The following is a 55,165-nucleotide window of genomic DNA, read 5'->3' as shown; positions in this document are numbered from 1 at the left end:
TCATGTTGCCGGCCTCGGTCCAGCAGCCGGAGAAGATCCAGCAGCCGCCCGCCGTGGTGCCGTCGTCGCGCATCTGGCCGAAGCCGGAAAGCTGCTTGCCGGCCTCCAGGATCTTCTTGGTCGGATCGGCGGGGTCGAAGACATCGACCAGCACCGACCCGTTCATCTCCTTCGCCAGTTCTTCCGGCGTCGGCTCGCCCGGGTCCTTGTAGGACCAGTTGAGGTTGACGATCGGATCGGGGAAGGCGCCGCCTTCCTTCTGGTACAGCGCCTTCAGCCGCAGATGAATCTGCGCCATGATCCAGGTGTCGGTCTTCGCCTCGCCCGGAGGCGAGCCGCCGGGCCAGTGCCATTGCAGCCAGCGGCCGGAATTGACCAGCGAGCCTTCGTCTTCGGCGAAGCAGGTGGTGGGAAGCTGGATCACCTCGGTCTTGATGTCCGCCGGGCTCACCTTGTTGAAGGTGCCGTGATCCTCCCAGAAACGGGCGGTCTCGGTCTCAAGCGGGTCCATGATGACCAGCAGCTTCAGCTTGGCGAGGCCGGCGGCGAGCTTGCCCTTGTCAGGGAAGGCCTGCAGCGGGTTGAACCCCTGGCAGAAATAGAGGTTCACCTTGCCCTGCTTCATCATCTCGAAGATGCGCAGCACGTCGTAGCTGGCGACATCGAGCTTGGGCAGGTAGTTATAGGCCCAGTCATTCTCCGCCGTTGCGGCCGGGCCGTACATGGACTTCATGAAGCTGACGAAGAACTTGCGGTAGTTCTGCCAGTAGCTCGTCTGGTTCGGCCGCAGCGGCTTGAAGGCCCGCGTCGACATATAGGTGGTGAAGTCCGGTTCCTTCTGGGTGGGGATGTTGAGATAGCCGGGGATGAGGTTGCTCATCAGCCCGAGATCGGTCAGCCCCTGGATGTTGGAATGCCCGCGCAGAGCGTTCATGCCGCCGCCGCGCACGCCGATATTGCCGAGCACGAGCTGCAGCATCGCCATGCCGCGAATATTCTGCGCGCCCTTGGAATGCTGGGTCCAGCCGAGCGCGTACATGCTCGTCATGGTCTTGGTCGGCGTCGAGCATTCCGCCACCATCTCGGCCACCTTGAGGAAGGCGTCCTTCGGTGTGCCGCAGACGCGCTCCACCATCTCAGGCGTGTAAATGGCGACGTGCTGCTTCAGCAGATTCCACACGCAGCGCGGATTCTGCAGCGTGTCGTCGACCACGGCATAGCCGTCCGGGCCGATCTCATATTCCCATGTGTCGCGGTTATAGTCGCGCTTTTCCTCGTCATAGCCGGTGAACAGCCCGTCCTGGTAGCCATAGCCCTCGCGCACGACGAAGCTGGCATTGGTGAAGGGCTTCACATAGTCCCACTGCACCTTGTCATTGCTGATGCAGTAATTGATCAGGGCCATGAGGAAGACGATGTCCGACCCCTGGCGGATCGGCGCATAGAAATCCGCCACCGAGGCCGAGCGGTTGTAGCGCGGGTCGACGACGATGAGCTTGGCGCCACGGTTGGCTTTCGCCTCGGTGACCCATTTGAATCCGCACGGATGTGCTTCGGCGGCATTGCCGCCCATGATGACCACGAGGTCGGTGTTCTTGATGTCCGTCCAGGCGTTGGTCATTGCTCCACGGCCAAAAGTTGGGGCGAGACTCGCCACCGTCGGGCCGTGTCAGACACGCGCTTGGTTATCGAACGCCAATATGCCGGTCGAGCGCACGACCTTGTAGGTCGCGAACGCCGTCTCGTTGGTGGTCGCGGAGGCCGCGAGGAAGCCGGCGGTGAGCCAGCGATTGACGGTCACGCCGTCCTGGTTTGTCGCGACGAAATTGGCGTCGCGGTCGTCCTTCATCGCGCGGGCGATCTTGTCGAGCGCCGCGTCCCAGGAGATCGGCTCGAAGCTGTCGGCGCCCGCCTTGCGGATCATCGGCTGGGTCAGGCGCGTCGGCGACTTCACGATGTCGCGCAGCGCCGCGCCCTTGGGGCAGAGCGTGCCGCGATTGGTCGGATGGTCGGCGTCGCCCTCGATATGGACGATGTCGGCCTTCTCGCCTTTCTTCAGGTCACCCTTGGAATAGATGATGATGCCGCAGGCGACCGAGCAGTAGGTGCAGGTGTTTCGCGCTTCCGTGGTGTTCACCAGGTGGAACGGCTTCACGGCAGCGGCGACGGCCGCCTCCGCCTCGCTGAAGCCGAAGGCACCCAACGTGGTACCGGCAAGGCCGGCCCCCGACGTTTTGAGGAACGTACGGCGCGAGAGCTCCATATTCATCGTGGCCCTCCCCGTGATCTCTCCTGAAAGCCCATCGGCCGATAGGCTTTTCCAATCACAAGGCTATTTTTTAGCTTCTCCAATGTCAAACAGTCTCGAAGTCCAGGCTGGGACAAAAACCCGTGTAGAGTCAGGCTCTTCCCGATGTTGCCGTGCGATCTCGAAATGTTGCGATGCAACCGTCGCGGGTTTTGCCCGACAGGCGATTGACGATTCCCCGGGTCCGGCGCAGCATCCTTGCCGTGCGCGCCTGGGCGGCTCCCGCGTGTCGGGGCGAAAAGAACCTCATCCTGCTGACGGCCGTTGCTTCCCTTGCGTCATTGGCGCTGGCGGGAGCCGGGCCGGCGCGTGCCGGCGCGCCGCTGCAACCGGGCACCGTGCCGCCTGAGCTGGAGCTTGCCTCGCTCGACCATGGCCCGCAGACGCTCGCGGCGCTCGCCGGGCGTCCGGTGCTGGTTCACTTCTTCGCGACCTGGTGCGCGCCCTGCCGCGACGAGATGGCCGGACTGACACGGCTTGCGTCGCGACGGGCGGCGGGACCGCTCGCCCTCCTGGTGGTGGATGTCGGCGAGGTGCCGGTGCGGGTGCGCCGCTTCTTCGCCGCCCAGCCAGTGCCCTTTCCCGTGCTGCTGGACGAGGACCGCGCCGCGCTCAAGGCGTGGAAGGTCCCCGGCCTGCCTGCCACCTTCGTGCTCGATGCTTCCCATGCCCTGCGCATCGTCGCCGATGGGCCGGTGGACTGGGACGACCCTGCCGCCGACCGCCTGCTCGACACGCTGTCCGATCCGGCGGGCGTGCCCCTCGGGGCCGCGCTGCCTCCGCTCCACCTCAATGAAACGACCCGGGAGAATGCGCCATGACCACTCGCCGTGACTTCCTCAAGACCGGCGTCGCCCTCGCCGCCGTCGCTGCCGCCCCGCACGCCGCCCTCGCCCAGGCCGCCGGCCCGGCCGCTGCCGCCGCTTTCGCGCCGAAACCGGGCAAATGGCGCGATTTCGAGGTGGTCACCGTGCTCGACGTGAAGCCGGTGGAGGGCCAGACCGGCCCGGCGCAGGCGTGGGTACCGCTCCCCTCCTATACCGCCAGCGACTGGATGAAGCCGGGGGAGAGCACCTGGAAGACCAACGCCGCCACCGCCGAGGTGGTGAAAGACGCGCATTATGGAGCGCAGATGCTGCATCTGACCTGGGCGCCGGGCGAGGAAAAGCCCCGTGTCGAGATCACCTCGCGCTTTTCCACCCGCGACCGCGCCACCGATTTTGCCGCGCCGGGCAAGGTGGCGGCGCTGTCGGCCGAGGAGCGGGCGCTGTTCCTCGCCCCCACGGACCTCATCCCCACCGACGGCATCGTCAAGGCCACCGCCGACAAGATAACCGCCGGCAAGACCTCGGACCTTGAGAAGTCCCGCGCGATCTATGAATGGGTGGTTGAGAACACCTATCGTAACGCGGCGACGCGCGGCTGCGGCACCGGCGATGTCGGCTCGCTGCTGGCGAGCGGCAATCTCGGCGGCAAATGTGCGGATCTCAACGCGCTTTTCGTCGGGCTGAACCGCGCCGCCGGCATTCCCGCGCGCGACCTCTACGGCATCCGCGTGGCCCCCTCCGCCTTCGGCTATAAGAGCCTGGGCGCCAATTCGCCGACCATTTCCAAGGCGCAGCACTGCCGCGCCGAGGTGTGGCTCGACGGCTTTGGCTGGGTGGCGACCGATCCGGCCGATGTGCGCAAGGTGGTGCTGGAGGAGCCGCCGGGCAAGAACGCGCTGGACGACGCCAAGGTGGTGGCGGCGCGCGCGGCGCTGTTCGGTTCCTGGGAGGGCAACTGGCTCGCCTATAATGACGGCCACGACATCGCCCTGCCGGGCTCGAACGGGCCGAAGCTCGGCTTCCTCATGTACCCGCAGGCCGAAGTGGCGAGCCTGCGCCATGACTGCCTCGATCCCGACGCCTTCACCTATGTCATCAAGGCGAGCGAAGTGAGCGCGTGAACGACCCATGATCGTCCTCCCGGCCGCGCGCAGCGCGCGCCGGGATCGTCCTCCCGCCACGACGCGATCCCGGCTCGGCCTTGCGGCCGTCCGGGATGACGCGCGACAGAGGCCATGTCCATGCTCGACACCCCAACCCCAGCCGTCCCGTTCCGCCTCACCAGCCTCGCCCATGGCGGCGGCTGCGGCTGCAAGCTGGCGCCCGCGGTGCTGCGCGAATTGCTGGCGGAACAGCCGGCCAGCGCCGGCTTCACGCGGCTGCTGGTCGGCACCGAGACCGGTGACGACGCGGCGGTCTACCAGTTGAACGACGACACCTGCCTGATCGCCACCACCGACTTTTTCATGCCGATGGTGGACGATCCCTATGTGTTCGGCCGCATCGCCGCCACCAACGCGATTTCCGATGTCTATGCGATGGGCGGCACGCCGCTGCTGGCGCTCGCCATTCTCGGCATGCCGCTCGGCCGGCTGGAGCCGGCCATCGTGCGCGAGATCCTGAAAGGCGGCGCCTCCATCGCCGCCGAGGCCGGCATTCCGGTGGCCGGCGGCCATTCCATCGACGCGCCGGAGCCGATCTACGGGCTCGCTGTGATCGGCACCGCACGGCCCGATGAGATCCGCAGGAACAGCACCGCGCGTGCCGGCGACGTGCTGATCCTCACCAAGCCGCTCGGCGTCGGCATCTATTCCGCCGCGTTCAAGAAGGAGAAGCTCCCACCCGCCGCCTATGACGAGATGGTCGCCGCGATGACGACGCTCAACCGCATCGGCAACGCGCTCGGGCGGGAGGCGGCGGTGCATGCGGTGACCGACGTGACCGGCTTCGGCATTCTCGGCCATGGCCTCGAAGTGGCGCGGGGCTCGGGGCTCGGATTGGAGATCGAGGCGGCGGCGCTGCCCGTGCTCACCGAGGCGCGGGCGCTGGCGCAGGCCGGCTTTGTCACCGGCGCCTCGCACCGCAACTGGGCGAGCTATGGCGAGGGCGTGCGGCTGCCGGAGGGGATGGCGGAGGCGGAGCGCCACCTGCTCACCGACCCGCAGACCTCCGGCGGGCTCCTGGTGGCGGTGGCGCCGGAGGCGGCGGAGCGGGTGCTTTCCGAAATCCGCGCTGCCGGTTTCCCCCGTGCCGCGCGGATCGGCCGGGCGGTGGCGGGGGCGCCGGCCGTCACGGTGGTGTGAGAGCCGGCGCGTATCGCCGCCCGCTGCTTCTCTCGCCCGGGAAGGCGGGTTTATGCGCGGGCCGTCGCGGTCTATCTTCGCGGCGACGCGGCGGGCGAGGGGGCTTCGCCCGCGCCAGATGCAGGGATTGGGTATGTCTCACACGGGTCTCGAACTCGCCTTCGGGCGCGGCGCGCTGCGCCTCACTCTGCCGCCGGAGGCAAAGCCCACCCTGTTGCGCAAGGCGACGCTGCCCAAGCTGCCGGACAATGCGGCGGCGATCCGCCATGCCCTCGCCCATCCCGTCGATGCCGCGCCACTGGCGGACCTCGCCAAGGGGCGCAACAGCGCCTGCATCCTCATCTGCGACATCACCCGCCCGGTGCCGAACCGGCTGTTCCTGCGGCCGATGATCGAGACGCTGATCGCCGCCGGCATTCCGGCCGGGGCCATCACCGTGCTTGTCGCGACCGGCCTGCACCGTCCCAATGAGGGGGAAGAACTGGCGGAACTGGTCGGCGACCCCTGGGTGCTGGAACATGTGCGGGTGAAGAATCATTTCGCCCGCGATGAGGCGGCCCATGTTGACCTTGGCCCGACGCCGACGCGCGGCACGCCCGTGTTCATCGACCGGCGCTTTGTCGAGGCGGAGCTGCGCATCGCCACCGGGCTGGTGGAGCCGCATTTCATGGCCGGCTGGTCCGGCGGGCGCAAGGTCGTGGCGCCGGGCGTCGCCGGGCACCAGACCATCCGCACCTTCCATTCCGCCCGCTTCATGGAAGACCCGCTGGCGGTGCAGTGCAATCTCATTGGCAACCCGCTGCATGAGGAGCAATTGGAGATCGTCCGCAAGCTCGGCGATGTCTATGCGCTGAACACCGTGCTGGACGAGACGCGCGATCTGGTCTTCGTCTCCTTCGGCGAGATCATCGCCAGCCACCTCGCAGCGGTGGACTTTGTCGAGGGCGCCACCATCATCGAGGCGCCGCGCCGCTATGCGACGGTGGTAACGTCTTCAGCCGGCTATCCACTCGACAAGACCTATTATCAGACAGTCAAGGGCATGGTGACGCCGCTCGATATCCTTGAGCCCGGCGGCACGCTGATCATCGCCTCGGAATGTTCGGAAGGTTTCGGCAGCGAGGAATTCCGCGCCGCGCAGGCGCGGCTTGTGGAACTGGGCCCGGAGCGCTTCCTCGCTACCCTCACCGCCAAGACGCTGGCCGATGTCGATGAATGGCAGACCGAGATGCAGCTCAAGCCCATGCGGGTCGGGCGCATCCAGCTTTACACGACCGGTCTGAGCGAGGAGGAACGGCGCATCACCGCGGTGGAGATCGTGCCCGACCTCGATGCCGCGATCGCGGCGAGCCTGAAGCGCTCCGGCGACAACGCGCTCGCCATCATTCCCGAGGGGCCCTATGTGATCCCGGTCTGCCGGCCGACGCAGGCGGCGGCGTGACTGCCGGGGATCTCGGCGCCGGCCCGGTGCGGCACATCCATCTCGATGCGGTAGGCGGGGTGGCGGGCGACATGTTTGTGGCCGCTTTGCTGGACGCTTTTCCGCACCTGACCGCGCGCGTGCTCGCCGATGCCGGCGCCGTGTTGCCGGAAGGTGTGGGGGAGCCATTTCTGCGCGAAGGGCTGAGTGGGGGTCTCGCGGTGAGGCGCTTCGGGCTGGAAGGGGCCACGGACGCGCTCCACGCCCATTCTCATGCCCATGATCAAGCCTATCCTCACGCCCACGGACCCGCGCATTCCCACGCCCATGAACATTCGAGTGCCAGCGCGTCGGAAGGGCTGGGTCCCCGGGGCAGGCCCGGGGATGAGGAAGTGCACGGAAGTAATAGGCCGGCTTATCATCATCCCCGCACTTACGGTGCCGGCACCTATCGCGACATGGTCGCGCGGATCGAGGCGGCAGAGCTGAGCGCGGACACCGCCCGTCACGCGGCGGCGATCCTCGGCCACATCGCCCGGGCGGAAGCCGCCATTCACCGCGTGAAGGTGGACGAGGTGCACTTCCACGAGATCGCCGATTGGGATTCGCTGCTCGACGTGGTCGCCGCCGGCAGCCTCGCGGCGGCGCTGGAGGGCGCGGAGTGGACCGTTTCTCCCCTGCCGCTCGGCGGCGGGCTGGTGAAAACCCAGCACGGGCTGCTGCCCGTGCCGGCGCCTGCCACCGCCGCCATCCTGCACGGCTTCGACTGGTGGGACGATGGCGTTGCCGGCGAGCGTGTAACCCCAACCGGGGCGGCGATCCTCAAGCATCTGGCTCGGTCCGGGCGGCCCTCCGGCGGGCGGCTGGTCGCCTCCGGCACAGGGGCGGGCACGCGGGACCTCCCTGGCCTGCCCAATGTGCTGCGGGCGCTGGTGTTCGAGGAGGCGCCGAGCGAGGGCGCGGCTGAAAGCGCGTGTGAGGGCGACAGCGTTACCGTGATCGAATGCGAGATCGACGACATGACCGGCGAGGAGATCGGCACCGCTACCGAGCGCCTGCGCCATGAGGACGGTGTGCTCGATGTCAGCCTCGGTCAGCGGTTCGGCAAGAAGGGCCGGCCCGTGGTGGCGCTGCGGCTGCTGGCCCGGCCGGAGCGGGTCGGGACGGTGGCGCAGGCGTGCTTCGCCCAGACTTCGACGCTGGGGCTGCGGCTGCGCGAGGAGCGTCGGCTGATCCTGAAGCGGGCGGCGGGCGAGGTCGACGGCGTGGCGATCAAGCGGGCCGCCCGCCCCGGCGGCGACACGGTGAAGGCGGAGAGCGACGCGCTCGCCGGCGACACCCTCGCCGCGCGGCGGGCGGTGAAGCGGCGGGCGGAGCGCGGCGATGAGTGAGGAACCGGCGTTGCCGCCGGCCGAGCGGCTGGCCTGCGTGCTCGGGCGTTTCGAAGCGCTGGCGGTGGCGGTGAGCGGCGGAGTGGATTCACTCACCCTCGCCAGTTTTGCGCAGCGCCACGGCGTGCCGCTGACCGTGATCCATGCCGTGTCCCCGGCGGTGCCGGCCACGGCGACGGCGCGGGTGCGGCATCTCGCGGCAGCGCGGGGCTGGGAACTGATCGTCACCGGCACCGGCGAATTTGACGATCCGCGCTACCGCGACAATCCGGTGGACCGCTGCTATTTCTGCAAGACCAATCTCTATGACCGCATCGCCGGGCTGACCGACCGGCCGATCGCCTCCGGCGCCAATCTCGACGATCTCGGCGATTATCGCCCCGGCCTTATCGCCGCTGCCGAACGGCGGGTGGTGCATCCCTTCATCGAGGCGGCGATAAGCAAGGCGCAGGTGCGCGCGCTGGCGAGGGCGCTGGGTCTCGGTAGCGTGGCGGAATTGCCGGCGCAGCCTTGCCTCGCCAGCCGGGTCGAGACCGGCATCGCCATCGACGCCGACGACCTCGCCTTTGTCGAACAGGCCGAGCAGCGCCTCGCCGCGCTGACCGGTGCCGGCACGCTGCGCTGCCGCATCACCCATGCCGGCGTGGCGGTGGAGCTGGACGCGGCGGCGATGGCGCAGGCGAGTGCCGTCGACGCGCTGATGGCGGGGCTCTGCGCGAAGGCCGGGCGAGCCTATGCCGGCAGCCGGCCCTATCGGCGCGGCGCCATGTTTGTCGGCGCGCCGGCCATGGAAACCTGAGCCATGGATTTCACCTTTGACTGGGGCCGCGCCAAACGCACGGGTCTTCCCGAGGCGGTGCTGTGCAGTGCCAAGTCGCCGGCGCAGCTCGCGGAAATCCTCGCCGCCGCGCGCGAGCGCAATGCGCGGCTGCTGCTGACCCGGCTGGAGCCGGCGGGTTTCGCGGCGCTGGGCGCGGCCGCGCGGGCGGGGCTCGATTATGATCCGCTCTCGCGCAGCGCCGTGCTGGGCGGGGAGGTCGCGCTGGCGGCGGCGCGCGTCGCGGTGGTGGCGGCCGGCACCTCGGACCTGCCGGTGGCGCGCGAGGCTGAGCGCACGCTCGCCTTTTGCGGGCATGGGGCGCGGCTTGTGGCCGATGTCGGCGTGGCCGGGCTGTGGCGGCTGATGGAGCGGATCGAGGAGATCCGCGCCTGCCGGGTGGTGATCGCGGTCGCGGGCATGGAGGGGGCGCTGTTCAGCGTGCTCGGTGGTCTGGTCGCCGCGCCCGTCATCGCCGTGCCGACCTCGGTCGGCTATGGCGTCGCCGAGGGCGGCCGCGCGGCGCTGAGCTCGGCACTGGCGAGCTGCGCGCCGGGCGTGGTGACGGTGAACATCGACAATGGCTTCGGCGCCGCCTGTGCCGCGTTGAAGATACTGGGCGCCGGCGCGTCGGAGAACGGCTGATGGCGCGGGTTCTCGTCACCGGCGGCTCCGGCTTCATCGCCGCCCATGTGATCCTCGCTTTGCTGCGCGCGGGGCATGAAGTGAGGGCCACGCTGCGCGACACGCGGCGGGAAGCCTCGGCGCGCGCCCAACTCGAGGTGGGAGGGGCGCCGGTGGAGGCGCCGCTGAGCTTCCATGCCGCCGATCTGCTGGAGGATGCGGGCTGGGACGCCGCCATGGCCGGCTGCGACTATGCCCTGCATGTGGCCTCTCCCGTGCCGGGAGCCGCGGCGGCGGGCGATCCCGCGGCTCTGATCCGTGTCGCCCGCGAGGGCACGCTCAGGGTGCTGAAGGCGGCGCGGGCGGCCGGCGTGCGGCGGGTAGTCGTCACGTCCTCCTTCGCGGCGGTGGGCTATGGCACGCCGCTGCGCGCCGCGCCCTATGACGAGCGCGACTGGACCGAGCCGGACGCGGTGGATGTCGACGCCTATACCCGCTCCAAGACGCTGGCGGAGCGGGCGGCGTGGGCGTTCATCGCCGGCGAGGGGGCGGGAATGGAACTGGCCACCGTCAACCCGGTGGTGGTGCTTGGCCCGGCGCTGGGACCGGACATGTCGGCCTCGCTCGATCTCGTCCGCGCGCTGCTTGACGGGGCGGTGCCCGCCTTGCCCCGGATTTATCTCGGGCTGGTCGACGTGCGCGATGTCGCCGCGCTGCACCTCAGGGCGATGACGGCGCCCGAAGCGGCGGGCGAGCGCTTTCTGGCGACAAGCGGCGAGGCGCTGTCGCTCGGCGAGATCGCCCGCACGCTGCGGCAAGGGCTCGGCCCGGCGGCGCGGCGCGTGCCGCGCTTTGAGCTGCCGGATATCGCGGTGCGCCTCGCCGCGCTGGTGCTGCCGACGGCGCGGCTCGCCGTCCCCCGGCTCGGCATCCGCCGCAGTGCCACCTCCGCCAAGGCCCGGGAGACGCTCGGCTGGGCGCCGCGTCCGGCCGAGGAGGCGATCCTCGCGACGGCCGAGAGCCTGATCCGGCTGGGGATGGTGAAGGGCTGACGTTTTTCTTCGGCGCACGGTCGTGCCGCCTCGCCGTTCGTCGTCATCCCGGCCGTAGCGCAGCGGAGAGCCGGGATCGTTCGCAATGCTGCGTGCGATCCCGGATCGACCCTGCGGGTCGTCGGGGATGACGGTCAGCGGGAGGAGATGACGGTCAGCCCGGCGAGCCCAGCGGCTGCTGCTGGGTGATGCAGTGGATATTGCCGCCGCCCAGAATGATCTCATGCGTCGGCACGCCCACCACCGCGCGGTCCGGGAACAGGCGCGAAAGGATCGCCTGCGCCTTCTCGTCCTGCGCCGGGTCGAGCAGCGGCATCAGCACGAAGCCATTGCCGAGATAGAAATTGGCGTAGGAGGCGCCGAGCCGCTCTCCGGGACGGCGCGACATGGTGCCGGGCTCGGTGCCGAGGTCCAGCGCCTCCTCCGCCGTGCGGAACAGCGGCCCCGGTAGGGGCAATGTGACGATCTCAAGGGCGCGCCCGCGTGCGTCCGTCATTGCCGACAGCCGCTCGCGCGCGTCCTTGGAGATGGCGTATTGCGGGTCGAGCGGGTCGTCGCAGCCGGTGAGCGCCACCACGCCGGGGCGGACGAAGCAGGCGAGATTGTCGATATGGCCCGAGGTTTCGTCGTCGACGAGGCCGGCGCCGAGCCAGAGCACCTTGGAGACGCCGAGATAGTCCTTGAGATGCTGCTCGATCTCCTCGCGCGTCAGGTCGGGATTGCGGTTCGGGTTGAGCAGGCATTCCTCTGTGGTCAGCACCGTGCCTTCGCCGTCGACATGGATCGAGCCGCCTTCGAGGATGAGCGGCGCGGCGTAGCGCGGGGCACGCTCGATCTCCAGCATCTTGGCGGCGATCAGCTCATCCTGGTCGCAGGGCGTGTAGAGCCCGCCCCAGGCGTTGAAGCCCCAGTCCACCCCGCGCAGCCGACCGCGCGTATCGGTGACGAAGCTGGCGCCGCAGTCGCGACACCAGGCATCGTCGGAGGTGGCTTCCACCACGCGCACCGAGGGCGGCAGGGCGGCGCGGGCATGGCGCCATTGCCGTGGGCTGGCCAGCATGGTGACCGGCTCGAAGCGGGCGATGGCGCTGGCGACATCGACGAAGGCGGCCTGTGCCGGCCCGGCATCGGCGCGCCAATTGTCCGGGCGCTCCGGCCAGATCATCCAGGTGCCGGCATGCGGCTCCCATTCCGCCGGCATGCGGAAGCCGTCGGCGGCGGGGAGGGTGGCAAGGGTCTCGCTCATCGTGCCCGCCTGCCTTCAGCCGATCGGCCGGGTGGGCGCCCGCCCGTCGAGCGAGAGCAGGGGAGCGTAGAGCTCCGGCCGGCGGTCGCGGAACACGCCCCAGCTCTGGCGCTGGCGGGCGATGCCGTCGAGATCGAAAGTGGCGGTGAGCACGGCTTCTTCCGTGCGCCCGGCTTCGGCGACCTTCTCGCCGGTGGGGCCGGCGATGAAGGAAGAGCCGTAGAAGGTGATCTGCGTCCCGTTGCGCCCAGGCTCGGTGCCGATACGATTGGAGGCGACGAGCGGCGTGAGATTGGCGCCCGCATGGCCCTGCATCACACGCTGCCAGTGAGCGGCCGAATCAAGGCTCGGATCCTGCGGCTCGGAACCGATGGCGGTGGGATAGAGCAGCACCTCGGCGCCGAGCAGCGCCATGGCGCGGGCGCATTCCGGGAACCACTGGTCCCAGCAGATGCCGACGCCGACGCGCCCCACCGCCGTGTCCCACACCCGGAAGCCGGTGTCGCCGGGGGAGAAATAGAACTTCTCCGTATAGCCTGGCCCATCGGGAATGTGGCTTTTCCGGTAGAGGCCGAGCACCTCGCCATCGGCGTCGACCATGGCGAGGCTGTTGAAGGTGGCCTGGCCGGCACGTTCGAAGAAGGAGACCGGCAGCACAACGCCCAGTTCGCGGGCGAGGCGGGCGAAATGGCCGATCAGCCGGTTGCCCTCCAAGGGCCGGGCGAGGTCGAGGAATTCGTGCAACTGGTCCTGGCAGAAATAGGGGGTCTCGAACAGCTCCTGCAGCAGGATGAGCCGCGCCCCGCGCCCGGCGGCCTCGCGCACCAGGGCGTCGGCGCGGGCGATATTGCCGTCGATATCCCAGTCGCAGCGCATCTGGGTGGCGGCGACAGTCAGGCTGCGCATTTCATTCTCCGAATGGCCGGTGGGTCTGGTCAGTTGACGGCGCGCAACGGCTTTTCCAACACCGCGATGACGCGCGCAAGCTCATGCCCGCGCTTGAGGATGAGCCCGGTCTGCGACACCACAGTGTAGGCACCTTGGCGGCGGGCGAGTCGCGGGTCCTTCTCGATGCGGTAGATCGGCACCTCGGTGGCGCGGCGGAAAATCGAGAACACCGCCTTGTCGCGGGTGAAGTCGATGGCGTAGTCGCGCCACTCGCCGAGCGCGACCATGCGGCCATAGAGATCGAAAATCCGGTCGAGCTCGCGCCGGTCGAAGGCGACGCGGTCGACGCGGGCGCCGACCGGCAGGGCTATGGGGTCGATGTCCGCCAAGCGGCGCCTCCGGTCTCTGTGGCCCACGGGCGGGGGCCGGTGGGCGGAACCGTGTCATGTCGCCGTCATGATCCACCGGGCAGGGCGCCGCTTCAAGCCCCTCGCAGCCGCCGACCCGGCGGGCGGGCCCGGAACGAAAAAAGGGCCGGCGCCTGGCCAGCCCTCAAGGGAGCAATTCGGGGATTGAACCTAGATAACGTCAGGCCGGCCCACAAACGCCGCGGGGGGCTGGGGGGCTGGGAAACCGATGCGCTCGCGAACCGGCCCAACGCTATGAAAGCAACGATGGAGGGCGGGCGGGGCATGGCAAGGGCCGAATTCGGGCAGCCTTGTGTTTTCCGTTAACGAGAGCGTGATTCCGGTGGCTGAATGTATCAGTCCAGCGGCTGCAGCGCCGCGCCGAGCACGGCGCCCGGCTCCGTCGAGGAGCCCGTCTGGACGAACACCGCCACCGCGTCGATGCCCTCGCCCGGCGCGCGGTGCACCGGCGCCTCGAAGCGCACCGGCGTCCCCTCGAAGGTGCCGAGCTTAACCCAGCCACGCACCACATTGTGGTAGACGACACGGGCGCCTTCATTCTCGCCCCGGCCGATCTCGACACCCATGCGGCTTGCCACCGGGCAGAGCCAGACCTCGGCCTTGGCCGCGCCGGGCATGGCGCCGATGTCCACCGTCACCCGGTCGCCGCGGGTGGCCACGGAGACCGGCAGAGCCGGCGACGGGCTGGATTCGAGGGCGCGTTCCAGCGCCACCCGGTCCGAACCGATGGTCATGACGCGGCCGTTCACCACGGCTTGCGGGGTAAACATCTTGCCGTCGCCGCGCATATGCGCATAGGCCTTTTGCCGCAGCGAATGGCCGTGCTTGGCCAGCGTGTCCTTCCAGCCGAGATAGTCCCAGTAATCCACCGCCAAAGTGAGGGCGAGCACATCGGAGCGGGCGGCGAGTTCGCCCATGAGCTTGTCGGCGGGCGGGCAGGAGGAACAGCCCTGGCTGGTGAACAACTCGATCACCGCCTTCGGCGCCGTGATCGGCTTCACCGGCTCGGCCTTGACCGGCAGTTCTTCGGCGCGGGCCCCGGCCGGGGCGGACAGCAGGCCGATCAGGGCGAGGGCAAGGCCCGGGAGCAGCGCGCGGGCGGCGTGGGAGGCGCGGACGCGCGGGCCGAAAGCGGAAGCGTCGGTCAGGGACATCTCGGGCGCTTGTCCTTGGGCGCGGGGACTCAGGGCACGCAGCGGGCAGGCCCGGCAGAGGGCCGCCCTCGCAGGGTTCGGCGCGGGCCATGGCCGGGGTCTCCGGCCGGCCCGCCTCCAAGGCAATAGGACGACGCACGGCGCGCCACCAGTCACATTCGGGTGTCGCCGTTGACGCCGGCGTGACGGGGCGGGGGGCGACGGCGCGGCGGGATGAACATGAAAAGGCCGGCACAGGAGGTATCCCGTGCCGGCTCCTTGTCAAGAAGTCCCGTCGGTTCAGGCGGCGAGATTGCGCAGCACGAAGGGCAGGATGCCGCCATTGCGGAAGTAGTCGAGCTCGTCCAGCGTATCAATGCGGCAGGTGAGCGGGACGTTCTTGATCGTGCCATCGGCGAAGAGGATCTCGGCGATCAGCGTCTGGCGCGGCTTGAGATCGCCCTCAATGCCCTTCAGCGTGACGATCTCGTCGCCCTGAATGCCGAGCGACTGCCAGGATTCGTCGTTCTGGAACACCAGCGGCACCACACCCATGCCGACGAGGTTCGAGCGGTGGATCCGCTCGAAGCTCTGGGCGATGACGGCGCGGATGCCCAGCAGCGCCGTGCCCTTGGCCGCCCAGTCGCGTGAGGAGCCGGTGCCGTATTCCTTGCCGGCGAAGACGACGGTGGGCACGCCTTCCTGCCGGTAGAGCATGGCCGCGTCATAGATCGGCATTTCGGTGCCGTCCGGCCAGTGGCGGGTGAAGCCGCCTTCCTTGCCGGCCAGCATCTGGTTCTTGATGCGGATATTGGCGAAGGTGCCGCGCATCATCACCTGATGATTGCCGCGCCGCGTGCCGTACTGGTTGAAGTCGGCCGGGCGGACCTGATGGTCGCGCAGATAGGCGCCTGCCGGGCTCGCTTCCTTGATCGAACCGGCCGGGGAAATGTGGTCGGTGGTGATGGAATCGAGGAACAGCCCGATCACCCGCGCCTTGATGATGTCGGTGACGGGTTCCGGCTCCATCTTCATGCCCTCGAAATAGGGCGGGTTCTGCACATAGGTGGAACGGTCGTCCCAGGCATAGGTCTCGCCGGCGGGAATGGCGATCTTCTGCCAGTTCTCGTCGCCCTTGAACACGTCCGAGTACTTCTCCTGGAACATCTTCTTGGTGACGTTCTCGCGGATGAAGGTCGCGATTTCCTGGTTCGAGGGCCAGACGTCCTTGAGATAGACGGGCTGACCGTCCGAGCCGGTGCCGAGCGGCTCGGTGGAAAGGTCGATCTGCAGCGAGCCGGCAATGGCGTAGGCGACCACGAGCGGCGGGGAGGCGAGGTAGTTCGCCTTCACATCCGGGTTCACGCGGCCTTCGAAATTGCGGTTGCCGGAGATGACGGCGCCGGCGATCAGGTCGTTCTTGTTGATCGCCTCGGAGATCGCTTCCGGCAGCGGGCCGGAATTGCCGATGCAGGTGGTGCAGCCGAAGCCGACCAGATTGAAGCCGAGCGCGTCGAGGTCGTCCTGCAAGCCGGCGGAGGCGAGATAGCCTTCCACCACCTGGCTGCCGGGGGCGAGCGAGGTCTTCACCCAGGGCTTGGACTTCAGGCCCTTCGCCACCGCGTTGCGGGCGAGCAGGCCGGCGGCGATCAGAACGCTGGGGTTGGACGTGTTGGTGCAGGAGGTGATGGCGGCGATGGTCACGTCGCCATGGCCGAGATCGTAATCGGTGCCGGTCACCGGCACGCGCTTGGCGGTCTCGCCCGCCTTCTTGAACTCGCCTTCCAGCGCGGCGAGGAAGCCCTGCTTGGTGCCGGAGAGCAGGACCCGGTCCTGCGGGCGCTTCGGCCCGGCGAGCGAGGGCAGCACGGTGGAGATGTCGAGCTCCAGCACATCGGTGAACACCGGATCGGCGGTGCCGGCGGTGCGCCACATGCCCTGCGCCTTGGAATAGGCCTCGACCAGCGCGATGCGGTCGTCGGTGCGGCCAGTCTCGTCGAGATAGGCGATGGTCTCCGAATCGACGGGGAAGAAGCCGCAGGTGGCGCCATATTCGGGGGCCATATTGCCGATGGTGGCCCGGTCGGCGAGCGAGAGGTGGTCGAGGCCGGGGCCGAAGAATTCGACGAACTTGCCGACCACGCCCTTCTTGCGCAGCATCTGGGTGACGGTGAGCACGAGATCGGTGGCGGTGATGCCTTCCTTCATCTCGCCGGTGAGCTTGAAACCGATCACCTCGGGAATCAGCATGGAGACCGGCTGGCCGAGCATGGCCGCTTCCGCCTCGATGCCGCCGACGCCCCAGCCCAGCACGCCGAGGCCGTTGACCATGGTGGTATGGCTGTCGGTCCCGACGCAGGTGTCGGGATAGGCGACCGTCGCGCCGTCCTCCTCCTTCGTCCAGACGGTCTGGGCGAGATATTCGAGGTTCACCTGATGGCAGATGCCGGTGCCGGGCGGCACGACGCGGAAATTGTCGAAGGCCGACTGGCCCCATTTCAGGAAGCGGTAGCGTTCCTGGTTCTGCTTGTACTCCTCTTCGACATTCTTGCCGAAGGCGGCGTTGTTGCCGAAGAAATTGACGATCACCGAATGGTCGATGACGAGATCGACCGGCACCAGCGGGTTGATGCGCTTGGGGTCGCCGCCGAGATGCACCATGGCGTCGCGCATGGCGGCGAGGTCGACCACGGCGGGAACGCCGGTGAAGTCCTGCATCAGCACGCGGGCGGGGCGATAGGCGATTTCGTTCTCGACCTTGCCGCGATTGACCAGCCAGTCCTTGATCGAGACGATGTCCTTCTGCGACACCGAGCGGCCATCCTCGAAGCGCAGCAGGTTTTCCAGCAGCACCTTCATCGAGAAAGGCAGGGCCGAGACGCCGTCGAGGCCGTTCTTCTCCGCCTCCGGCAGGCTGTAATAGACGTAGGTCTTGGACCCGACGGTGAGAGTTTTACGGCATTTGAAGCTGTCGAGCGACGTCACGGCTGGCAGGTCCCCGCTAACAAAGTGACAGGATGCGCTGGGCCTTGGAGAGAAGCGGGCTCGCGGGCTATAGCTCAGCTCGGGCGGGCCATGGCAGGGCGCCGGGCGCATCGTTCAGTTTTCTATATAGAGCCATTTCAAACTCCGATCCTAGAGGGCATGACGCGATGCATTGGAAATTTGTGCGGCGCGTCGGCGGCGCTCCGGCACGGGGCCGGTCATGCGGCTGGTGGTGAGCGATCTGGCGTGCCGGCGCGGGGTGCGTCTGCTGTTCGAGCGGCTGGGATTCACGCTGGAGGCCGGCCGTTCGCTCATCGTCACCGGGCCGAACGGCACCGGCAAATCCTCGCTGCTGCGCCTGCTGGCCGGGCTGGCGCGGCCGGAGGCGGGCGTGCTGCGGCTGGAAGGCGCGCCGGAGCCCGAGGATTTCACCGAGGAGACGCACTATCTCGGCCATCTCGACGCGCATAAGGCGAGCCTGAGCGCGCAGGAGAATCTCGCCTTCTGGCGCGCCATGCTCGGCCGCCCGGCGCTTTCCGTCGGCGACGCGATGGAGGCGGTCGGGCTCGGCGGGCTGGAGCGGCTGCCGGTGGCGGTGCTCTCGGCCGGGCAGAAGCGGCGCCTGGCGCTGGCGCGGCTGCTGGTGGCGCGGCGCCCGCTGTGGCTGCTGGACGAGCCGACCACGGCGCTCGACGTGGCGGCGCAGGCGCGCTTCGGCGAACTGGCGCGGGCGCATGTGGCGGCGGGCGGGCTGATCGTTGCCGCGACCCATGCGCCGCTTGATTTCGGCCCGTCCGAGGCGCTCGACCTCGGCGCCTGGCGGCCGGCGCGGCCGCTGCTGGCGGAGGTGGAGGCATGAGCCGCGCCTTTCTCGCGCTGCTCGCCCGCGATCTGCGCCTCGCTTTGCGCGCCGGCGGCGGGGCGGGGCTCGGCGTCGTGTTCTTCCTGGCCGTGGTGGTGGTGACGCCCTTCGCCATCGGCCCGGACCTCGCTTTGCTCGCCCGCATCGGTCCGGCCATCCTGTGGATCGGCGCGCTGCTCGCCTCGCTGATCGGCCTCGACCGGCTGTTCGCGGCAGATGCGGAAGACGGTGCGCTCGATGTGCTCGCCATGGCGCCGCTGCCGCTGGAACTGGTGGCGGCGGCGAAGGGGCTGGCGCACTGGATCGCCACCGGCCTGCCGCTGGTGGTGGCCGCGCCGGTGCTGGCGCTGCTGCTCAACCTCGCCCCGGCGTCGATCGGCGCGCTGACGCTGACCCTGCTGGTCGGCACGCCCGCCATCACCTTTCTCGGCCTGATCGGCGCCGCCTTCGCCGCCGTGTTCCGGCGCGGCGGGCTGCTGGTGGCGGTGCTGGTGATGCCGCTGACCATCCCGGTGCTGATCTTCGCGGTGGCGGCCACCGCAACTGCGCTGGGGGGCACGGTGCCGTTCGGCACGCCGTTCCGCATCCTGCTCGGCCTGTCGCTTGGGGCGCTGGTGCTCGGCCCGGTGGCGGCGGCGGCGGCGCTGCGGGTGGCGCGCGACTGACGCGGCGGGCTCTGGTATGCCAGACGCCGCGACATCCTCGCGCAGGGGTGGAAAACCCGCCGCGCGCGGGCGCGGCGGGCGCGGTGCAACAATGCGCCGCAGGCCGCGCAAAGCCTTGTGCCGGCTTGCAACCGAGCGGGAGCGGGGATTCTCCGGTCGCTACGTCATTTGCCCCGGTTTTTCCCTCACGCGCTCGTGTTGCAGCATGCGGAGAGCCGTGTTAGGGAACCGCCGACTTCACTGTCGGGTAAGGGAAACCCCTACACCGCCTTGAGTTCACTTCCTTCCAGTCCGGAAGCAGCGTCCCCGCCCGGGCGGCGCGCGCACCGGACGAGCCCCGAGAGAGGCAACGTGGCCGAGACCTACGTATCCGGAGTGGCAGGACGCTACGCGACGGCGCTGTTCGAGCTGGCCCGCGACGCCAATGCCGTCGATGCGGTGAAGGCGGACCTGGACCGGTTCAGCGCGATGATCGCCGAGAGCGCGGACCTCAAGCGCCTGGTGCGCAGCCCGGTCTTCGCTTCCGAGGAGCAGGAGAAGGCGGTCGCCGCCCTGCTCGCCAAGGCGGGCATCACCGGCCTCGCCGCCAATTTCTTCAAGACCGTGGCGGCCAATCGCCGTCTGTTCACGGTCGAGACCATCATTCGCGACTTCGGCCTGCTCGTCGCCGCCTTCAAGGGCGAGGTGACGGCGGAAGTCACCGTGGCGCAGCCGCTGTCGGAAGCCCACGCCGCTACGCTGAAGCAGTCGCTCGACACGCTGACCGGCAAGGACGTCAAGCTCGCCATCGAGGTGGATCCCTCGCTCCTGGGCGGGCTGAAGGTCAAGGTCGGCTCGAAGCTCGTCGACGCTTCCCTCAAGACCAAGCTCAATTCGATCCGCACTGCGATGAAAGAGGTTCGCTGATGGATATCCGCGCCGCTGAAATTTCCGCGATCCTCAAGGAGCAGATCAAGAATTTCGGCCAGGAAGCCGAAGTCTCCGAGGTGGGTCAGGTTCTGTCCGTCGGTGACGGCATCGCCCGTATCTACGGTCTCGACAACGTCCAGGCGGGCGAGATGGTCGAGTTCGAGAACGGCACGCGCGGCATGGCGCTGAACCTCGAAATCGACAATGTCGGCGTCGTCATCTTCGGTTCCGACCGCGAGATCATGGAAGGCCAGACGGTCAAGCGCACCGGCGCCATCGTCGACGTTCCGGTCGGCAAGGGCCTGCTCGGCCGCGTCGTCGACGCCCTCGGCAACCCGATCGATGGCAAGGGCCCGATCGAATACACCGAGCGCCGCCGCGTCGACGTGAAGGCCCCCGGCATCATTCCGCGCAAGTCCGTGCATGAGCCGATGCAGACCGGCCTCAAGGCCATCGACGCGCTGATCCCGATCGGTCGTGGCCAGCGCGAGCTGATCATCGGCGACCGTCAGACCGGCAAGACCGCCGTGGCGCTCGACGCGATCCTGAACCAGAAGCCGCTGAACGCCGGCGATGCGCCGGAGAGCCAGAAGCTCTACTGCGTCTATGTCGCGGTCGGCCAGAAGCGCTCCACCGTCGCCCAGTTCGTGAAGGTGCTGGAAGAGCAGGGCGCGCTGGAATATTCCATCGTCGTCGCCGCCACCGCCTCGGACGCCGCGCCGATGCAGTTCCTGGCGCCGTTCGCCGGCACTGCCATGGGCGAGTTCTTCCGCGACAACAGCATGCACGCCCTCATCATTCACGATGACCTGTCCAAGCAGGCCGTGGCGTACCGCCAGATGTCGCTGCTGCTGCGCCGCCCCCCGGGCCGCGAAGCCTATCCCGGCGACGTGTTCTATCTCCACTCGCGCCTGCTGGAGCGCGCCGCCAAGCTCAATGACGAGAACGGCGCCGGCTCGCTGACCGCCCTTCCGGTCATCGAGACCCAGGCCAACGACGTGTCGGCCTACATCCCGACCAATGTGATCTCGATCACCGACGGCCAGATCTTCCTCGAGTCCGACCTGTTCTTCCAGGGCATCCGCCCGGCGGTGAACGTCGGCCTCTCGGTGTCGCGCGTCGGCTCCTCGGCGCAGATCAAGGCGATGAAGCAGGTCGCCGGCAAGATCAAGGGCGAGCTGGCCCAGTATCGCGAACTGGCCGCCTTCGCCCAGTTCGGCTCGGACCTCGATGCCTCGACCCAGAAGCTGCTCAACCGCGGCGCTCGCCTCACCGAGCTGCTGAAGCAGTCGCAGTTCGCGCCGCTGAAGGTGGAAGAGCAGGTCGTGGTGATCTATGCCGGCACCAATGGCTATCTCGACGCCCTGCCGGTGTCGAAGGTGCGGGAGTTCGAGCAGGGCCTCCTGCTGTTCCTCCGCTCCAAGCATGCTGACATTCTCGACACCATCCGCACCTCGAAGGAACTGTCGAAGGACACCGCCGACAAGCTCGTGAAGGCGCTTGACGCCTTCTCGAAGACTTTCGCCTGATCGGCAGAGCGGAGCATCGGGTAGATGGCCAGCCTTAAGGATCTGCGCAATCGCATCGCTTCGGTGAAGGCGACGCAGAAGATCACCAAGGCGATGCAGATGGTCGCTGCCGCCAAGCTGCGGCGCGCCCAGCAGGCCGCTGAGGCCGCGCGTCCCTATGCCCAGCGCATGGAAAGCGTGCTTGGCAACATCGCCGGCACGATTTCCGGCGGGCCGGACGCACCGCTGCTGCTGACCGGCAATGGCAGGGACGACACGCATCTCCTCATCGTGCTGACCGCCGAGCGCGGCCTGTGCGGCGCCTTCAATTCCTCGATCGTGCGCCTCGCCCGCGAGCGCGCGCTGGCGCTGATGGCGCAGGGCAAGACGGTGAAGATCTTCTGCGTCGGCCGCAAGGGCCATGACGCGCTGCGCCGCCTGTTCGAGAAGCAGATCGTCGAGGTTGTCGAGCTGCGCGCCAACAAGGGCGCCACCTTCGCCGACGCGCAGAAGATCGCCGAGAAGATCGGCGCCATGTTCGCCGCCGGCGAGTTTGACGTGGCGACGCAGTTCTTCAGCCGCTTCCAGTCGGTGATCTCGCAGGTGCCGACCGCGCAGCAGCTCATCCCGGCGACCTTCGCCGCGGTGGAGGCACCGAAGGGCGGCGAGTCGGTCTATGAATATGAGCCGGGCGAGGCGGAAATCCTCGCCGATCTGCTGCCGCGCAATCTCGCGGTGCAGATCTTCAAGGCGCTGCTCGAGAACGGCGCGTCCGAGCAGGGCGCGCGCATGAGCGCGATGGACAACGCCACCCGCAATGCGGGTGAAATGATCAAGAAGCAGACTTTGACCTACAACCGCACCCGTCAGGCGATGATCACGAAGGAACTTATCGAGATCATCTCCGGCGCCGAGGCGCTGTGAGGCAGGACCCGGAAGGACGACGAACATGGCTAATGTCGGACGCATCACGCAGGTCATCGGTGCCGTCGTGGACGTGCAGTTCGAGGATCACCTCCCGGAGATCCTGAACGCGCTGGAGACCAAGAATCAGGGCAACCGCCTCGTGCTCGAGGTTGCCCAGCACCTGGGCGAGAACACCGTCCGCACCATCGCGATGGACTCCACCGAGGGTCTCGTGCGTGGCACCGAGGTGAAGGACACCGGCGGCCCGATCTCGGTGCCGGTCGGCGAGGCCTGCCTCGGCCGCATCATGAACGTCATCGGCGAGCCGGTGGACGAAGCCGGCCCGTTGGTCGGCGATTCCACCCGCGGCATCCACCAGCCGGCCCCCTCCTATGCCGAGCAGTCGACCGAGGCGGAAATCCTCGTCACCGGCATCAAGGTGGTCGATCTGCTGGCGCCCTATTCCAAGGGCGGCAAGGTCGGCCTGTTCGGCGGCGCCGGCGTCGGCAAGACCGTGCTGATCATGGAGCTGATCAACAACATCGCCAAGGCGCATGGCGGTTATTCCGTGTTCGCCGGCGTGGGCGAGCGTACCCGCGAGGGTAACGACCTCTATCACGAGATGATCGAGTCGAAGGTGAACGTCGATCCGCACGAGAATGGCGGTTCCTCGGCCGGCTCCAAGTGCGCCCTCGTCTACGGCCAGATGAACGAGCCCCCGGGTGCCCGCGCCCGCGTCGCGCTGACCGGCCTGACCGTCGCCGAGCATTTCCGCGACCAGGGTCAGGACGTGCTGTTCTTCGTCGACAACATCTTCCGCTTCACCCAGGCGGGTTCGGAAGTGTCGGCGCTGCTCGGCCGCATTCCTTCGGCGGTGGGCTACCAGCCGACGCTCGCTACCGACATGGGCGCGCTGCAGGAGCGCATCACCACTACCACCAAGGGTTCGATCACCTCGGTGCAGGCCATTTACGTGCCCGCCGACGACCTGACCGACCCGGCGCCGGCCGCCTCCTTCGCCCATCTTGACGCGACCACGGTTCTCTCGCGCTCGATCGCCGAAAAGGGCATCTACCCGGCGGTCGATCCGCTCGACTCCACCTCGCGCATTCTCTCGCCGCTCGTCATCGGCGAGGAACACTACAATGTGGCGCGCCAGGTGCAGCAGACGCTGCAGCGCTACAAGTCGCTGCAGGACATCATCGCGATCCTGGGCATGGACGAGCTCTCGGAAGAGGACAAGCTCACCGTCGCCCGCGCCCGCAAGATCGAGCGCTTCCTGTCGCAGCCCTTCCACGTCGCCGAAGTCTTCACCGGCTCGCCCGGCAAGCTCGTCGACCTCGCCGACACCATCAAGGGCTTCAAGGGCCTGGTGGAAGGCAAGTATGATCACCTCCCTGAGCAGGCCTTCTACATGGTCGGCACCATTGAAGAGGCGATCGAGAAGGGCAAGAAGATGGCTGCCGAGGCCGCGTGATCCCAGCGCCCCGGCCGTGACGGTACGGGGCGTCGATCATTGACGCTGACGCATCCCCTGGAGGATCCATGGCCACCTTCCCGTTTGAACTCGTCTCGCCCGAGCGTCTCGTCTATTCCGGCGCAGTGACCGAGGTGATCGTCCCCGGCGCTGAAGGCGAGTTTGGCATTCTCGCCGGCCATGCGCCCTTCGTGTCGACGCTGAAGCCCGGCGTGCTGACGATCAAGGGCGACGGCCCCGCCAAGAAGCTGTTCGTGCGCGGCGGCTTCGCCGAGGCCAACCCGGCCGGGCTGACCGTGCTGGCAGAAACCGCCATCCCGCTGGCCGAGCTGCGCGCCGACAATCTCGCGCAGATGATCCGCGACGCCCAGGAAGATGTCGAGGACGCCCGCGACGAGGGCATCCGTGCCAGCCGCCAGCAGTTCCTGGAACAGTTGAAGTCCGCCGCCGCCGCTATCGAGGCGGATGCGCGCAGCCCGCATTGACGGCACGGCGGCGGTTTGCAGGCCGAGCCGATACACCTATGATCCGGGCCGCTGTCACCAGCGGCCCTTTTCATGTCAGGAGCAACGCTCATGAGCGACGGCGCCCATTCCTTCAGTGCCCATGCCTGGGGTCGCAACCTGCCGACCTATGAGGCGATCCGCACCATGCCGTTCAATATGGCGCTCGCGGACGGCACGCTCTCCTCCGAGCGTTTCCGGCATTACATGATCCAGGATGCGCATTACCTCATCGCCTTCGGCCGCGCGCTCGCCGTGGCGGCGGCCAAGGCCGAGGACCCGGACGGGCTGGTCCAGTTCGCCGAGGCGGCCAAGGTCGCTGTCGTGGTCGAGCGCTCGCTGCACACCGATTTCTTCCAGACCTTCGGAGTGGATGCCGACGAGTTCGCGCGCACGCCGATGTCGCCGGTGTGCCACCATTATTCCAGCTTCCTGATCGCTACCGCCTATGCCGAACCCTATCCGGTGGTACTGGCGGCGCTGCTGCCCTGCTTCTGGATCTATGCCGAAGTCGGGCGCGACATTCTCGGGCGGGCCGTGCGGCCGAACCCCTATGACGCCTGGATCGACACCTATGCCGGGGACGAGTTTCACGAGGCGGTCCGGGCGGTGATCGCCACCACCGACCATGCCGCGCGGGGCGCCTCGCCGGCTGTGCTCGCGCATATGCACGCGGCCTATAAGCGGGCCACGGAACTCGAATGGATGTTCTGGGATTCAGCCTGGCGCCTCGCCGACTGGCCGGTTTGAGCGGCGGGCGAGGGGCGGCGCGGGCGAGGGGCGGCGCGGGCGGCCGGGCGAAACGCCCGGCGCCTCAGCGGCGACGACCCGGAGGCGGGCGGCGCTGGCCGCTGCCGATCGGCGGGGTCGGTCCACCGGTCTTGTGGCGGAAATTGATGCGCCCACGCTCGAGGTCATAGGGCGACATCTCGACGACGACGCGGTCGCCGACGATGGTGCGGATGCGGTTCTTCTTCATCTTGCCCGCCGCATAGGCGAGTATCTCGTGTTCATTGTCGAGCACGACGCGGAAATTGCCGTCGGGCAGAACTTCCGTCACGGTGCCGTCGAACTCGAGCAGTTCCTCTTTCGCCATTAATGGCTCTCCTCATACGGGCTGCTGCTGCCCTTGCCGCAAGGCCAATACCCCGGCGGCAGGCATTTGTCTTGTCCTGATAATGCGAGGATGGCGTCCACGCCAGCCTCAGCGATGCCCCACGCGCCCGTTCGGGTGGCGCGGGGCATCGGATCAGGCGGTCACGGGGCCGCGTTATAGGCCTTGCGGCGCGGCGGGCGACGGCCCTCACGGGGCGGGCCATCACGGCGGATGCCGTCAGTGCGGCCTTCGTGGCGCGGGCCGTCGTGATGCGGCCGATCATGGCGGGGACCGTCCTTGCGGGCCTCGCCCTCAGGACGGGGCCCACGATTGAACGGGCGGGCGCCGCGCGGGGCGTCGCTGCGCGGGCCACGGGGCCCGCGCTCCTCGCGCGCCGGGCGCGGACCATCGGAGCGGAAGCCTTCGAGGCGCGGCGCGCCCTCGCGGCGGCTCTCGCCGCGACGGTCGACCGAGGGGATGGTGATCTTGATCAGCCGCTCGATGTCGCGCAGGAAGGCGCGCTCCTCGCCATCGCACAGCGAGATGGCGATGCCCTCGCGACCGGCGCGGGCGGTGCGGCCGATGCGGTGGACATAGCTTTCCGGCACGTTGGGCAGATCGTAATTGATCACATGGCTGACGCCCGGCACGTCGATGCCGCGGGCGGCGATGTCGGTCGCCACCAGCACCTTGACGACGCCCTGGCGGAAGGCGGCCAGTGCCCGCTCGCGCTGGGGCTGCGACTTGTTGCCGTGGATCGCCTCGGCGGCAATGCCCGCCCCGGCGAGGCCCTTCACCACGCGGTCAGCGCCGTGTTTGGTGCGGGAGAAGACGAGCGCGCGGTCGAGATCCGGCTCGGACAGCACTTCGACCAGCAGGTTCGGCTTGCCGGCGCGGTCGGTGAAGAACACCTTCTGCTCGATGCGGTCGGCGGTCTTGGCGACCGGCGTCACCGCGACGCGCACCGGATCGGTCAGCAGTGAATCCGCCAGCTTCTCGATCTCGCGCGGCATGGTGGCGGAGAAGAACAGGTTGCGGCGCTTGGCCGGCAGGCGGGCGCAGATGGCGCGGATGGCATGGATGAAGCCCATGTCGAGCATCTGGTCGGCTTCGTCGAGCACCAGCACCTCGACCATGTCGAGTCGGACGGCGTTGTTCTCCAGGAGGTCGACGAGGCGGCCGGGCGTGGCGACGAGCACATCGACACCGCCGGCCAGCGCGCGAGCCTGACGGCCGATCGGCACGCCGCCAATGGCGAGCGCGGTGGAGGGGCGCACATGCTTGCCGTAGAGCCGGAAGCTCTCAAGAATCTGGCCGGAGAGTTCACGGGTCGGGCTCAGCACCAGCGCGCGGGCGGAGCGGCGCTCCGGGCGGAAGCGGTTGGTGACGAGATGCTGGAGGATGGGCAGCGCGAAGGCGGCGGTCTTGCCGGTGCCGGTCTGGGCGATGCCGATGAGATCGCGGCCCGCCAGAACCTGCGGCACGGCCTGAATCTGGATCGGGGTCGGGGTGGTGTGGTTCGCTTCCGCGAGGGCTTTCAGGATCGGCTCGGCAAGGCCGAGTTCGTTAAAAGTGGTCAAGTAGCGTTCTTTCATGGGCGATTGCGTCCGCGCGCCTTGAGCAGCACGAACCGCGAATCACGGGGTGTTGAGACACCCCGCGTGGCCTGGGACGTCGGCGCTTTCCGATGATGAGGGGCCGAAGACTGCCGCGGCTCAGAAGTGGAGGCGAAGAAGCGGCCAGGAAAACCTGACCGGATCCGGCTCCCAGCCGAAGCGGACATCGAGCGACGCGGCCCCGCTGCGGACGAAGCGCCCGCACACCTCGCCTATGTGGCGCAAAAGGGTGGTGATTTCAAGGCGTCATCGCTCGGGCTATAAGCTTGGGTCATGTATCCGGACGTTGTCGGCCTTCGCAGCTTCTATGCCCAGCCCATCGGCGTGGTGACGCGCCGGCTTGTCGGCCGCGCCATTCGCGCCCGCGCCGGCAATATGCGCGGGCTTTCCGTCCTCGGCATGGGCTATGCGACGCCCTATCTCGGCATTTTTCGCGAGGAGTGCGAGCGGGCCCTCGCCTTCATGCCGGGCGCGCAGGGAGTGACGCGCTGGCCCTCGGCGGCCCCGACGCTCGCCGCCCTGGTGGATGAGACCGAACTGCCGCTGCGCAACGGCATGATCGACCGCGTCATCGCCGTGCATCTGCTGGAGATGACGCCCGATGCCGGCGAGGTGCTGCGTGAGGTGTGGCGGGTGCTGGCGCCGGGCGGGCGTCTCATCTGCGTGGTGCCGAGCCGGCGCGGCATCTGGGCCCGCACCGAGAACAACCCGTTCGGCCATGGACGCCCGTTCTCGCGCACGCAGATCACCGATCTCCTGCGCGGCGCGCTGTTCACGCCCGTCGGCTGGGACGAGGCGCTGTATATGCCGCCGGTGCCGCGCAACTGGTTCCTGCGATCGGCCGTCGCGTGGGAGCGCGTGGGCGCCACGCTGGCGCTGCCCTTCGCTGGCGTGCATATCGTCGAGGCGACCAAGCAGGTCTACAAGCCGGTCCCCAGCAAGCGCCGCGCCCGCCTGCCCGTGTTCGAGCCGGTGCTGGCGCCGCAGCCCATGGGGGGCTGACGGCCCTCACCCCTTGCGCGAGAGCAGGAACACCGCCTGTTCGCCCAGCAGGTTCCACACCGACCAGGGCAGGTTGAAGCGCACCGGGTGGCCATAGCCGTTGAGCGCGGCGGCGCGGTCGATGCGGGCGCCCACTTCCTCCACCAGCGCGACGAAATCGCGGATGGTGCAGAAATGGATGTTCGGCGTGTCGTGCCAGCTATAGGGCAGGTTTTCCGTGCTCGGCATCCGCCCGTTCAGCAACAGGTCGAGCCGCATGCGCCAGAAGCCGAAATTGGGGAAGGAGACGATGGCGTGGCTGCCCACGCGCAGCATCTGCTCCAGTACCCATTTCGGCCGGCGCGTCGCCTGGATGGTCTGTGACAGGATCACATAGTCGAAGGAATTGTCGGGGTAGTCGGCGAGGTCGACATCGGCGTCGCCCTGGATGATGGGAAGCCCGCGCGCCACGCCGGCATTCACCCCCTCGCGCGAGAGTTCAATGCCACGCGCGTCGCAGCCGCGCGTGGTGGCGAGCAGTTCCAGCAACTCGCCGTCGCCCGAGCCGACATCGAGCACGCGCGAGCCGGGGCGGACCATATCGGCGATCAGCAGCAGGTCGACGCGCTTGCCGGATTCGGCCCGCGCGGCTTCGCGCATGGTAAGGTCGCGCGCGGCCATTATTTCACTCCGACCGTGCGGGCGGCGGCATCAATGAAGCCGCGGGTGATGGCGAAGAATTCCGGCTCGTCGAGCAGGAAGGAATCGTGCCCCTTGTCGCTCTCGATCTCGGCGAAGGACACCTGCGCCCCCGCAGCGTTGAGCGCGTGGACGATGGCGCGCGAGTCCGCCGTGGTGAACAGCCAGTCCGAGGTGAAGGAGACCAGGCAGAAGCGGGTCGTGGTGCCCCGGAAGGCATTGGCCAGAACGCCGCCATACTCCCCGGCAAGGTCGAAATAATCCATCGCACGGGTCACGTAGAGATAGGAATTGGCGTCGAAACGGTCGACGAAGGCCTCGCCCTGGTGGCGCAGATAGCTTTCCACCTGGAAATCGGCGTCGAAGGAAAAGGTGTGCCCGTCGCGGTCCTGCAGCCGGCGGCCGAATTTCCGGTGCAGCGAGGAATCCGACATATAGGTGATGTGCGCGGCCATCCGCGCGACCGCGAGGCCACGGCGCGGGCTGGTGCCCTCGGTCAGATAGCGCCCGCCGCGCCATTCCGGATCCGCCATCACCGCCTGACGGCCGACCTCATGGAAGGCGATGTTCTGTGCCGAATGGCGCGCGGCGGTGGCGATGGGCATGGCGGCGAAGACGCGCTCGGGATAGCTCGCCGCCCATTGCAGCACCTGCATGCCGCCCATGGAGCCGCCGACCACGGCGAGCAGCTTCTCGATGCCGAGATGGTCGATCAGCATGGCCTGCGCCCGAACCATGTCACGAATGGTCACCACCGGCAGGTCGAGCCCATAGGGCTGGCCGGTGGCCGGATTGGTGGAGGAGGGGCCGGTGGTGCCGAGACAGCCGCCGAGCACATTCGAGGCGATGACGAAGAAGCGCTCGGTGTCGATCGGCTTGCCCGGGCCGACCAGCGTCTCCCACCAGCCCGGCTTGCCGGTGACGGGATGGACATTGGCCGCGTGCTGGTCGCCCGACAGCGCGTGGCACAGCAGGATGGCGTTGGAGCGCGCCGCGTTCAGCGTGCCATAGGTCTGATAGGCGATCTGGAAGGGGGTGAGCACGCCGCCGGCATCGAGGGCGAGCGGCTTGTCGGCGCCGAAGCGCACCACGGCCGAATGCGGGTTGTCCGCTTCGCCGCGGGCGGCGTCGGAGGAGGGGAGATCGCGGGCCGCAACATCGCGCAGAGCCGTGGGGTCGGACATGGGAACCGTCATACCGGACGAAGAGTTCGTTATACCGGACGATGCGATGATCCCACAGCCGGCACTTGTCAATAGATCGCCACGTCAGATTTTGCTTTGCGCGCGGCCCGCGCGAGGTTTACGACAAGCCGCCATGGACATGAAGGCCCCCACGCCCAACGCGCCGCAAACTGCCCTTTCCCCGCCCTCCGACGCGCCCGCGCCGGACCTTGGCAGCCTGCGCGCCGAGATCGACCGCATCGACGGCCAGATGCACGCGCTTTTGATCGAGCGCAGCCAGATCATCGACCGGCTGGTGGCGGTGAAGCGGGCGCAGGGGACGGAGAGCGGCTCGGCCTTCCGCCCGGCGCGCGAGGCCTCGATGATGCGCCGGTTGGTCGACCGCCATCGCGGCATTCTCCCGCTCGACACCGTCGAGGGCATCTGGCGGGTCATCATTTCCACCTTCACCTATGTGCAGGCTCCTTACGCGGTGCATGCCGACCTCGCTTCGGGCGAGGCGGCGATGCGCGATGCCTCGCGGTTCCATTTCGGCTTCACCGTGCCGTTCATCGGCCATATGGGCGCGGCCGGCGTGGTGGCGGCGGTGGCGCGCTCGCGTGGCGATCTCGGCCTGGTGCCGGCCTTCGCCTCGCCCTCGGCCGGCGCGTGGTGGACGGCGCTGGAAAGCGCCCAGGCGCCGAAGATCATCGCCCGTCTGCCCTTCGTCGAGCGCGCCGACCACCCCGCCGGCCTGCCGGTGTTCTGCATCGCGCACCCGGTGACGGACGGCGCGGTGACCGAGGTGGAGGCGTGGAGCCTGCACGTCTCCGGCTGGAACGCGCAGGCGGCGCGGGCGCTCGCCCCGCTGGCCGATGTGATCGCCGTGCCCGATCGCGGGCTCGACGGCGCGGCGCTGCTCGCCTCGATCCCGCTCGGCGGGGCGATCAGCCTCGACACGGTGCTGGCGACGCTGCGCGAGAGCGGAGCGTCTGTGCGCGCGGCGGCGCTCGTCGGCAGCCATGCCAGCCGCTATACCCATGCGCCCGCGCTCCACGCCGCTAAGGCTTGACGCCGACGCCTTTCCGTCTTTCCTCGCGACCGCCTTCTCCCACGACCGCCTCCCCCGGAGCCCCGTCATGTCGACCGCCCCCCGCCCCACCCGTCCCGTCCCGCGCTCCGGCGTTCTGGCGATCGAGGCCTATGTGCCGGGCAAGTCGCAGGGCGGCCCGGGGGTGAAGGTGCATAAGCTCTCGGCGAACGAGAATCCGCTCGGCCCCAGCCCGAAGGCCATTGCCGCCTTCCAGTCGGCGAATGCGCTGGAGCTTTATCCCGACGGCTCGTCGACCAAGCTGCGCGAGGCCATTGCCGCGCAATATGGGCTCGATCCCGCGCGCATCGTCTGCGGCACCGGCTCGGACGAACTGCTGATGCTCACCGCCGCCGCCTTTGCCGGGCCGGGCGACGAGGTGCTGTATTCGCAGCACGGCTTCCTCGTCTACCGCATCGCCGCTCTCGCGGCGGGGGCGACGCCGGTGGTGGCGCCGGAGAAGAACCACACTACCGATGTCGACGCGCTGCTGGCGGCGGTGACCGAGAAGACCCGTGTGGTCTTTCTCGCCAACCCCAACAACCCGACCGGCACCTATATCCCGTTCGACGAAGTGAAGCGGCTGCAGCGCGGCCTGCCGCCGCATGTGCTGCTGGCGCTCGATGCCGCCTATGCCGAATATGTCCGCCGCAACGACTATGAGGCGGGCATCGAGCTGGTGGCGACCTGCTCGAACGTCGTCATGCTGCGTACCTTCTCCAAGATCTACGGGCTCGCGGCGCTGCGCGTCGGCTGGCTCTACGGGCCGGCCGAGGTGGCGGACGCTATCAACCGCATTCGCGGGGCGTTCAACGTCTCCGCCCCCGGCCTCGCCGCCGCCGTCGCGGCAATCGAGGACACCGCGCATGTCGAGACCGCCGTGGCGCATAACGAGACCTGGCTGCCCTGGCTGGCGCAGGAGCTCACCGCGCTCGGGCTGACCGTGACGCCGAGCGTCACCAATTTCCTGCTGGTGCATTTCCCGTCCACGCCCGGCCGCACGGCGAAGGAGGCGGACGCCTTCCTCAGCCAGCGCGGCCTGATTCTGCGGCGGGTGGATTCCTATGGCCTGCCGGACGCTCTGCGCGTCACCATCGGCACCGAGGAGGCCAACCGCCTGCTGGTGGAGGCGCTGAAGGCGTTCATGGGCGGGGAGGCGGGCCATGGTGCTTGACCCGCCGCTGGCGCATCCGCTCATCGGCCGGCTGACCGTCATCGGCATCGGCCTGATCGGCTCGTCCATCCTGCGCGCGGTCAAGGCGCGCGGGCTCGCCGGCACGCTGGTGGCCTATGATGGAGCGGAGGCCGTACGCGATCGCGTTCTCGATCTGGGCATCGCTGATCTTGTCGCCACCACGCCGGCGCAGGCGGTGACGGGGTCCGATATCGTCATCCTCTGTGTGCCGGTGGGCGCCATGGGCGCGGTGGCGGAGGCCATCGCCCCGCATCTCAAGCCCGGCGCCATCGTCTCCGATGTCGGCTCGGTCAAGGGCGCGGTGGTGAGCGCACTGCGCGCGCATCTGCCGGCCAATGTCCACATCGTGCCCGGCCATCCCGTGGCGGGTACGGAGTATTCCGGCCCCGATGCCGGCTTCGCCACCCTGTTCAAGAACCGGTGGTCGATCCTCACCCCGCCCGAGGGCACCGACCCCGCCGCCGTGGCGACACTGGCAGGGCTGTGGACGGCGATGGGCGCCAATGTCGAGACGATGACGCCGGAGCATCATGACCTGGTCCTAGCCATCACCTCGCATGTGCCGCATCTCATCGCCTACAACATTGTCGGCACGGCGGCGGATTTGGAGGCGGTGACGCAGTCCGAGGTGATCAAATATTCGGCCGGCGGCTTCCGTGACTTCACCCGCATTGCCGCTTCCGACCCGACCATGTGGCGCGACGTGTTCCTCAATAATCGCGAGGCGGTGATCGAGGTGCTGGGCCGCTTCACCGAGGACCTGATCGCGTTGCAGCGGGCGATACGCTGGGCGGAGGGCGACAAGCTGTTCGACCTGTTCACCCGCACCCGCGCCATACGCCGCTCGATCATCGAAATCGGCCAGGAGACGGCGGCGCCCGATTTCGGGCGTTCGCACGAATAGGGGCGGGGTGCGGTCGGCGCCTAGATCGTCGCAGTCGGCGCATAGACGCGCAGGCGGTGGCCGTCGGGATCGAGGGCGACGAAGCTGCGGCCGAATTTGAGATCGGTCGGCGGCAGGGCGATCGGGACCCCCTTCGTCGCCCATTTCTCATAGGCGGCGTCGACGGCGGCGGGATCGGCGACCTTGAAGCCGATCTCGTTGCCTCCGGCCCGCAGATGCGGCCGAGGCGTTACCCCGTCGCGCTGCCACAGGCCGAGCATCATGCCCGGGGCCAGCGGCAGCAGGGCGAAGGTCGCGCTCTGTTCCACCGGTTCGCGCTCCAGCAGCGTGCCATAAAAGCGCGCGCTTGCCTGCGCATCATTGACGTAGAGAAGAATATTGCTTGCGTCGCCCATGGCGGCCCCCCGTCGACTGGATGGGAGAAGAATAGGCGGCGCTACTGCCAATTTATGTCAGCATGCTTCGGCCCTGGGCGGGCCGGCGGCGTGCTTCGTCTGCTTCCATTGCCGGATGAGTTCCGCCCGCCGGCTGGGATAGCGGGCCTCCATCAGTTCAGCGCGCGCGATGCGATCGGTGCGGAAGCTGCGGAAGTCGCCGCGCAATTCGCACCAGCCGATCAGCAGCCGCACCTGATCGAAGAAGGCGAGGGCGAACGGCCAGATCACCCGTTCGCTCGCCGCCCCGCCGGCGTCTTGATAGGCGAGGGCAAGCTTGCGCTCGGTGCGGATCGCCTTGCGCAGCACCGCCGCATCAATCGTGTCGACGGGAATAGGGGCGCCGGGGGCCACGAACAGGGCTGCGGCGTCCATTTCCGCCCGCAACTCGGCCGGCAGGACGGCGCCGATGCGCGCCAGCGCCGACAGCGCCGCCTCGGCGAGCCGGCGGTCGCCGCGCTCGGCCACCCAGCGCGAGCCGAGGACCAGCGCCTCGATCTCTTCGGCCGGGAACATCATTGGTGGCAGCAGAAAGCCGGGGCGCAGCACATAGCCGATCCCGGCCTCGCCCTCGATGGTCGCGCCTTGCGCCTGCAGCGCGGCAATGTCGCGGTACAGGGTGCGCAGGCTCACGCCGATCTCGTCGGCGAGCACGCGCCCGCTCACCGGGCGGCGGTGGCGGCGCAGGACCTGCAGCAGATCGAACAGACGTTCGGAACGGGACATGCGGCGATCCTACTGCCAATCGCCGCCGTTGGATAAGGGCAGCAGCCTGCGTTCCGCGCCTTTCGGCCGCTTGCGCAGGCTGCCTTTCCGCGCGCGTCAGCCGCTGGTCGGCATGACGAACTGGGCGCCCTCGCGGATGCCGGTCGGCCAGCGGGCCGTGGTGGTCTTCATCTTGGTGTAGAAGCCGACGCCTTCCATGCCATAGACGTTGCGGTCACCGAACACGGAGCGCTTCCAGCCGCCAAAGGAATGGAACGCCACCGGTACCGGGATCGGCACGTTGATGCCGATCATGCCGGCCTTGGCGTCGCGGTCGAAGGCGCGGGCGGCATCGCCGTCGCGGGTGAAGATGGCGGCGCCATTGCCATATTCGTGGTCGTTCACCAGCTTGAGCGCCTCGTCATAGCGGTCGACGCGCACCACGGAGAGCACCGGGCCGAAGATCTCTTCCTTGTAGATCTTCATGTCCGGGGTGACCTTGTCGAACAGGCAGCCGCCGATGAAATAGCCGTTCTCATAGCCCTGCAGCTTGAGGCCGCGCCCGTCGACCACCAGCTCGGCGCCGGCGGCGACACCGTCGTCGACATAGCCGGACACCTTGGCGAGGTGTTCCTTGGTGACGAGCGGACCCATCTCGCTTTCGCGGTCGAGGCCGGGGCCGACCTTGAGGGCGCGCACCTTCGGCACCAGCTTCTCCATCAGCGCGTCGCCGACGCCGCCAACCGCGACCGCGACCGACACCGCCATGCAGCGCTCGCCGGCCGAGCCGTAGCCCGCGCCCATCAGCGCGTCGACGGTCTTGTCGAGATTGGCGTCCGGCATCACCACCAGGTGGTTCTTGGCGCCGCAGAGCGCCTGCGCCCGCTTACCGTGCGCGGCGGCGGTCTTGTAGACATATTCGCCGATGGCGGTGGAGCCGACAAAGCTCACCGCCGCGACATCCGGGTGGGTGAGGAGGGCGTCGACCGCCTCCTTGTCGCCCTGCACGACGTTGAACACGCCGGCCGGCAGGCCGGCCTCGGCCAGCAGTTCCGCCAGCATCAGCGAGGGAGTCGGGTCCTTTTCAGAGGGCTTGAGCACGAAGGCGTTGCCGCAGGCCAGCGCCACCGGGAACATCCACATCGGCACCATGACGGGGAAGTTGAACGGGGTGATGCCGGCGACCACGCCGACGGGATGGCGGGCGGAGAACACGTCGACGCCGCGCGCCACCTGCTCGGTGAAATCGCCGCGCATCAGATGCGGGATGCCGCAGGCGAATTCCACCACCTCGATGCCGCGGGTGACTTCGCCCTTGGCGTCCTCGAAGGTCTTGCCATGCTCGCGGGTGATGGCCTCGGCCAGCGCGTCGATGTCGCGCTCAAGCAGCGCCTTGAACTTGAACATGATGCGCGCGCGGGTCAGCGGCGGCGTGTCGGCCCAGGCGGGGAAGGCGCGGGCGGCGGCGGCCACCGCCTCGCCCACCGTGGCGACGGAGGCGAGCAGCGCTTCGCCGGTCTGCGCGCCGGTGGAAGGATCGAACACCGGAGAGGTCCGCCCCGCCGTGTTCACCACCTTGCCGCCGATGTAATGCCCGATGACCGCCATGGCGATCTCTCCTCTGGTTTTCCTGTCTGCGGTTTTGCTTGTTGAAAGTCGTCACTTCAACGACGATGTTTTCGCATCCGTTGTGCGGAAGCGCACATTGCGCTAGGCCATTGGCATGGATTGGGACCATCTGCGTATTTTTCTCGCCGTGGCGCGTGCCGGCCAGATGCTAGCGGCCGCGCGCCAGCTCGGCCTTGACCACGCCACCGTTGGCCGCCGGCTGGGGGCGCTGGAAGCGAGCCTCGGCTCCAAGCTCTTGGAGCGGCGCACCACGGGGAGCGAACTCACCCCCGCCGGCGAGCGGCTGCTGGCGCATGCGGAGCGGATCGAGACCGAGATGCTGCAGGCGCAGGCGGCGCTGGGCAATGTCGACCTCGCTCTCGCCGGGACGGTGCGGATCGGCGCGCCGGACGGCTTCGGCACCTATTTCCTCGCCCCACGCCTCGGACGGCTGGCGGAAGAGCATCCGGGCCTGTCGATCCAGCTCGCGCCGCTGCCGCGCAGCTTCTCGCTGCCCAAGCGCGAAGTGGATATCGCGGTGACGCTGCAAAGGCCGAGCGAAGGGCGGCTGGTGGCGCGCAAGCTCACCGACTACTCGCTCGGCGTCTATGCGTCCCGGGATTATCTTACCCGCACCGGCCCGGTGGCGGCCCTGCGCGACGTGACCGGGCGGCTGCTGGTCACCTATGTCTCCGATCTCGTCTATTCGCCGGCGCTCGACTATTTCGAGGTGTTCCGCGAGGTCGAGGCGCGACGGATGGAATGCGCCAGCGTGGTGGGGCAGATGGAAGCGGTGCGGGCGGGCAGCGGCATCGGCATCCTGCATGACTATGCCGCGCTGGCGCATCCCGAACTGGTGCGGCTGCTGCCCGAGCTCACTTTCCGCCGGTCCTACTGGCTGGTGACCCATGCGGATATCCGCGATCTCCGCCGTATCCGCACGGTGGAGGATTTCATCGCCAGCGCGGTGCGTGAGGCGCGGGCAGGTTTCACGCGGGAGCCGGCGGAGGCGTGAGCGGCGCTCAGCCTTCGGCGCGCTGGTGGTGGGCGCAGGCGCCGTGGTCGGCCAGTATCTCGATCACCCGGCAGGTGGCGACATGCCCATGGGCGCAGCCTTCGACCATGCGCTGGAGTTCCGCCCGCAGCGCGGTGAGGCTGGCGATCCGGCGTTCCACGCTGGCGAGATGATCGCGGGCAATGGCATCGGCGGCGGCGCAGGACTGGTCCGGCGCGTCCTGTAGCTGCAGCAGCGTACGAATGGCGTCGATCTCGAAGCCGAGTTCCCGCGCATGGCGGATGAAGGCGAGCCGGCGGAGTTGCGTCTCGCCATAGGCACGGCGGCCACCTTCGGTACGCGGCGGGGCGGGCAGCAGGGCGATCTCTTCATAATACCGGATGGTCGGTACCTTGACGCCGCTTGCCCGGGCGGCATCGCCAATGGTGAGGTTCGCGCTCATTTTCCCGCTTGCTCCTCTAGTCGCTAGAGGAAGTAGGGTCTCCTCGTCGCCGGGGCAAGCAGGCGAAGGAGAGACGCTATGTCGGCTATCAAGACCCGCTACCGTATCGAGGGCATGGACTGCGCGTCCTGCGCGATGAAGATCGAGACGGCGGTGCGCCGCGTCGATGGCGTGGCGGAAGTGGCGGTCTCGGTGACGGCCGGAACCATGACGGTTGAACATGCCGGGGCCGACCTGCCGCTGGTGGAGCGGCGCGTGACGGGGCTCGGCTACGGCATCGCGCCCCTGGCGGCCGCGGCGGCGGCGCCTTCCGGTCACGCTCATGCGCACACGCACGGGCCCGGCCGCGATCACGACCACGCGCATGACCATGACCATGACCATGAACATGAACATGACCACGCCGCCCATGCCGCGCCTCCGCGCCCCGCCGGCAGCGTGGCCGCCCAGCCGGAGGCGGGCGGCCACGACCATGCGCATCTGGCGCTGGATGGACCTTGGTGGAAGAGCGGCAAGGCGCGGCTCACGCTTCTTTGCGGCGCGGCGCTGGCGGCGGCTTACGGAATCGGCCACTTTTTCCCACGCCTCGACCCCTGGATTTTCATCGCCGCGCTGCTGATCGGCCTGGTGCCGATCGCCCGCCGGGCGCTCATGGCCGGGCTTTCCGGCACGCCCTTCTCCATCGAGACGCTGATGACCATCGCCGCCCTCGGCGCTGTCATCATCGGTGCGTCGGAGGAGGCAGCGGCGGTGGTGTTCCTGTTCCTGGTTGGCGAATTGCTGGAAGGCGTCGCCGCCGGCCGCGCCCGCAGTTCCATCCGCGCGCTCACCGCTCTGGTGCCGAAGACAGCGCGCCTGGTCGAGAACGGGACGACCCGGGAGGTGCCGGCCGAAAGCCTTGGTATCGGCGATATCATCTTCGTTCGGCCCGGCGAGCGCCTGCCCGCCGATGGCGAAGTGCTGGAGGGTACCGGCTCGGTCAACGAGGCGCCGGTGACGGGAGAGAGTGTGCCGGTGGTCAAACAGGCCGGTGACGCCGTCTTCGCCGGCACGGTGAATGGCGAGGCCGCGCTCACACTGCGCGCGACCACCGCCCCTTCCGACAACACCATTGCCCGCGTGGTGCGCCTGGTCGAGGAAGCGCAGGAGAGCAAAGCGCCGACCGAACGCTTCATCGACCGTTTCGCTCGCTGGTACACGCCGCTGGTCGTCGTCGTCGCCGCGCTCGTCGCCGTGGTGCCGCCGCTTGTCTTCGGCGCGGCCTGGGACGAATGGATCTACAAGGGCCTTGCCCTGCTGCTGATCGGCTGCCCCTGTGCGCTGGTCATTTCCACCCCCGCCGCCATCGCCGCCGGGCTGGCGGTGGGCGCGCGGCGCGGGTTGCTCATCAAGGGCGGCGCGGTGCTGGAGGCGCTGCGCACCGTTGATGCCGTTGCCTTCGACAAGACCGGCACGCTCACTGAGGGCAAGCCGGCCATCACCGATCTCGTGGCCTTCACCGGGGACGAGGCCGGCCTGCTGGCATGGGCGGCGGCGCTCGAATCCGGCTCCACCCATCCGCTCGCCAACGCCATTCTGGCGGCGGCGGAAGCGCGCGGTCTCGCCATTCCGCCGGTGCGCGAGGCGGCGGCGCTCGGTGGCGAGGGGGTGAGCGGGACGGTCGAGGGCGCGGCGCTGTTCCTCGGCTCGCCCAAGGCGGCGGCGGCGCGGGCGACGCTGAGCGCCGACCAGGAGGCGATGATCGGTACCCTTAACGAAGCCGGCAAGACCGTGGCGGTGCTGCTGGCGGACGGCCATCCACAGGGGCTGATTGCGCTGCGCGACGAGCCGCGCGCCGATGCGCGCGCCGGACTTGACGCGCTTAAGGCCGAGGGCATCCGCACGCTGATGCTGACCGGCGACAATGAGCGCACCGCGCAGGCCATTGGCACCGCTCTCGGCATCGAGGTCCGCGCCGGCCTGATGCCGGCCGACAAGCAGCGCATCGTCAGTGAGTTGCAGCGCGAGGGGCTGAGGGTCGCCAAGGTGGGCGACGGTATCAATGACGCGCCGGCGCTCGCCGCCGCCACGGTCGGCATCGCCATGGGCGGTGGCACGGATGTGGCGCTGGAGACGGCGGATGCCGCCGTGCTGCATGGGCGGGTGGGCGATGTCGCGGCGATGATCGCTCTGTCGCGCGCGACCATGCGCAACATCCACCAGAACATCACCCTGGCGCTGGGGCTGAAGGCGGTGTTCGTCGTCACCACGCTGATCGGCCTTACCGGCCTGTGGCCCGCCATTCTCGCCGACACCGGCGCGACTGTGCTGGTGACGGCCAACGCCTTGCGATTGCTGGGGCGGAAGGCGTAACGCCGGTTCAAGAATGCCGCGTCATCCCCGGGCTTGGCCCTGGGGATCCATGGCCTTGATCCGGGAACACGGCAAGGTGTGGATGGCCGGGCCAGGCCCGGCCATGACGGCAGGCCGCCGGCCTACTTCGCCAGTTGCTTCAGCCAGCGCTTGGCCTGGGTGCGGACATTCTTCGGCGCCGTGCCGCCATAGGAGACGCGGCTCGCCACCGATTTCGCCACCGAGAGCACGCCGAACACCTCGCGGGTGATGCGCGGCTCCACGCTCTGCATTTCCGCCAGCGTCAGCTTGTGCAGCGGGGCGTCCTTGGCAGAGGCGAGGGCGACGATGCGGCCGGTGACATGGTGCGCCTCGCGGAAGGGCAGGCCGAGCACGCGCACCAGCCAGTCGGCGAGGTCGGTGGCGGTGGAATAGCCCGAACCGGCCGCCGCCTTCATCCGCTTCTCATCCGGCACCATGTCGCGCACCATTCCTGACGTGGCGGCGATCATCAGCGACAGGGTGGAGAGCGCGTCGAAGGCGCCTTCCTTGTCCTCCTGCATATCCTTGGCATAGGCCAAGGCGAGGCCCTTCATCACCATCAGCAAGCCATTGAAAGCACCGGCGATTCGCCCGATCTTGGCGCGCACCAGCTCGGCCGCGTCCGGGTTGCGCTTCTGCGGCATGATGGAGGAGCCGGAGGTGAAGCGGTCGGAGAGCTTCATCAGCCCGACCAGCGGCGAGGTCCAGATCACGATCTCCTCGGCGAAGCGGGAGAGGTGCATGGCGCAGATCGACGCTGCCGCCAGCGTCTCCAGCACGAAGTCGCGGTCGGAGACGGAATCGAGCGAATTCGCCGTCGGGCGGTCGAAACCGAGGGCGGCCGCCGTGGCGAAGCGGTCGATGGGGAAGGAGGTGCCGGCCAGCGCGGCGGCGCCGAGCGGGCACTCATTGAGCCGGGTACGGGCGTCGCGCAAGCGGCCGCGATCACGCCCGAGCATCTCGACATAGGCGAGCAGATGATGGCCGAAGGTCACCGGCTGGGCGGTCTGCAAATGGGTGAAGCCGGGCATGACAGTGGCGGAATGGATCAGCGCCTTCTCCGCAAGTGCCTGCTGGAGATCGCGAATCTGTCCGTCCAGCGTGTCGATCGTGTCGCGCACATAAAGCCGGAAATCGGTCGCCACCTGGTCGTTGCGCGAGCGGGCGGTGTGGAGGCGGCCGGCAGGGGCGCCGATCAGGGTGGCGAGGCGGGATTCCACATTCATATGAATGTCTTCCAGCGCCCGCTGGAAGATGAAATCGCCGGCTTCGATCTCTGACAGGATCGTGTCTAGACCCGCCGCGATCTTTTCGGCATCAGCCTTGTCGATGATCCCCTGGGCCGCCAGCATCGAGGCATGCGCCTTCGAACCCGCAATGTCCTGCGCGTACAGGCGCTGGTCGAAACCGATGGAGGCGTTTATCTCCTCCATGATCGCGTCGGGGCCAGTTTCGAACCGGCCGCCCCACATCTTGTTGCTCATGCTCACTTTTCTCCGCGAGGACGGCCATGACCGAACGACCTGAGGACGCAGCCGCACCGGCGGGCGGGGTTCCGCCGCGCCGCACGGGCCGCTTCGCCCTCGTGCTGGCGGCCGCGCTGGTGCTGGGCGCCATTATCGGGCTGGCAGGCGTATACGGGATTGGGGGCGGGGCACGCAACGCCGTTGCCACCGGGCCGGCCGCGCCGGCGCCGATCGCCGTGGCCGATGAGGCCGGTGAGGTGGACAGTGAGTGCAGTGTGGCCAGTGCGGCCGGCAAAAGGCTCGCCGCCTTGGCCACCGGCGAGCTCGCCGCCTTCGCCCCGACGGAGAAGCCGACCCGCATCCCCGATCTCGCCTTCCTCGACGCCGAGGGGAAGCCGACCCGGCTGTCGCAAGTGGGCGGCGACGGGCTGAAGCTCGTCAACATCTGGGCCACCTGGTGCGTGCCCTGCCGCAAGGAGATGCCGGCGCTCGACGCGCTGCAGGCTGCGCTCGGCTCCAAGGGCGGCGCCGGCCAGCCGGGCTTCGAGGTCATCACGGTGAATATCGACACACGAGACGCTTCCAAGCCGAAGGCTTTCTTCGAAGAGACGGGGCTGAAGCAGCTTGTCCTCTACACCGACCCGAAGGCGCAGGCCTTCCAGGATCTGCGGGTGGTCGGCCGCGGCTTCGGCCTGCCCACCACCATGCTGATCGACGCCAAGGGCTGCGAGCTCGGCCACATCGCCGGCCCGGCGGAATGGGCGAGCCCGGACGCGGTGGCGCTGGTGAAAGCCGCGCTGGCGGAGACCGGCAAGGCGCCATAGGGAGCGTTCGCCGCAGGCTCCTTGGTGCTGAGGTGCCGGCCGCACCGGTCGGCCATCTTCGCGCCGAAAGCGGGTGGCGCGCCGCCCGGGGAAGCGCTAAAAGGCCGCATCCCCTTGCAGGAGCGTGCCATGTCCGCGTCGAGCCCCGTCCACCGCACCGGGCTCGCCACTTCGGTTGCCGGCCCGCTGCCGATGGCGCCGGCCGATTGGGCGGCGCTGGCGCTGCTGGCGCTGATCTGGGGCGGCTCGTTCTTCTTCGGCAAGGTGGCGATCGCCGAGATTCCGCCGCTCACCATGGTGCTGACCCGCGTCGCCATCGGCGCGCTGGCGCTGTGGCTCATCGCCCGGGCGCGCGGCGTGCACCTGCCGCTGAACCGGCGGCTGGCCGGGGAGTTCCTGCTGCTGGCGGTGATCGCCAATCTCATCCCCTTCGGGCTCATCGCCTGGTCGCAGCAGCATCTGCCGAGCGGGCTCTCCTCCATCCTCAACGCGGCGACGCCGCTGTTCACCGTGCTGGTGGCGCAGGCCTTCACCCATGACGAGAAATTCACCCTCGGCAAGCTGATGGGGGTGAGCCTCGGCTTTCTCGGCGTCGCTGTGATGATGGGGCCGGCGCTGCTCGGTCAGCTCGGCGGGCATCATCTGCCCGCGCAGCTCGCCGCCATCGGCGCCACCGTGTCCTATGGTTTCGCGGCGGTCTATTCCCGGCGCTTCCGCCATTTGCCGCCGCTCGGCGTCGCCATGGCGCAGCTCGCCACCTCCAGCCTGCTGCTGCTGCCGATCGTGGCGCTGCTGGACCGGCCGTGGAACCTGCCGGTGCCCTCGCTGCCGGTGATCGGCGCGCTGCTTGGGCTCGGCGTGCTCTCTACCGGCCTCGCCTATATCCTGTATTTCCGCATCGTCGCCCGCAATGGCGCCACCAATATTTCGCTGGTGACCTTCCTGGTGCCGGTGAGCGCCATATTGCTCGGCGCGCTGGTGCTGGGCGAGGCGTTGGAGCCGCGCGAATTCGCCGGCTTCGCCATCATCGCGCTGGGACTGGCGGCGATTGACGGGCGGCCGGCGCGGTGGATAACGGGGAAGGGGCGTTCAATTGGCTAAGCGTGTTCACAGCAAACTCGGCACCGAGATTCAGGCGGCCGTCGAAGACGACGCTCGCTTTGAAAAGCATCATCCCGATCGTCACTATTTATGCGTGTATCGTACGCGAGCCGGCGGCTCTGTGTTTGCCATCGAACGCTGCACCACGAAGCATATTACCTTATGGCTACCCGCGACGCAGGTCGTGAAGGCTACGGCAGAAAGAATGGGAATTCAGGTTCCGGTTGTCAGCCATGCTTTTCCCGATACTTCTGATCCCAGTCGGTACGGGAGGCACTCCAATCTCAAGAGCGTGCCGGAGCTAAGCCATGCTGCGCTGTTTCCGATAAAAGCCTCAACCGTTGTTGAGGCAATGAATTTGCTTGGCTCGCTACCTTAGCCTCTAGAGCATTTGCGGTGAATTCACGTTCACCGCAAATGCTCTAACTCTCTGATTATACGCAATTCCTATCGCAAAACCGCTATGCACTTTTGCGGGAAATGCTCTACCGCGTCGGCACCGGCTTTTCGCCGCGATAGTCGTAGAAGCCGCGCTGGGTCTTGCGGCCCAGCCAGCCGGCTTCGACATATTTCACCAGCAGCGGGCAGGGGCGGTATTTCGAATCGGCCAGCCCCTCATGCAGCACTTGCATGATGGAGAGGCACGTATCCAGCCCGATGAAATCGGCGAGCTGCAGCGGGCCCATCGGGTGGTTGGCACCTAAGCGCATGGCGGTGTCGATGGCGTCCACCGAGCCGACGCCCTCATAGAGCGTGTAGATCGCCTCGTTGATCATCGGCAGCAGGATGCGGTTGACCATGAAGGCGGGGAAATCCTCCGCCACCGCATAGGTCTTGCCCAGCCTTGTGATGAACGCCTTGGAGAGTTCGAAGGTCTCGTCCTCGGTGGCGATGCCGCGCACCAGCTCGACGAGTTGCATCAGCGGCACCGGATTCATGAAGTGAATGCCGATGAAGCGCTCCGGCCGGTCGGTGGAGGCGGCCAGCCGGGTGATGGAGATGGAGGAGGTGTTGGTGGCGAGGATCGCCTCCGGCTTCAGGAACGGGCAGATGGAGGCGAAGATGCGGCGCTTGATCTCTTCCTTCTCCACCGCCGCCTCGATGACGAGGTCGACCTCGGCGAGGTCGGCAGCCTGATCGGTGCCGTGGATGCGGTTCAGCGCCGCCTTCTTCTCGTCCTCGCCATAGAGGCCCTTGGCCACCTGGCGCGACATGTTGCCATTGATGGTGGCGAGGCCGGACTTGATGCGGTCGGCCTCAAGGTCGTTCAGCACGACATCATAGCCGGCGAGCGCGCACACATGCGCGATGCCGTTGCCCATCTGGCCGGCGCCGATAATGCCGATACGCTTGATCTCGAAAGCCATTGCTGCGTCCGTTCTGCCCCTGCGGAGCCGGCAGTATAATGTCCCGTCAGGCTTTTGCCTTAGCTATTTCGGACTTGAGCTGGGGGACGATCTCGAACAGATCGCCGACCAGCCCGTAATCCGCCACCTGGAAGATCGGCGCGTCCTCATCCTTGTTGACGGCGACGATGACCTTGGAATCCTTCATGCCGGCGAGATGCTGGATGGCGCCTGATATGCCGAGCGCGACATAGAGATCGGGCGCCACCACCTTGCCGGTCTGGCCGACCTGCCAGTCATTCGGCGCGTAGCCGGCATCGACCGCGGCGCGCGAGGCGCCGACCGCCGCGCCGAGCTCGTCGGCCAGCGGCTCGACGATGGCGTGGAACTGCTCGGCCGAGCCGAGCGCCCGGCCGCCGGAGACGATGATGCGGGCAGCGGTGAGTTCCGGCCGGGCGCTGGCGGCGATTTCCTCGGCGAGGAAGCTGGCGCCGGCGGCGGTGGCGCCGCCCTCGATCACCCGGATCGGCGCGGCATTGCCCTCGCCGGCGGCGGCGAAGGAGGCGGTGCGGATGGTGAGCACCTTGGTGGCATCGGTTGCGCGCACGCGCTGGATGGCGTTGCCGGCATAGATCGGCCGGTCGAACGTGTCGGGCGCCACGACGGCGATCACGTCGGAGACCTGCATCACGTCGATCAGCGCGGCGATGCGCGGCATCACGCTCTTGCCGAAGGCGGTGGAGGGGGCGACCAGCGCGCCATAGTCCTTGGCGAGCGATACGCCCAGCGCCGCCACCGGCTCGGCGAGGCGATGGGCATAAGCGGGATCATCCGCCAGCAGCACCTCGGCGACGCCGGCGAGCTTGGCGGCGGCTTCGGCGGCGGGGCGGGCATTGGCGCCGGCCACCAGCACATGCACCGGGGCGCCGAGCGCCAGCGCGGCGGTGAGCGCGCGCGCGGTGACGGGGTTCAGGCTGGCGTCGTCATGTTCGGCAAAGAGCAGGGTGGCCATGGTCAGAGTACTCCGGCCTGCTTGAGATGGCCGACCAGCTCGGCCGCGGAGGCCACCTTGATGCCGCCGGTGCGGCCGGCGGGCTCGGTGGTGGCGAGGATTTCCAGCCGGGGGGCGAGGTCGACGCCGAGTTCGGCGGCGGTCTTTTCCTCGATCGGCTTCTTCTTCGCCTTCATGATGTTGGGCAGCGAGGCGTAGCGCGGCTCGTTGAGCCGCAGATCGGTGGTCAGCACCGCCGGCAAAGCGAGGCGCAGCGTCTGCAGCCCGCCGTCGATCTCGCGGGTGACATCAACCGTGCCGTCGCCGACGACGACCTTGGAGGCGAAGGTCGCCTGCGGCCAGCCGAGCAGGGCGGCGAGCATCTGGCCGGTCTGGTTGCAGTCGTCGTCGATCGCCTGCTTGCCGAGAATGACGAGGGACGGGCCCTCGCTGGCGACGAGCGCTTTCAGCAGCTTGGCGACGGTGAGCGGCTCGATGCCGGCCTCGTCGGTCTTCACCCAGATGCCGCGATCCGCGCCCATGGCCAGCGCGGTGCGGATGGTCTCGTCGGTCTTCACCGGGCCGATGGAGACGGCGACCACCTCGGTCGCCTTGCCCGCCTCCTTGAGGCGCAGCGCCTCCTCGACGGCGATCTCGTCGAACGGGTTCATCGACATCTTGATGTTGGTCAGTTCGACGCCGGAACCGTCGGCCTTGACGCGGATCTTGACGTTGTAGTCGACCACCCGCTTCACGGGCACGAGGATCTTCATCACCTGTCTCCCCCGGGCGAGGGGAGCGACCCCGCCTCTGGCAGCCGTTGGGGCAGGCGGCGCCGCCTGCCAGGGCCGCGCAAGGAGCCGTAAGAGGGCACTTGGGAGCGGGAGCCTGGGGGGCGGGAGCGGCCTGCGAAAAGCGCCGGCAACCTAGGATTCGGCCCCCGCACTGTCAACGCCGCGCGCGGCGTGCGCGGGTGACGATTACACCGGCGGGCGCCCGTCCGGCGTGCCGTCGCGCGTCATCACCCACAGCGGCACGCCCGGCCGGCGCAGGAAGACGATGAGCACCGCCCCGGCGGCGAGGCCGGCAATATGCGCCCACCACGCGGTTTCCTCGTCGCCGGACTGGAACAGGCTCCACAGCTGGAAGGCGATCCAGGCGCCGAGCGGCCAGATGGCCGGCACACGCAGCGGCACGCGCAGGAACATCAAGACCCAGATGCGGACATTGGGGTGCAGCATCAGATAGGCGCCGACCAGCCCGGATATTCCCGCCGAGGCGCCGACCAGCGGCGAGGCCGAATCAGGCACGGCGAGGGAATGGGCGAGCCCGCCGGCCACCCCGCACAGCACATAGAACAGCAGGAAGCGGGCATGGCCGAGCGCGTCCTCGACATTGTCGCCGAACACCCAGAGGAAGGCCATGTTGCCGGCCAGATGCAGCCAGCCGCCATGCAGGAACATGTAGGTGACGAGGGTGAGTTCGGCCGGCAGGCGCACATATTCCTCCGGCAATACGGCGGCATGCGTCACGACGGCGGGTATGGCGCCGAAGCCGAAGGCGGAGGGAATGTCGAGCTCGGCCCGGTAGCCATGCTGCACCAGCACGAAGACCAGCACGTTCACCGCGATCAGCGCCCAGGTGACATAGGCGTGGGTGATGCCTTCCAGCGGGTTGTCGTCGTTGAAGGGAATGAGCATGGCGCGGGCACAGCGAATCGCGGAAGGCGGCGCGGGCGCGACGCGGCACCACATTGCCGCTTCACGGGCGAAAACGCCATCGGGGGCCGAAGGGACCGCTCAGCCGGCGGAAAGGCCGAGCTGCCGCAGCGAGGGGCGGGCAATCATGCGCGCCCACCACGCCGCAAGGCCGGGATGGGCGGCGAGCCGGGCCGCGCCTTCGGGTGCCTGCTGGAAATAGGAGACCATCGGCGCGAGATGGAGATCGGCAAGGCTCAGCCGCACGCCGGCGAGGAACGGCCCGCCCTCCATGAGCGCGATGAGGGCGGCAAGGCAGGTGTCGGCCTCAGTGAGCGCGGCGGCGAGGCGGGCCTCATCCGTTTGCTCGCCCTGCGCGGGCTTTTCCATCCGCTCGACATAGACCCCCCAGACCAGCGGCCGATAAGCGTAGGCATCGGCGAGGCTGATGATCTGGCTGGCGCGCGCCCGCAGCCGCACCTCGTCCGGCATCAGCGGCGGGCCGGCGAAGGCTTCGTCGATGTAGCGGGTGATGGCGCCGGTCTCGTAGAGGTGGAAGCCGTCATTCTCGAAGGCGGGAATCCGGCCGAAGGGGTGGCGCGCGCGATAGGCGGGCGGCAGGCCTTCCGGCGCGAAAGGATCGACGCTCACCAGCGTGTGGTCGACGCCCTTCTCGATCAGCGCCAGGCGGACGATGCGGACATAGACGCTGTCCGCCGTGCCGAACACGCGGGGCCGCGCATCGGTCGCCTCCGCCGGGCCGCTCACTCCCGCCCCGCCGCCGGCACCCACAGCACGTCACCAGCGTTTTCCTGGCCCGCCTCACCCTCGCCGGCGGCGCGGGCATTGGCGAGGCGGCTCATGACGAAGAGCAGGTCGGACAGGCGGTTGAGATATTTCACCGCTTCCGGCGCGACGAATTCGCCCAGCGTGGCGGAAAGCTCCACCGCCATGCGCTCCGCCCGGCGGCAGACGGTGCGGGCGACATGCAGATGCGCCGCCGCCGGGGTGCCGGCCGGCAGAACGAAGGAGCGCAGCGGTTTGAGGCCCGCATTCAGCGTGTCGATGTCGCGCTCCAGCTTGTCGACCTGCGCGGCGACAATGCGCAGCGGGGTGTAGCCGAGGTCTTCCCCGGTCTCGGGCGTGGCGAGATCGGCGCCGAGATCGAACAGGTCGTTCTGGATGCGCGCCAGCGCCGCGTCGATATCGGCCAGAGCGGGGTCGGCCCCGGTGTGCAGCCGGGCGACGCCGATCACCGCATTGGTCTCGTCCACCGTGCCATAGGCGGCGACGCGCAGATCATATTTCGGCCGGCGCTCGCCAGTGCCGAGCGCGGTGGTGCCGTCGTCGCCGGTGCGGGTGTAGATGCGGTTGAGGACGACCATGAAACCTTCTCAGCTCTGATGCATCAGCAGGATGGTGATGAGCACGAAGCACAGCGCCACCGCCTGCAGCAGCACGCGCCATTGCATGAGCTTCTGCGAGCGCTGCGGCGAGCCGCCGCGCGCCATATTGGCGAGGCCGAGCAGCAGCACCACCGCCACCGCGCCGAGGGCGATGGGCAGGACGATGAATTTGGCGATGGTGACGAGATCCATCGAGAGTCTCCGGGAGCGCCGGCGGGGCGCTCAGTTCAGGGCCACGATGGCCGCGTTCAGCGAGGTGGCATAGGACACCCAGGCAAGATAGGGAACCAGCAGCCATGCGGCGATGCGGTCGATCCGCAGGCAGGCCCCGATCGTGGCGGCGATGGCGAGCCACAGCGCCAGCACCACGATGAGCGCCGCGCCCGGCGCTTCCAGCCCGAAGAAGATCGGCGACCACGCGGCGTTCAGCGCCAGTTGCAGCAGCCACAGGCCGATGGCGCGGCGCCGCTCCGGGGTGGGCGCGTGCAACTGCCACAGCCGCCACAGCGCGACCGCCATCAGCACATAGAGCGTGGTCCAGGCGATGGGGAAGGCCCAGTCGGGCGGGGTCCAGGACGGCTTCACCAGCCCGGCATACCAGGTGGGAATCTTCGGCGTGGTGGTGAGCGAGCCGAGCGCGCCGACGCCGAGGCACAGGCCGACAGCGAGGACGAGGCGGAAGAAGGAGAGGGTTTTCATCAGGATTCCTTCACAGGCTCGTGGTCGGCGGGCGGGCCAGTCCGGCGGCAATACGGGCGAGGCGCGGCGCAGGTTCACCGGCGACAGCCTCAAGGCGTCGCGGCCACCGACGCAAAACCCCGCCGCCGGGGGCCGGCGGCGGGGCAAGGGTAAACCTGTTCGCGCGCCGGGCGAAACCGGGGCGCGGCGGAGCCCGATGAGGCTCAGGCGGCGAGATGCTTCTCGATCTCGTAGACGGGCAGCTTGACCATGTCGCGGTCGACCTCGGCGGCGATGATGTCGGCGACCGCCTTGGACAAATGCGGGCGCAGCGCGCCGAGCGCGCGCGGGGCAGCGACGATGATCAGCGATTTCACCTCGCCCCCTGTCACCGCCGTCTCCAGCCGGGCGGCGACCTGCCGCATGAAGGCGCGCTCGCCCTCCTCCTGCCAGTCGGTGGGCTCAACCGAGGAACGGGCCGAGCCGACGGACTGGTGCACCCGGCCGGGCTGGTCGGTGCCCTGTTCGCGGGTGGGCGGGTTTTCCTGCTCGTGCACTTCATGGGTGCGCAGATTGGGGAAGGTGGCGTCTCCCTTGTTGCACAGGATCAGCGCCTTGCGCCCGTCGCAGACGACGACCCACGCGCCCTGTTCGATCCTGATCTTGTCGTAGCTGGTGCTCATTCGAGCCTCCTTCCCTTCGCAACTCACCGGGCCATTGGGCACCCTGGCAGGGCCGGGGGCCTTGACCTTGGTCAAGCGGCGGGAGGGCGGGGAGGTTCCGCTGTTCGCGTCAGAGCACGCGCCGATCAGCTTGATTCAATCTGATCGGATCGCACTCTCTACCTTGGAGTTAGAGGGCGATTTACCGATCAGCTTGATTCAATCTGATCGGATCGCACTCTAGAGCCGGCCCTCGCGGGCGCGGCGGATGGCGGCGTTGAGTTCGCCGCCATACACGAAGATCGAGGCGGTGGTGTAGAGGAACACCAGCGCGATCATCACCGAGGCGAGGCCGGCATAGGTGGTGACGTAATTGCCGGCGAATTCCGCGAGATAGCGGCCGAAGGCGGCACCGGCGGCGAGCCACAAAGCGAGCGTCACCAATATGCCCGGCAGCACCTGCGACAGACTGCGCCGCCCCGCCGGCAGCCACATATGCGCCACCACCAGCGCCACGATCAGGATCACCGAGGTGGCGGCGTAGCGCAGGAAGGTGATGACCCAGCCGAAGGGCTCCAGCGCCGGCACATAGCGCACCGCCGCCAGCCACAGTACCGGGCCGAGCACCACGAGGAAGGACAGCGCCAGCAGGCCGGCGGCGCCGACCACGACATAGCCGATGGATTCGAGGCGCAGCCAGTACCAGGCGCGGGCCTCGCGCATGCCATAGGCGCGGTTCAGCCCGATGCGCAGGCTCTCAATGCCGTTGGAGGAGAAATAGATCGCCAGCACCACACCGATGGTCAGTACGTCGGTACGCACCTGGGTGAGCACGTTGCGGATCTCGCGGCCGATCGGGTCCGCCACCTGCGAGGGCCAGGCTTCCAGCATCAATTGAACGGTCTCATCCGCCAGATTCTTGAAATCGAAGAAGGCGGCGAGCGCGGTCACGAAGATGAGGAACGGGAACAGCGACATCAGCGCCGACAGCGCGATGTGGCTGGCGATCGCCCAGCCGTCATCCTCGACGAAGCGCCAGAAGGCGTCCAGTGCGATGTCGAAGGCGCGGAACAAAGGCGACGGTCTCCTCGCGGATGCGTCCGGCAGGGCAGGCATCTGCGCCGTGACATCGGATGCCGGCGCGCAAATGGCAAGCCTCGCGGGTGCGATATGGTAAAGAGCCGCAACGATGGCCAATTGCTTTTGGCGCCCCGCCGCCGCTTCGTGGTAGAGAGGGCGCCCGCTTTTAGCGCCCTCTGAACTCGAACGGGTGACATCATGACCGCCTCCTCCGCCCTGCGCCCCGCCACCGTCTCCGCGTCCGTTGCCGGCGCGCCGGCGCCGCGCGGGCCGGAGGGCGAGGATGTGGCGGCGGTGATGGCGGCGATCGGCGCGCGCGCCCGCGCCGCCGCCCGCACGCTGGCGCTGGCTTCCGCCGCGGTGAAGGAGGCGGGGCTACGCGCCGCCGCCCAGGCGATCCGCGACCAGGCGCCCGCCATTCTCGCCGCCAATGAACAGGACCTCGCCGCCGCCCGCGCGGCGGGGATGAGCGCCGCGCTGCAGGACCGGCTGGTGCTGAACGAGGCTCGGCTCGATGCCATCGCCCGCGCGGTGGAGGAGATCGCCGCGCTGCCCGACCCGGTGGGGCAGGTGACGGAAAGCTGGGAGCGGCCCAACGGGCTGCGGCTGGAGCGCGTGCGCACGCCCCTCGGCGTCATCGGCGTGATCTATGAGAGCCGGCCCAATGTGACGGCGGATGCCGGCAGCCTGTGCCTGAAGGCCGGCAATGCGGTGATCCTGCGCGGGGGCTCGGACAGTTTCCATTCCTCCCGCGCCATCCATGCCGCGCTGGTGGAAGGGCTCACCAGCGTCGGCCTGCCCGCCGACGCGATCCAGCTGGTGCCGACCCGCGACCGCGCGGCGGTGGGCGAGATGCTGGCCGGGCTCGGCGGCAACCTCGACGTGATCGTGCCGCGCGGCGGCAAGAGCCTCGTCGCCCGGGTGCAGGCGGAGGCCCGCGTGCCGGTGTTCGCCCATCTCGAAGGGCTGGTGCATGTCTATGTCGACAAGGCCGCCGATCTGGAAAAATCGCTCGCCATCGTCAAGAACGCCAAGCTGCGCCGCACCAGTGTGTGCGGGGCGGCGGAGACGCTGCTGGTGGACCGGGCGGACGCCTCCCGCCTGCTCGCCCCGCTCGTCACCATGCTGCTGGAGGAAGGCTGCGCCGTGCGGGGCGACGACGCCACCCGGGCGGTGGACCCGCGCGTGACCGAGGCCAGCGACGAGGACTGGCGCACCGAATATCTCGACGCCGTCATCTCGGTGAAGCTGGTGGACGGGGTGGAGGCGGCGATCGACCATATCGAGACGCATGGCTCGCACCACACCGACGCCATCCTCACCGAGGACGCCGCCACCGCCGAGCGCTTCCTCAATGAGGTCGATTCCGCCATTGTGGTGCACAACGCCTCCACCCAGTTCGCCGATGGCGGCGAATTCGGCTTCGGCGGCGAGATCGGCATCGCCACCGGGCGCATGCATGCGCGCGGGCCGGTGGGCGCCGAGCAGCTGACCTCGTTCAAATACCGCGTGCGCGGCACCGGCCAGATCCGGCCGTGACATGCCCGCGCTGACCGGCCGCGCGGATGCTCCCTCTCCCCATCGGGGAGAGGTCACGTGACCCCGCCGCCGCCCTTCGCCCGCATTCCGCCACTGGCGCCGGGGATGCGGGTCGGGCTGTATGGCGGCAGCTTCAACCCGGCGCATGAGGCGCACCGCGCCGCCAGCCTGCTGGCGCTGAAGCGGCTGCGGCTCGACCGCGTGTGGTGGCTGGTGACGCCCGGCAACCCCCTGAAGGACAACAGCGCCTTGCCGCCGCTTGGCCAGCGGCTGGAACAGGCGCGCCTCATGGCCGACCATCCGGCGCTGGTGCCGACCGGGCTGGAAGCGGGGCTCGACACCCGCTTCAGCTTTGACACGGTGGCGGCGCTGGTGCGGCGCTTTCCCGGTGTGCGTTTCGTCTGGCTGATGGGGGCGGACAATCTCGCCAGCTTCCACCGCTGGCAGCATTGGCGGGACATCGCGGCGCGTGTGCCGATCGCCGTCATCGACCGGCCGGGCTCGACCTTCCGCGCCATGGCCAGCCCCGCCGCCACCGCGCTGGCCCGCTGGCGGGTGCCGGAAAGCGAGGCCGCCGCGCTCGCCACCCTGCCGCCGCCGGCCTGGGTATTCCTGCACGGGCTGAAATCGCCGTTGTCCTCGACACGGATACGGGAGGGGGGTGAGGCTTCGGCCGAGCCCCCGCCGGAGTATGCTTGCATCCCTGCCCGTAAAGCACAGGAGAGCCGCTCATGACCTCGCCTCCCGTGCCTTTTGCCAAGACCCACCGCGACGGCAGCCTGTGGTCGCGCGGGCAAACCGTTGACGGCGTTCCCGTCGGCGAATGGGAGTGGTTCCGCAAGGATGGCACGCGGCTGCGCTCCGGTACGTTCGACAAGGGCCGGCAGGTGGGAGAGTGGACCACCTACGACCGAGAGGGGAACGTCTACAAGGTCACCCGGATGAAAGAGAGTGGCTCGGGCCGCCTCTAGCGCACCCGGCTGCACCTTCCCCGCCATGGCGAGCCCGGCGGCGCAGGCGCGCTGGCACGTGCGGGAAAGCGAGGCCGCCGCGCTGCCGCTGCTGCGCCCGCCGGCCTGGGTGTTCCTGCACGGGCTGAAATCGCCGCTGTCCTCGACCCAGCTGCGCGCGCAAGCGTAGGCGCGCGGCGGACGGTGATCTGGCGAGGGGCAGCGGGGCGTGCCAGACTGGTGCTCCGTTCCTCCCTCAACCGTTCCCCCAGCCATGCCTCGCGGTGCCCGATGGTATTCTCCCTGAACCGGCTTCTTCAGGAGCCGGCGCCGCTCGCCGCACTGGAGCGCCAGAGCTGGCATCCCTGGCTCGTGGTCGGCCTCGTCTCTATCGGCGCCTTTGTCGGCCAGCTCGACGCCACCATCGTGCAACTGGCGCTCCCCGCTCTGGGGCGGGCCTTCGGCGCGCCGCTGCAGCAGGTGAGCTGGGTGGCGCTGTCCTATCTCCTCGCCTTCGCGTCCTTTCTGCCGATCTTCGGCCGGCTGTGCGAGATCCATGGCCGCAAGACGCTGTATATTGCCGGCTATTCACTTTTCATCAGTGCCAGCGCGCTGTGCGCTCTGGCCGAGAGTTTCGGCCAGCTCGTCGCCTTCCGCTTCCTGCAAGGTATGGGCGGGGCGCTGCTCGGTGCCAACAGCATCGCCATTCTGGTGCAGGCGGTGCCGGAGGCGGCGCGCGGCCGGGCGCTGGGCTATTTCGCGGCGGCGCAGGCGGTGGGCATGAGCGCCGGCCCGGCGCTGGGCGGCTTCATCGTCGAGGCGCTGGGCTGGCGCTGGATTTTCGGCCTCACCGTGCCCTTCGGCGTCTTGGCCATTCTCGCCGGCTGGCTCGCTCTGCCGCGTGGGGCGGTGGGCGGAGAAAAACCCGCCTTCGACTGGGGTGGGGCGCTGCTGATCGGCCCGGCGCTGATCCTCCTCGTGGCGACGCTCAACCATGTCTCCAGTTGGGGGCTCGCCTCGCCGCTGACGCTGGCGAGCCTTTGCGTCGCGGCGCTGCTGCTCTGGGCGCTGCGGCGGCGCGAAGCGCACACCGCCGCGCCGCTGATCGACCCGCGCCTGTTCACCGCGAGCGCCTTCCGCTGGGGGGTGCTGGGTGTGGTGCTGGGCTATGCGCTGCTCTATGGCGTGTTCTTCCTCATGTCCTTCGGCCTTGCCCATGGCTATGGCGAAAGCGCGCGCGAGGCGGGGCTGCGGCTGGCGCTGGTGCCGGTGGCGCTCGGGCTTACCGCGCCGTTCAGCCATGCGGTCCGCGCCGTGCTCGGCCGCTGGATCGGACCCGTCGGCATGGCCTGCGCTCTTGCCGGGCTGGCCATGCTCTGGCTCACCTTCGGCCGATCACCCGATCATCATATCTGGGACACGGTGTCCTTCCTGCTGATCGGTTTCGGGCTCGGCCTGTTCGTGGCGCCCAACAGCACGGCGACCCTCGCGGCGGTGTCCGCCGGCCTCGCCGGGGCGGCGGGGTCGCTGCTGAACCTCATGCGGGTGCTCGGCACCAGCCTCGGCGTCGCGGCCGGGGCGAGCGTGCTGACGTGGCGGCTCAAGGTGGAGACGGGAAGCGCGAGGGACTGGCTGGCGAGCGACGGCGCCGGCCTGCTGGCGGCGGTGCGCACGAGCCTGCCGCTGCTGGCGCTGATGGCGCTCATCGCGGCTTTCGCGGCGCAGCGGGCGGCGGGAGCCACGCGACGCTAGAGCCAGAATTCGGAGACGGATTTGCCGACCAGACTAATGCAATCGGGTCCGATCAGGCTCCAGGACCGCGCCAAGGCGCCGCCGCGCCGGAAAGCGCGCC

General features: G+C 68.6%; 55 protein-coding genes (1 of these 55 only partly in view). 30 read left to right on the top strand and 25 right to left on the bottom strand.

What is annotated here, in order from left to right; genetic code table 11:
* Positions 1-2,269, bottom strand: partial view of a formate dehydrogenase-N subunit alpha gene (gene fdnG, locus AAC979_RS17070; RefSeq protein ID WP_371348093.1) — the 5' portion only. 821 nt of this gene lie to the left of the window's left edge; the window shows 2,269 of its 3,090 coding nt (coding positions 1-2,269); the start codon lies at positions 2,267-2,269; the stop codon falls past the left edge of the window.
* A gap of 206 nt (positions 2,270-2,475) precedes the next feature.
* Between fdnG and AAC979_RS17065 the strand changes: the two genes are divergently transcribed.
* From AAC979_RS17065 to AAC979_RS17030, 8 genes are all read left to right on the top strand, one after another.
* Positions 2,476-3,129 carry a TlpA family protein disulfide reductase gene (locus AAC979_RS17065; RefSeq protein WP_371348092.1) on the top strand — a complete coding sequence of 218 codons (654 nt, stop codon included), beginning with the start codon at positions 2,476-2,478 and terminating at the stop codon, positions 3,127-3,129.
* The gene (locus AAC979_RS17060; RefSeq protein WP_371348091.1) at positions 3,126-4,256 is read left to right on the top strand and encodes a transglutaminase-like domain-containing protein; all 1,131 of its coding nucleotides are present in this window, start codon (positions 3,126-3,128) and stop codon (positions 4,254-4,256) included. Before AAC979_RS17065 ends, AAC979_RS17060 begins: the two co-directional genes overlap by 4 nt.
* Positions 4,257-4,376: 120 nt before the next feature.
* Positions 4,377-5,438 carry a selenide, water dikinase SelD gene (selD, locus tag AAC979_RS17055; RefSeq protein WP_371348090.1) on the top strand — a complete coding sequence of 354 codons (1,062 nt, stop codon included), beginning with the start codon at positions 4,377-4,379 and terminating at the stop codon, positions 5,436-5,438.
* Positions 5,439-5,571: 133 nt separating this feature from the next.
* Complete coding sequence (gene larA / locus AAC979_RS17050; RefSeq protein ID WP_371348089.1) at positions 5,572-6,879, top strand: nickel-dependent lactate racemase; 1,308 nt, start codon at positions 5,572-5,574, stop codon at positions 6,877-6,879.
* A gap of 71 nt (positions 6,880-6,950) precedes the next feature.
* The gene (locus AAC979_RS17045) at positions 6,951-8,249 is read left to right on the top strand and encodes a LarC family nickel insertion protein (protein WP_371349089.1); all 1,299 of its coding nucleotides are present in this window, start codon (positions 6,951-6,953) and stop codon (positions 8,247-8,249) included.
* A complete protein-coding gene (locus AAC979_RS17040) occupies positions 8,242-9,048 on the top strand; it encodes an adenine nucleotide alpha hydrolase (protein ID WP_371348088.1) in 807 nt (268 codons plus the stop codon). The genes AAC979_RS17045 and AAC979_RS17040 overlap by 8 nt, the downstream gene beginning before the upstream one ends.
* Before the next feature lie 3 nt (positions 9,049-9,051).
* A complete protein-coding gene (gene larB / locus AAC979_RS17035) occupies positions 9,052-9,711 on the top strand; it encodes a nickel pincer cofactor biosynthesis protein LarB (RefSeq protein ID WP_371348087.1) in 660 nt (219 codons plus the stop codon).
* Complete coding sequence (locus AAC979_RS17030; protein WP_371348086.1) at positions 9,711-10,742, top strand: NAD-dependent epimerase/dehydratase family protein; 1,032 nt, start codon at positions 9,711-9,713, stop codon at positions 10,740-10,742. Before larB ends, AAC979_RS17030 begins: the two co-directional genes overlap by 1 nt.
* 154 nt (positions 10,743-10,896) lie before the next feature.
* Here AAC979_RS17030 and aguA read toward each other — a convergent pair whose 3' ends face one another.
* From aguA to acnA, 5 genes are all read right to left on the bottom strand, one after another.
* Positions 10,897-11,988: an agmatine deiminase gene (gene aguA, locus AAC979_RS17025; RefSeq protein WP_371348085.1), complete on the bottom strand. Its 1,092-nt coding sequence runs from the start codon at positions 11,986-11,988 to the stop codon at positions 10,897-10,899.
* 15 nt (positions 11,989-12,003) lie between these two features.
* The gene (aguB, locus tag AAC979_RS17020) at positions 12,004-12,894 is read right to left on the bottom strand and encodes an N-carbamoylputrescine amidase (RefSeq protein ID WP_371348084.1); all 891 of its coding nucleotides are present in this window, start codon (positions 12,892-12,894) and stop codon (positions 12,004-12,006) included.
* A 29-nt stretch (positions 12,895-12,923) separates the two neighbouring features.
* The gene (locus AAC979_RS17015; protein WP_371348083.1) at positions 12,924-13,265 is read right to left on the bottom strand and encodes a DUF2794 domain-containing protein; all 342 of its coding nucleotides are present in this window, start codon (positions 13,263-13,265) and stop codon (positions 12,924-12,926) included.
* Between the two features lie 374 nt (positions 13,266-13,639).
* Positions 13,640-14,458 carry a DUF1223 domain-containing protein gene (locus AAC979_RS17010; protein ID WP_371348082.1) on the bottom strand — a complete coding sequence of 273 codons (819 nt, stop codon included), beginning with the start codon at positions 14,456-14,458 and terminating at the stop codon, positions 13,640-13,642.
* A 279-nt stretch (positions 14,459-14,737) separates the two neighbouring features.
* The gene (acnA, locus tag AAC979_RS17005; RefSeq protein WP_371348081.1) at positions 14,738-17,422 is read right to left on the bottom strand and encodes an aconitate hydratase AcnA; all 2,685 of its coding nucleotides are present in this window, start codon (positions 17,420-17,422) and stop codon (positions 14,738-14,740) included.
* 220 nt (positions 17,423-17,642) lie between these two features.
* On the opposite strand from acnA, the gene ccmA reads away from it, so the two are divergent.
* From ccmA to tenA, 8 genes are all read left to right on the top strand, one after another.
* Positions 17,643-18,281, top strand: a complete 639-nt coding sequence (gene ccmA / locus AAC979_RS17000; protein ID WP_371348080.1) for a heme ABC exporter ATP-binding protein CcmA — start codon at positions 17,643-17,645, stop codon at positions 18,279-18,281.
* Entirely contained in the window at positions 18,278-18,949 is a 672-nt protein-coding gene (ccmB, locus tag AAC979_RS16995; RefSeq protein WP_371348079.1) for a heme exporter protein CcmB, read from the top strand. Before ccmA ends, ccmB begins: the two co-directional genes overlap by 4 nt.
* 351 nt (positions 18,950-19,300) lie before the next feature.
* Positions 19,301-19,855 carry a F0F1 ATP synthase subunit delta gene (locus tag AAC979_RS16990; protein WP_371348078.1) on the top strand — a complete coding sequence of 185 codons (555 nt, stop codon included), beginning with the start codon at positions 19,301-19,303 and terminating at the stop codon, positions 19,853-19,855.
* Positions 19,855-21,387 carry a F0F1 ATP synthase subunit alpha gene (gene atpA, locus AAC979_RS16985; RefSeq protein WP_244450186.1) on the top strand — a complete coding sequence of 511 codons (1,533 nt, stop codon included), beginning with the start codon at positions 19,855-19,857 and terminating at the stop codon, positions 21,385-21,387. Before AAC979_RS16990 ends, atpA begins: the two co-directional genes overlap by 1 nt.
* 24 nt (positions 21,388-21,411) lie before the next feature.
* On the top strand, positions 21,412-22,290 hold the full coding sequence (locus AAC979_RS16980; RefSeq protein ID WP_371348077.1) for a F0F1 ATP synthase subunit gamma: 879 nt from the start codon (positions 21,412-21,414) through the stop codon (positions 22,288-22,290).
* Positions 22,291-22,315: 25 nt separating this feature from the next.
* Positions 22,316-23,749, top strand: a complete 1,434-nt coding sequence (gene atpD, locus AAC979_RS16975) for a F0F1 ATP synthase subunit beta (RefSeq protein WP_371348076.1) — start codon at positions 22,316-22,318, stop codon at positions 23,747-23,749.
* Positions 23,750-23,817: 68 nt separating this feature from the next.
* Complete coding sequence (locus tag AAC979_RS16970; protein ID WP_371348075.1) at positions 23,818-24,234, top strand: F0F1 ATP synthase subunit epsilon; 417 nt, start codon at positions 23,818-23,820, stop codon at positions 24,232-24,234.
* A gap of 90 nt (positions 24,235-24,324) precedes the next feature.
* Positions 24,325-25,002: a thiaminase II gene (gene tenA, locus AAC979_RS16965; protein WP_371348074.1), complete on the top strand. Its 678-nt coding sequence runs from the start codon at positions 24,325-24,327 to the stop codon at positions 25,000-25,002.
* Positions 25,003-25,066: 64 nt separating this feature from the next.
* Here tenA and infA read toward each other — a convergent pair whose 3' ends face one another.
* Both infA and AAC979_RS16955 read right to left on the bottom strand, forming a co-directional pair.
* Positions 25,067-25,348, bottom strand: a complete 282-nt coding sequence (infA, locus tag AAC979_RS16960) for a translation initiation factor IF-1 (protein ID WP_013168254.1) — start codon at positions 25,346-25,348, stop codon at positions 25,067-25,069.
* A gap of 161 nt (positions 25,349-25,509) precedes the next feature.
* Positions 25,510-26,943, bottom strand: a complete 1,434-nt coding sequence (locus AAC979_RS16955) for a DEAD/DEAH box helicase (RefSeq protein WP_371348073.1) — start codon at positions 26,941-26,943, stop codon at positions 25,510-25,512.
* A 294-nt stretch (positions 26,944-27,237) separates the two neighbouring features.
* Here AAC979_RS16955 and AAC979_RS16950 point away from each other — a divergent pair, with 294 nt between their 5' ends.
* Complete coding sequence (locus AAC979_RS16950) at positions 27,238-27,966, top strand: class I SAM-dependent methyltransferase (RefSeq protein WP_371348072.1); 729 nt, start codon at positions 27,238-27,240, stop codon at positions 27,964-27,966.
* Between the two features lie 6 nt (positions 27,967-27,972).
* On the opposite strand, the gene metW is transcribed toward AAC979_RS16950, so the two are convergent.
* Together metW and AAC979_RS16940 are read right to left on the bottom strand one after the other, a co-directional pair.
* Complete coding sequence (metW, locus tag AAC979_RS16945) at positions 27,973-28,626, bottom strand: methionine biosynthesis protein MetW (RefSeq protein ID WP_371348071.1); 654 nt, start codon at positions 28,624-28,626, stop codon at positions 27,973-27,975.
* Positions 28,626-29,828, bottom strand: coding sequence for a homoserine O-acetyltransferase (locus AAC979_RS16940; protein WP_371348070.1), 1,203 nt, complete (start codon positions 29,826-29,828; stop codon positions 28,626-28,628). Before AAC979_RS16940 ends, metW begins: the two co-directional genes overlap by 1 nt.
* Before the next feature lie 133 nt (positions 29,829-29,961).
* Here AAC979_RS16940 and AAC979_RS16935 point away from each other — a divergent pair, with 133 nt between their 5' ends.
* The 3 genes from AAC979_RS16935 (at position 29,962) to AAC979_RS16925 (ending at position 32,996) form a co-directional block, all read left to right on the top strand.
* A complete protein-coding gene (locus AAC979_RS16935; RefSeq protein WP_371348069.1) occupies positions 29,962-30,879 on the top strand; it encodes a chorismate mutase in 918 nt (305 codons plus the stop codon).
* Positions 30,880-30,946: 67 nt separating this feature from the next.
* A complete protein-coding gene (hisC, locus tag AAC979_RS16930) occupies positions 30,947-32,071 on the top strand; it encodes a histidinol-phosphate transaminase (RefSeq protein WP_371348068.1) in 1,125 nt (374 codons plus the stop codon).
* Positions 32,061-32,996, top strand: coding sequence for a prephenate/arogenate dehydrogenase family protein (locus AAC979_RS16925; RefSeq protein WP_371348067.1), 936 nt, complete (start codon positions 32,061-32,063; stop codon positions 32,994-32,996). Before hisC ends, AAC979_RS16925 begins: the two co-directional genes overlap by 11 nt.
* Positions 32,997-33,016: 20 nt before the next feature.
* On the opposite strand, the gene AAC979_RS16920 is transcribed toward AAC979_RS16925, so the two are convergent.
* From AAC979_RS16920 to AAC979_RS16910, 3 genes are all read right to left on the bottom strand, one after another.
* On the bottom strand, positions 33,017-33,391 hold the full coding sequence (locus tag AAC979_RS16920; protein WP_371348066.1) for a VOC family protein: 375 nt from the start codon (positions 33,389-33,391) through the stop codon (positions 33,017-33,019).
* A gap of 57 nt (positions 33,392-33,448) precedes the next feature.
* Positions 33,449-34,156, bottom strand: coding sequence for a helix-turn-helix transcriptional regulator (locus tag AAC979_RS16915; RefSeq protein ID WP_371348065.1), 708 nt, complete (start codon positions 34,154-34,156; stop codon positions 33,449-33,451).
* A 96-nt stretch (positions 34,157-34,252) separates the two neighbouring features.
* Positions 34,253-35,743 carry a CoA-acylating methylmalonate-semialdehyde dehydrogenase gene (locus AAC979_RS16910; RefSeq protein WP_371348064.1) on the bottom strand — a complete coding sequence of 497 codons (1,491 nt, stop codon included), beginning with the start codon at positions 35,741-35,743 and terminating at the stop codon, positions 34,253-34,255.
* 115 nt (positions 35,744-35,858) lie between these two features.
* Here AAC979_RS16910 and AAC979_RS16905 point away from each other — a divergent pair, with 115 nt between their 5' ends.
* The gene (locus AAC979_RS16905; RefSeq protein WP_371348063.1) at positions 35,859-36,758 is read left to right on the top strand and encodes a LysR family transcriptional regulator; all 900 of its coding nucleotides are present in this window, start codon (positions 35,859-35,861) and stop codon (positions 36,756-36,758) included.
* A 7-nt stretch (positions 36,759-36,765) separates the two neighbouring features.
* Here AAC979_RS16905 and AAC979_RS16900 read toward each other — a convergent pair whose 3' ends face one another.
* On the bottom strand, positions 36,766-37,200 hold the full coding sequence (locus tag AAC979_RS16900) for a helix-turn-helix domain-containing protein (RefSeq protein ID WP_371348062.1): 435 nt from the start codon (positions 37,198-37,200) through the stop codon (positions 36,766-36,768).
* Positions 37,201-37,278: 78 nt separating this feature from the next.
* Here AAC979_RS16900 and AAC979_RS16895 point away from each other — a divergent pair, with 78 nt between their 5' ends.
* Complete coding sequence (locus tag AAC979_RS16895; protein ID WP_371348061.1) at positions 37,279-39,552, top strand: heavy metal translocating P-type ATPase; 2,274 nt, start codon at positions 37,279-37,281, stop codon at positions 39,550-39,552.
* A gap of 122 nt (positions 39,553-39,674) precedes the next feature.
* Here the strand turns inward: AAC979_RS16895 and argH are convergent, their stop codons facing one another.
* Positions 39,675-41,057: an argininosuccinate lyase gene (gene argH, locus AAC979_RS16890; RefSeq protein WP_371348060.1), complete on the bottom strand. Its 1,383-nt coding sequence runs from the start codon at positions 41,055-41,057 to the stop codon at positions 39,675-39,677.
* A 26-nt stretch (positions 41,058-41,083) separates the two neighbouring features.
* On the opposite strand from argH, the gene AAC979_RS16885 reads away from it, so the two are divergent.
* From AAC979_RS16885 to AAC979_RS16875, 3 genes are all read left to right on the top strand, one after another.
* The gene (locus AAC979_RS16885) at positions 41,084-41,863 is read left to right on the top strand and encodes a TlpA disulfide reductase family protein (protein WP_371348059.1); all 780 of its coding nucleotides are present in this window, start codon (positions 41,084-41,086) and stop codon (positions 41,861-41,863) included.
* A gap of 129 nt (positions 41,864-41,992) precedes the next feature.
* Positions 41,993-42,964: a DMT family transporter gene (locus tag AAC979_RS16880; RefSeq protein WP_371348058.1), complete on the top strand. Its 972-nt coding sequence runs from the start codon at positions 41,993-41,995 to the stop codon at positions 42,962-42,964.
* Positions 42,957-43,343, top strand: a complete 387-nt coding sequence (locus AAC979_RS16875; RefSeq protein ID WP_371348057.1) for a hypothetical protein — start codon at positions 42,957-42,959, stop codon at positions 43,341-43,343. Before AAC979_RS16880 ends, AAC979_RS16875 begins: the two co-directional genes overlap by 8 nt.
* 106 nt (positions 43,344-43,449) lie before the next feature.
* Here the strand turns inward: AAC979_RS16875 and AAC979_RS16870 are convergent, their stop codons facing one another.
* The 10 genes from AAC979_RS16870 to AAC979_RS16825 form a co-directional block, all read right to left on the bottom strand.
* Positions 43,450-44,331: a 3-hydroxybutyryl-CoA dehydrogenase gene (locus tag AAC979_RS16870; RefSeq protein ID WP_371348056.1), complete on the bottom strand. Its 882-nt coding sequence runs from the start codon at positions 44,329-44,331 to the stop codon at positions 43,450-43,452.
* A 46-nt stretch (positions 44,332-44,377) separates the two neighbouring features.
* A complete protein-coding gene (locus AAC979_RS16865; protein WP_371348055.1) occupies positions 44,378-45,322 on the bottom strand; it encodes an electron transfer flavoprotein subunit alpha/FixB family protein in 945 nt (314 codons plus the stop codon).
* Positions 45,323-45,324: 2 nt separating this feature from the next.
* Positions 45,325-46,074 (bottom strand): electron transfer flavoprotein subunit beta/FixA family protein, encoded by a 750-nt coding sequence (locus tag AAC979_RS16860; RefSeq protein ID WP_371348054.1) that lies wholly within the window; start codon positions 46,072-46,074, stop codon positions 45,325-45,327.
* Positions 46,075-46,281: 207 nt separating this feature from the next.
* Positions 46,282-47,001, bottom strand: a complete 720-nt coding sequence (locus tag AAC979_RS16855; RefSeq protein ID WP_371348053.1) for a rhomboid family intramembrane serine protease — start codon at positions 46,999-47,001, stop codon at positions 46,282-46,284.
* 99 nt (positions 47,002-47,100) lie between these two features.
* Positions 47,101-47,766 carry a glutathione S-transferase family protein gene (locus AAC979_RS16850; RefSeq protein ID WP_371348052.1) on the bottom strand — a complete coding sequence of 222 codons (666 nt, stop codon included), beginning with the start codon at positions 47,764-47,766 and terminating at the stop codon, positions 47,101-47,103.
* Positions 47,763-48,383, bottom strand: a complete 621-nt coding sequence (locus tag AAC979_RS16845) for a cob(I)yrinic acid a,c-diamide adenosyltransferase (RefSeq protein ID WP_371348051.1) — start codon at positions 48,381-48,383, stop codon at positions 47,763-47,765. Before AAC979_RS16845 ends, AAC979_RS16850 begins: the two co-directional genes overlap by 4 nt.
* 9 nt (positions 48,384-48,392) lie before the next feature.
* A complete protein-coding gene (locus tag AAC979_RS16840; protein ID WP_371348050.1) occupies positions 48,393-48,596 on the bottom strand; it encodes a twin transmembrane helix small protein in 204 nt (67 codons plus the stop codon).
* 30 nt (positions 48,597-48,626) lie between these two features.
* On the bottom strand, positions 48,627-49,103 hold the full coding sequence (locus AAC979_RS16835) for a TspO/MBR family protein (RefSeq protein ID WP_371348049.1): 477 nt from the start codon (positions 49,101-49,103) through the stop codon (positions 48,627-48,629).
* A gap of 203 nt (positions 49,104-49,306) precedes the next feature.
* Positions 49,307-49,765, bottom strand: a complete 459-nt coding sequence (locus AAC979_RS16830) for a host attachment protein (RefSeq protein WP_371348048.1) — start codon at positions 49,763-49,765, stop codon at positions 49,307-49,309.
* Positions 49,766-49,984: 219 nt separating this feature from the next.
* Entirely contained in the window at positions 49,985-50,818 is an 834-nt protein-coding gene (locus tag AAC979_RS16825; protein ID WP_371348047.1) for a YihY/virulence factor BrkB family protein, read from the bottom strand.
* A gap of 303 nt (positions 50,819-51,121) precedes the next feature.
* Between AAC979_RS16825 and AAC979_RS16820 the strand changes: the two genes are divergently transcribed.
* The 5 genes from AAC979_RS16820 (at position 51,122) to AAC979_RS16800 (ending at position 55,065) form a co-directional block, all read left to right on the top strand.
* A complete protein-coding gene (locus AAC979_RS16820; protein WP_371349088.1) occupies positions 51,122-52,363 on the top strand; it encodes a glutamate-5-semialdehyde dehydrogenase in 1,242 nt (413 codons plus the stop codon).
* Positions 52,364-52,468: 105 nt separating this feature from the next.
* Positions 52,469-53,098 carry a nicotinate-nucleotide adenylyltransferase gene (locus tag AAC979_RS16815; RefSeq protein ID WP_371349087.1) on the top strand — a complete coding sequence of 210 codons (630 nt, stop codon included), beginning with the start codon at positions 52,469-52,471 and terminating at the stop codon, positions 53,096-53,098.
* Positions 53,095-53,334 carry a toxin-antitoxin system YwqK family antitoxin gene (locus tag AAC979_RS16810; protein WP_371348046.1) on the top strand — a complete coding sequence of 80 codons (240 nt, stop codon included), beginning with the start codon at positions 53,095-53,097 and terminating at the stop codon, positions 53,332-53,334. The genes AAC979_RS16815 and AAC979_RS16810 overlap by 4 nt, the downstream gene beginning before the upstream one ends.
* Positions 53,315-53,503 carry a hypothetical protein gene (locus AAC979_RS16805; protein ID WP_371348045.1) on the top strand — a complete coding sequence of 63 codons (189 nt, stop codon included), beginning with the start codon at positions 53,315-53,317 and terminating at the stop codon, positions 53,501-53,503. The genes AAC979_RS16810 and AAC979_RS16805 overlap by 20 nt, the downstream gene beginning before the upstream one ends.
* 101 nt (positions 53,504-53,604) lie before the next feature.
* On the top strand, positions 53,605-55,065 hold the full coding sequence (locus tag AAC979_RS16800; RefSeq protein ID WP_371348044.1) for an MFS transporter: 1,461 nt from the start codon (positions 53,605-53,607) through the stop codon (positions 55,063-55,065).
* Positions 55,066-55,165: the final 100 nt, after the last annotated feature.

Origin of the sequence: Ancylobacter sp. IITR112, assembly GCF_041415945.1 — a bacterium.
Classification (GTDB): domain Bacteria; phylum Pseudomonadota; class Alphaproteobacteria; order Rhizobiales; family Xanthobacteraceae; genus Ancylobacter.
The sequence above is the reverse complement of the archived record's forward strand: the minus strand, read 5'-3'. Positions and strand labels throughout refer to the sequence as shown.

What these genes read in the sequence shown, in the direction of transcription:
- AAC979_RS16950 (WP_371348072.1), top strand. Translation starts at nt 27,238, where the DNA reads ATGTATCCGGACGTTGTCGGCCTTCGCAGCTTCTATGCCCAGCCCATC.
- AAC979_RS17060 (WP_371348091.1), top strand. Translation starts at nt 3,126, where the DNA reads ATGACCACTCGCCGTGACTTCCTCAAGACCGGCGTCGCCCTCGCCGCC.
- AAC979_RS17030 (WP_371348086.1), top strand. Translation starts at nt 9,711, where the DNA reads ATGGCGCGGGTTCTCGTCACCGGCGGCTCCGGCTTCATCGCCGCCCAT.
- ccmA (WP_371348080.1), top strand. Translation starts at nt 17,643, where the DNA reads ATGCGGCTGGTGGTGAGCGATCTGGCGTGCCGGCGCGGGGTGCGTCTG.
- aguB (WP_371348084.1), bottom strand. Translation starts at nt 12,894, where the DNA reads ATGCGCAGCCTGACTGTCGCCGCCACCCAGATGCGCTGCGACTGGGAT.
- AAC979_RS17045 (WP_371349089.1), top strand. Translation starts at nt 6,951, where the DNA reads ATGTTTGTGGCCGCTTTGCTGGACGCTTTTCCGCACCTGACCGCGCGC.
- ccmB (WP_371348079.1), top strand. Translation starts at nt 18,278, where the DNA reads ATGAGCCGCGCCTTTCTCGCGCTGCTCGCCCGCGATCTGCGCCTCGCT.
- AAC979_RS16845 (WP_371348051.1), bottom strand. Translation starts at nt 48,383, where the DNA reads ATGGTCGTCCTCAACCGCATCTACACCCGCACCGGCGACGACGGCACC.
- atpD (WP_371348076.1), top strand. Translation starts at nt 22,316, where the DNA reads ATGGCTAATGTCGGACGCATCACGCAGGTCATCGGTGCCGTCGTGGAC.
- AAC979_RS16905 (WP_371348063.1), top strand. Translation starts at nt 35,859, where the DNA reads ATGGATTGGGACCATCTGCGTATTTTTCTCGCCGTGGCGCGTGCCGGC.
- AAC979_RS16910 (WP_371348064.1), bottom strand. Translation starts at nt 35,743, where the DNA reads ATGGCGGTCATCGGGCATTACATCGGCGGCAAGGTGGTGAACACGGCG.
- infA (WP_013168254.1), bottom strand. Translation starts at nt 25,348, where the DNA reads ATGGCGAAAGAGGAACTGCTCGAGTTCGACGGCACCGTGACGGAAGTT.
- AAC979_RS16980 (WP_371348077.1), top strand. Translation starts at nt 21,412, where the DNA reads ATGGCCAGCCTTAAGGATCTGCGCAATCGCATCGCTTCGGTGAAGGCG.
- AAC979_RS16800 (WP_371348044.1), top strand. Translation starts at nt 53,605, where the DNA reads ATGGTATTCTCCCTGAACCGGCTTCTTCAGGAGCCGGCGCCGCTCGCC.
- AAC979_RS16830 (WP_371348048.1), bottom strand. Translation starts at nt 49,765, where the DNA reads ATGAGCACCAGCTACGACAAGATCAGGATCGAACAGGGCGCGTGGGTC.
- larB (WP_371348087.1), top strand. Translation starts at nt 9,052, where the DNA reads ATGGATTTCACCTTTGACTGGGGCCGCGCCAAACGCACGGGTCTTCCC.
- AAC979_RS16880 (WP_371348058.1), top strand. Translation starts at nt 41,993, where the DNA reads ATGTCCGCGTCGAGCCCCGTCCACCGCACCGGGCTCGCCACTTCGGTT.
- AAC979_RS16865 (WP_371348055.1), bottom strand. Translation starts at nt 45,322, where the DNA reads ATGGCCACCCTGCTCTTTGCCGAACATGACGACGCCAGCCTGAACCCC.
- AAC979_RS16920 (WP_371348066.1), bottom strand. Translation starts at nt 33,391, where the DNA reads ATGGGCGACGCAAGCAATATTCTTCTCTACGTCAATGATGCGCAGGCA.
- AAC979_RS16840 (WP_371348050.1), bottom strand. Translation starts at nt 48,596, where the DNA reads ATGGATCTCGTCACCATCGCCAAATTCATCGTCCTGCCCATCGCCCTC.
- atpA (WP_244450186.1), top strand. Translation starts at nt 19,855, where the DNA reads ATGGATATCCGCGCCGCTGAAATTTCCGCGATCCTCAAGGAGCAGATC.
- AAC979_RS16810 (WP_371348046.1), top strand. Translation starts at nt 53,095, where the DNA reads ATGACCTCGCCTCCCGTGCCTTTTGCCAAGACCCACCGCGACGGCAGC.
- AAC979_RS16885 (WP_371348059.1), top strand. Translation starts at nt 41,084, where the DNA reads ATGACCGAACGACCTGAGGACGCAGCCGCACCGGCGGGCGGGGTTCCG.
- AAC979_RS16900 (WP_371348062.1), bottom strand. Translation starts at nt 37,200, where the DNA reads ATGAGCGCGAACCTCACCATTGGCGATGCCGCCCGGGCAAGCGGCGTC.
- AAC979_RS16835 (WP_371348049.1), bottom strand. Translation starts at nt 49,103, where the DNA reads ATGAAAACCCTCTCCTTCTTCCGCCTCGTCCTCGCTGTCGGCCTGTGC.
- AAC979_RS16935 (WP_371348069.1), top strand. Translation starts at nt 29,962, where the DNA reads ATGGACATGAAGGCCCCCACGCCCAACGCGCCGCAAACTGCCCTTTCC.
- aguA (WP_371348085.1), bottom strand. Translation starts at nt 11,988, where the DNA reads ATGAGCGAGACCCTTGCCACCCTCCCCGCCGCCGACGGCTTCCGCATG.
- AAC979_RS16855 (WP_371348053.1), bottom strand. Translation starts at nt 47,001, where the DNA reads ATGCTCATTCCCTTCAACGACGACAACCCGCTGGAAGGCATCACCCAC.
- hisC (WP_371348068.1), top strand. Translation starts at nt 30,947, where the DNA reads ATGTCGACCGCCCCCCGCCCCACCCGTCCCGTCCCGCGCTCCGGCGTT.
- AAC979_RS17010 (WP_371348082.1), bottom strand. Translation starts at nt 14,458, where the DNA reads ATGTCCCTGACCGACGCTTCCGCTTTCGGCCCGCGCGTCCGCGCCTCC.
- AAC979_RS16815 (WP_371349087.1), top strand. Translation starts at nt 52,469, where the DNA reads ATGCGGGTCGGGCTGTATGGCGGCAGCTTCAACCCGGCGCATGAGGCG.
- AAC979_RS16870 (WP_371348056.1), bottom strand. Translation starts at nt 44,331, where the DNA reads ATGGCTTTCGAGATCAAGCGTATCGGCATTATCGGCGCCGGCCAGATG.
- AAC979_RS16820 (WP_371349088.1), top strand. Translation starts at nt 51,122, where the DNA reads ATGGCGGCGATCGGCGCGCGCGCCCGCGCCGCCGCCCGCACGCTGGCG.
- AAC979_RS16895 (WP_371348061.1), top strand. Translation starts at nt 37,279, where the DNA reads ATGTCGGCTATCAAGACCCGCTACCGTATCGAGGGCATGGACTGCGCG.
- AAC979_RS16940 (WP_371348070.1), bottom strand. Translation starts at nt 29,828, where the DNA reads ATGTCCGACCCCACGGCTCTGCGCGATGTTGCGGCCCGCGATCTCCCC.
- metW (WP_371348071.1), bottom strand. Translation starts at nt 28,626, where the DNA reads ATGGCCGCGCGCGACCTTACCATGCGCGAAGCCGCGCGGGCCGAATCC.
- tenA (WP_371348074.1), top strand. Translation starts at nt 24,325, where the DNA reads ATGAGCGACGGCGCCCATTCCTTCAGTGCCCATGCCTGGGGTCGCAAC.
- AAC979_RS16860 (WP_371348054.1), bottom strand. Translation starts at nt 46,074, where the DNA reads ATGAAGATCCTCGTGCCCGTGAAGCGGGTGGTCGACTACAACGTCAAG.
- AAC979_RS16915 (WP_371348065.1), bottom strand. Translation starts at nt 34,156, where the DNA reads ATGTCCCGTTCCGAACGTCTGTTCGATCTGCTGCAGGTCCTGCGCCGC.
- AAC979_RS16955 (WP_371348073.1), bottom strand. Translation starts at nt 26,943, where the DNA reads ATGAAAGAACGCTACTTGACCACTTTTAACGAACTCGGCCTTGCCGAG.
- AAC979_RS17040 (WP_371348088.1), top strand. Translation starts at nt 8,242, where the DNA reads ATGAGTGAGGAACCGGCGTTGCCGCCGGCCGAGCGGCTGGCCTGCGTG.
- argH (WP_371348060.1), bottom strand. Translation starts at nt 41,057, where the DNA reads ATGAGCAACAAGATGTGGGGCGGCCGGTTCGAAACTGGCCCCGACGCG.
- AAC979_RS16970 (WP_371348075.1), top strand. Translation starts at nt 23,818, where the DNA reads ATGGCCACCTTCCCGTTTGAACTCGTCTCGCCCGAGCGTCTCGTCTAT.
- larA (WP_371348089.1), top strand. Translation starts at nt 5,572, where the DNA reads ATGTCTCACACGGGTCTCGAACTCGCCTTCGGGCGCGGCGCGCTGCGC.
- selD (WP_371348090.1), top strand. Translation starts at nt 4,377, where the DNA reads ATGCTCGACACCCCAACCCCAGCCGTCCCGTTCCGCCTCACCAGCCTC.
- AAC979_RS16925 (WP_371348067.1), top strand. Translation starts at nt 32,061, where the DNA reads ATGGTGCTTGACCCGCCGCTGGCGCATCCGCTCATCGGCCGGCTGACC.